The organism is Brevibacillus nigriterrae (assembly GCF_049846925.1).
GTDB lineage: Bacteria > Bacillota > Bacilli > Brevibacillales > Brevibacillaceae > Brevibacillus_H.
The window spans coordinates 18,436-60,942 of record NZ_JBNCMT010000035.1 but is presented as its reverse complement, the minus strand read 5'-3'; the positions used below and the strand labels follow the sequence as shown (position 1 = coordinate 60,942).

Here is a 42,507-nt window from a genome sequence, read left to right as displayed (position 1 = left end):
TTGCGCTTATCCAAATCAGCTTCCTGGTAGCTCTTGTCGATTAGTTCCTTGAATTTTGGATTCTCCCAGTCTGGATGGTTGTTTCCACCCGTTTTGTCACGGAACATCTCCAAGAAGTTAATCGGATCGTTGAAGTCAGCTCCCCATTGGAAGCGAATCATGTCAAAATTTCCTTGTGATCTCATATCCCTGTACACTTTGAGCTCTGCTGTATATAACTTCACTTCGACCCCGAGCGTCTTGCGCCATTGATCCTGCAACACTTCTCCTACCTTGCGATTCACATCAGTTGAGTCGAAGGTGTAAGTAACTTCGGGGAAGGATGTCAGGTTAAGCTCCTTCATTCCCTCCGCAAGCAATTGTTTTGCTCTCGCAGCATCCTCCTGGAAATAGCCATCCGGCTTCAAGCCCATGGAGGTAGGTACCCACCCTAAAGCTTTCGGAACTCCTGTTTGTAGCACGTTGTCGATGATTTCCTGGCGGTTGATGGCATAGGCAAAGGCCTGACGGATTTTTTGGTTGGAGAATGGTGGTTTTTGTGTATTAAATACAACCGACTGTGTTCCCGGGTTGTCAGCTACCATTAGTTTTCCTTCGTCCTTCAGCTTTTGGATGGCATCAGGTGGAAGGGTGGATGCAGGATATCCGCCCCAATCCAGCTCGTTGTTTTCGAACATGGAGAAGGCAGTATTGTTGTCATCAATCATGTTAATCTCGATCCGGTCAAGCTTTACATTGTCTTTGTCCCAATAGGTTGGATTTTTTACAAAGACAATTTTTTTCTTATGCTCCCAGCTTTCCATGTTGAATGGGCCATTGCTGACAATGGTTTTGGCTTCGGCAGCCCAGGCTGGATTACTCTCAATTGTTTTCTGGTGAAGAGGGAACAGTGTTGGGAAGAAAGTCAGTTCTCGGAAAAATGGAGTAGGCGATTTAAGCGTAAACTCAACGGTATGATCATCCAGCGCCTTGACACCCACATCCTCTACCTTGCCTTTTCCTGCGTTAAACTCTTCCCCACCCTTTATGTAATAAAGCTGGTAGGCATACTCGGAAGCCGTTTTCGGGTCAAGGTTGCGTTTGATCGAATAGACAAAATCATTGGCGGTGATGGGGTCTCCATTATTCCACTGAAGCCCTTGGCGTATCTTGAATGTAAATTTCGTAAAATCAGGGGAGTTTTCAAAGCTTTCTGCCTGCGCATTCACCAGTTGACCATTCAAATCGTAGCTTGTCAAACCTTCGAAACAGGCATAGATCATATCGAAGGAATCAGCATCTACGGCAATTCCCGGATCAAGTGAAGGCGGCTCACTGTTAATGCTCCAGTGAAGGACCATTGGTTCCGTTTTTGCTTGTTCTGTTGATGGTGCAGAATTAGTGGGGGTCGTTTGTTGGTTTGGTTGAGCTGTCTGGGAAGCTGAACTACATCCCGTCAACGCACTAAGCAGTAATACAAGACTCACGGCGATACCTTTGCCTATTCTCCTCACAAAATCACCTCTTGTTTAAGTATATTAATCAGTGTTTTCAGATTATTGTAAATACTTGTTAGTGTCAACAGAGAAAAGCAAACCGCCCCCTTCAGCAGCAGAGAGCGGTTCCGTCGTTATTCTAATTATTTTAGTACTAAAACCTGTAAATACTACCCCACAGGTGATGATCCTTCCCTGTCTCTTCGTCCGAAAGCTGTACCAGAAATGGCCGCTCGCCTCTCATACGCAGTGTTTCAGCGACGACCCCTTCTCCCTCTGGTTGGCAAAATAATAGATTCCCACCGGGTAAAATCAGCTTCTGGCAAACAGCATTCCACTGCTCATCAAAAAAACGCTCCTGAACATCAAGACCAAACAATTCCTGAAATTCAGCTACTGACTTATTCAAATCACTGACCGCAAACGCAACTGTTTCGAAGCTGAATGCTCCAGCAGGATGATCAGCAATGATCCCGTTCCCGGTCAAATCTACTCTTCTTTCCTCATCACTCTGTTCCCATTCAATCAGAAAGGGCAAGGGTAAAGCTCCGTTCTCTCGATTTAAAAAGAGCATTTTCCACTTGATTACTTTCCCATCGGAGCGTTGTCGTCTTCCCGGGAACGGTCCTTTTACTTGTATTCCCTTGCTTCTCAGGAATTCTGCGGACTGCTCCATATTATCGGTTCGCAGGGCGATCGTTCCAAACCCCTCTGCCCTAGGTAAATCGTTCAACAACTGATCAATCAAACCGTATTCTCTCGCCCCTTCGGCAACTTCCAGATGCTCAAGAGCAAGTAACTCGATATAGCTCAAATCAAAGTAACTCAAGGCGTTGATCGTTCCCCAATTGTCGTGTCGTCCACCAACGATTGCATGCAGTCCGAGTTGATTCAGTCGGGGAACAGCCTTCGCTGGATGATCGTTAACAAAATGAACGAGATGATCAAAAGCAAGTTTCAAGCTGCCCACCCTCCTCATACATCTTCTATGCTACTATTCTCGATCCAATAAAGAAGCTCCGGCAATTCCAGGGTGTGTCATTTCATACGGGTCTAAAATCAAATCGAGTTCTTCTTCTGTCAGTACGTTGTGTTGCAAGCAAAGCTCACGTACTGATTTGCCTGTTAAAATCGCTTCTCTGGCAATCCGTGCAGCCGTTTCATAACCAAGATGCGGATTTACTGCTGTAATTACGCCTACGCTCTTTTCTACATATTCCTTCAGCTTGTCCTCATTTGCCTCGATACCAGCCAGACAGTAATCAGTAAACACACGGAACGCATTGTTCATGATACTGATGGATTGCAGCAAGTTAAAGACAAGGACTGGCTCCATAACATTCAACTCTAGCTGACCTGCTTCCGATGCAAGACAAATCGTATGGTCGTTGCCGATCACCTGAAATGCTACTTGATTAATTAACTCAGGCATAACCGGATTTACTTTTCCCGGCATGATGGATGAACCTGGCTGACGTGCTGGCAATGTAATTTCGCCGAGACCTACACGTGGACCAGAAGCCATTAAGCGCAGGTCGTTTGCGATTTTGGACATATTCATCATGCATACCTTCAGCGCTGCTGATACTTCTGTATACGCATCTGTGTTTTGTGTAGCATCCACGAGATGTTCTGCACCTACTAACGGGAATCCGCTAATCTCTGCAAGGTGTTTCACTACATTTTCAATGTAACGAGGGTCTGCATTTAGCCCTGTACCAACTGCGGTAGCTCCCATGTTTACCTCATATAAATGCTGGCGGGATTGCTTGATTCGCTTGATGTCACGATCCAATACCCGGCTGTAGGCAGCAAATTCTTGTCCAAGGCGAATTGGCACAGCATCCTGCAGATGGGTACGTCCCATTTTGATGACATGGTCAAATTCTTTTGCCTTTTGGACGAATACGCTATGCATGTCCTGCATGGTTACGAGCAGCGTTTCCAATTGGCTCAACGTCGCAATATGAATGGCTGTAGGGAAAACATCGTTAGTTGACTGAGACATATTTACATGGCTGTTCGGGCTTAGTTGAAAATAATTTCCTTTTGTTTCTCCCAATAACTCCAGTGCGCGATTCGCAATCACTTCATTGGCATTCATGTTGATCGAAGTTCCCGCTCCCCCTTGAATCGGGTCAACGATGAATTGATCGTGCCATTTCCCGGCAATGATTTCCTTAGCTGCCGTAATAATCGCCTCTGCCAGACGTGGTTGTAAACGCCCGGTATCCTTATTCGCCAAAGCTGCAGCCTGTTTCACAACGGCTACCGCGTAGATCAGGGATTTATCGAGACGGTAACCCGTTATTGGGAAGTTTTCCGTTGCACGTATTGTCTGAATTCCAAAATACGCATCAACTGGAATTTCCTTTTCTCCGAGAAAATCTTTTTCCGTGCGAAACTCTTGCTTCGTTTCCATACTTCGTCCCAACTTTCATTCGTTATTCATTAGTTTGTTGTGTCGTAATCAATGGTTGTTTCCATCATGGTTTTCACTTCTTGCAGATTGCCAGCCTTCCCTAATGCCCACATCAGCTTCGGTACGATTGCTTCCGTATTCATATCCCCTGAGAGAATAATCAGATCTTGAGCAACCTTTCGTCCGACCTCGTACAATTCCAGCTCTTCTCCCTCTTCCAGGCATTGAGTGGTAATGACAACGGCGATTCCCGAAGTGATCAACTCTTTTACTTTCGGCAAGAGGTCTCTTCCTTGAAAAGGGATTCCGCCATTTCCAAAGCTCTCAATGATCACTCCCTTGTACAAAGGTTTGAGTGCGTCGAACAGCTCTGGCTTCGTACCAGGATGGAGCTTCAAGAGAAAAACATCTGGACAGAGTGACGTATCCAGCTTCAAAGGCTTGTTGCTCCTGATTGGCTTTGGTCTCACATACTTCACTTCTGAATGGTTGATATGAGCAACATACGGGTGATTGATGCTTTCAAATGCGTCATAGCTTTTTGTTCTCATTTTCACTGCTCTAGTTCCTCGAATGACCCTTCCGTCGAAAACGACGAACACGCCACCGATATCTTCACAGGCAAATCGCAAGGCATCCATTACATTTCGCTTGGCATCCGTTTTCTTCATATTGATCGGAACCTGGGAACCAGTGATTACGACAGGCTTACCTAAATTTTGCAGCATATACGAAAGCGCAGCCGAGGTATATGCCATCGTATCGGTTCCATGGGTAATCACAAAACCGTCATATCGATCATAGTCCTTATCGATCGATTCTGCAATTTCAATCCATGATTCTGGTTGCATATTGGTAGAGTCTATATTCATGAGTAGCTTGCCTTCCACATGGTACTTCTGGGTATCTGCGTGAAAGTACTTCATTAATTCCTGGTCATTCAACCCTGGTGCAAGCCCTTCTTCCCCTTGCACTGATGCAATTGTTCCTCCAGTAGCCAACAAAAGTAACCTTTTCATTTTCGCACCTCTGTTTCGTCACTGTTGTACGCTAAAAGCGACTTTTATGGTTATTATAGTAATGAATACAGGTTTATTCAAGGTGAATTTACGCGTTATGCGAACTTTTTCGTTTCAGCATGGCGACCCAGATGATATAATAGGTTGCAAATAAGGGGGAGCAATGAATGGATTTAGACAGACTGACGAATTTGAGAAAAAGCAAACGCTGGTCTATCCAGTATACGGCTGATCGACTCGGAATCGCAAAAAGCACCTATGCCGGCTATGAATCAGGCTATCGGGAACCACCGTTGGAAGCGATCAAAATGTTAGCCGATCTGTTTGAAACATCTGTTGATTTTTTGCTGGGCAGAGTAGATGAGCAAATAGAGTTAACCGAATACGATACAACGCATTTGGCAGTTGATGGGAAGTTGCTCTCCAAAAAAGAGGTGCTTCAAATGATTGCCTTTATCCGAACCATTCGTGAAATGGAAAGAACCGAGCTACAAAATCCGTAGATCGGTTCTTTTCTCTTTACAAAATCCCTCTGGTAATCTTCGTTAATGCCTCATTTACATCAAATATCTTGGCACGTATATCAGTAATGCCAAACGATTGCAGACGTGGCATGTGCTCTTCAAGATACCTTTCACAAGCTGCTTGATCAACAAACAGGTAGATACCGCCTGATTCTTTGGTCTGTTCGTTTTCCGCCCAGATTTTCCAGAGCAAGCCTTCTTTATGGCTGATCATGTTAGCCAAGCCCTCGAATTCTGCTGCCATTTGTTGTCCCCACGGACCTTCCATTTTGAAATCAATCTGCAACAGCTTTTGTGTCATCCGATATCCTTCCTTTCTATGCGATCTCTACATTTTCTAACCGTGTTTGTAACGATGTAAAATCATGCTTTTCAAGTACTTGTTCAGCTACACTGATCACTTTTTGGAAAAATGCTTCCGGTGCACTTCGTTTCATGCCCGTTAACAGTTGAGTTCGCTCCTGCATATTCATCGCGGGTAACATGTAAAACAGAAAATCCAACATCACATCAGGTGGTACAGCCTTGTGCATGGATAAAGAAATGTCCATTAGCTGCTCTGTGCCAGATAATTTTCTAAGTGTATCCATCAGTTCCTTCTCTTCTGTCTCCATGTGGTTCCAATACAAGGCAAGAAACTGGTTCAGAGATTGGATAAAGGAAAAAGTGTGTATTTTTCGCTCGGCAGCATCCATTGACACCAACTTAGTTAATCGGTTGTTTAAATCGATTAGCAAGTCTTCTGATGCCTGATGTTCCTTCTCCAACTTCCCGGCAACAGTTGAATCCAGTTGGTCGATAAATGGTTGGACAAAAGCGTCCTCATTTTCTGCATGAAATTCCAGGAGTGCATATACCTTTTTCCACTCAGCCTCAAACGCTTGAACATCAGCATCATTTTCCATGTCTAGCGAGCCAGCCTGAAAGGAGAGTCTGCTCAGCGCATGGCGAAGTCCCTTGTGTACGGGAGTAAATAAACAGATGGGTTGATTCATTTTCCAATTACCTCCTAGTTATCTATGACTCGAGTGTATAGGGAGGCAAAAAAAATGAGAAGGATGATAATCATCACCCCCCCCTCATCTATCCTATTAGATTTTTGAACCGTTTAGCAGGAAAGCGTAGAAAAAGTGTTGTTCCCTTCCCCGGTTCCGAATCAACAATTCCAATCATTCCGCCATGCTTTTTCATGACGTTGAAGCAATAGCTCAGACCAAGTCCGTAATTCGTCGAGTATTTCTTCGTGGTAAAGTACGGATCAAAAATACGCTCGATTTGCTCTTTGGGTATGCCCATTCCGTTGTCCTTGACTTCGATAATCAGGTCCTTCTTCAGCAGGTAAGTTGTGATTTGCAGTTTTCCTTCTTGTTCGTGCATGGCTTCAATCGCATTGAGGCCAATGTTGTGGAGTACTTCACGGACATGCAAAACATCGCAAGTAAGCTGTCCATTAACCTGCAGGTTTTTCACGATCTGGATGCGGTCTTTTTCGATGGACAGCCATTTGGAGCAGGCAAAATCCAGTAATGCTCCGAGTGAAGCTTCTGATTCAATAAGGACAATATCTTCTGCTCGCTCCTTGACCCGTTTCACCATGCCATCCAGGTGATCAGAAATGGTATGGATCTCATCCAGCATTCGGTGGACCTGCGCTTTATCATCACGATCCAGCAACTGTTTGGCTCTTTCCTGAAGGTAATTCAGCTTTTGGACTTCATTTTTGATCGTGTGGTTGAGGATTTCTGCCCCTGCCGAGAGTGTCTTCATCGAGGAATCGTACTTTTGATTTTCGATTTGCAGTTTAATTCCCCATATTCCCACAACTACCCCATTCAGCACAGTAACGAGGATTAGCAACGTAAAGATGAGATAATGCCGTTCCCAAACCCCATCAGCAACTACTAAGAATTGAGCGGTATTTACGGTTACTGATTGAATGGTAACCATATCATAGTAGGCAGCGATGATGGTTGCCACGTAGATCAATACATAAAACAACCTCCGAGGGTTCCTCTGGTTGTAATCCTTGCCGTACCCGATGAATAACAAAAGACATCCAGCCAAAATATAAATTCCTGATATCCATTTGCTATCCATCGGATTGATCACGGTCGGTACCACAAAATCAAACTGTCCTGAGCTAACAAATTGAAATACAGGCGGTAGCAGGAGCAGGGCAGACATTATTTTTACCAGACGCTCGTGCAAAAAATTTGAGAAATTCAACGTATTCATGAGAAAGGAATAGGCAATAAAGTACCAATAAAAAAGTAAAAATCCTACACTAGCTGTGTTCAAGATGGAAAGCAGATTCGGTACTTCCCACCCCATTCGCAAAATCCCCGGAACCATGTAAAGCTGAATGGCGCAACTAAGGCTATAGCTGCCTCCCGTAAAACAGAGCAATCCATTCCAGCGGGCATATGCATCCTTGTTGTTTAGTACGGAAATAAAGCCTGTTCCCCATGAAAGGAGCCATACCAAGACAAAATAGATAGGGATCACCTCTCATCTGTGAGCTTCTTTTTGATATTTTTCAATTGAGTCTTAATCGTATTCACAGACTTGTGCAGCTTCTCTGAAATTTGCGTTTTACTAAGCCCTTTATTCTTCAGCTTGTAAACTTCCTTTTCCGACTGAGAAAGCACGGTAAGCTGCATTTCCCGCACGATTGTCGATGCGGCATCGGAATGAATGGAGAATTTGCCTGTGTATGCATCTCGAATCGCTTGCAAAATATCTGAATAGCTTGATTTGGAAAGAAAGTTGATAGCACCACTTTGAAAAGACCGCACAATCACGTCCTCATCATCAATTGAGGTCAGCATGATAATCTGAGGTTTACGAGAGTGGGTCGTCATACGAGAGAGCTCACGGGCTACATCCAAACCATCCAGATGGTTTTCTGTCAGATTGATATCGACGAGGATGACATCTGCCTGTTTCCCTGCCAGTTGCGAATGAGCCTCTTTTCCGTTCGCTGCGACACCCAACACTTCTATGTCCTCTTCAAGGCACAAATCTTCTGATAGGCGAGCTTGCCAGAAAGGGTCATCTTCAATAATCATGACCTTGATCGCAGTACTCAATGTGCCAGCACCTCACTTCCTCCAGGTCTAAAAATCCCATCTAATCCCAATTATACAAAATAAAATTCTGTACGGCATCAGCGCGTGAATCTGGACGTGAGTCGGCCACTTGGATTTAATAAAATCAACCAAATTTTTACGAGTTCAACAATATGATCAACGTGAACGTACCTAACAAAAAGCACAGCGGAGTGAACAGCTTGGTATCGTACCTGGCAAATGTGGAATGCTTATATTTTTTGAAAATACCTACCCAGTGAAATTCTCCAATGACCCTTCCATAAAATGCGACCACCATCGCCCAGCAAAACCAACTTGCTATCCACTCCGGTATTGATGCATGTAAAACACTCGCTCGAATGAGCAGCATGACTGAGGCGATCCACAACAGGATTGCAACGAATGCTGTACCAGCAATGGTTGGTTTGAACAATGGAATATTGTCTTTTGTGGGGATCGCTGCGGCTGCTCCCTTCTTCCCTCCGAAAATCCAATAGACATGGATAGAGCCAATGACCACCAGACATAAGCTTACCAATACAGCCAGGAAGAAAATCATACAAACATCTCCTTCAATGAATGATATGCGAGTAGATGAGAGCTACCTGTCGCTCTGTCTCCCTTTCGTTTAACTGATCATACTTGGTGCGCTCAAACCACCCAAGGTAGTAGTGATAGATCATCTCGGACTTCTCTCTTGCCAACTGCTCAGTGAAACCCTTGAACTGTAATAGCTCCGCAAAATAATTGATCCGTTTTTCTTCTATGGTTAGGAGAACATTTTTATAGCTTTGATCTCGCTGGCCTAATCTTCTGAGGTAAAAGTGCAAATCGTTGTCTTGTCTTTTCGAAAACATCGTCGTAAGCAGGATTTTTATCTTTTCGTCTACTGATTCATTTTTTTCAACTGTGGTTATCACTTGCGCTGTTGCTCTTTCTTGCCAGTAGCCAATGATCTTCTGGATAAAGCTCTCGCGATTGCTGAAATACCAGTAAAAGCTGCTTTTGCTGCACTTTAATTGCTTTGCCATCTTCTCAATGACTAGTGCTTCTTCGCCCCCTACTGAAAAATATTCGACTCCTAACTGTATCCACTGTTCTTCTGTCACAACCACTTTTGGCATCTCTATCTGCACCTCATTTTCTGTACGAAACCGTACATAAATAATACCATTCAGTAAATTGCTTTGAACATATCTGTACGTCATCGTACACAAAAATTATATATTTACACATTTCCGTATCACCTGTTCCATTTGTCCAACACAACTTGGCTCCGCTTTGCATTTATCTAGTAAGAGAACCATTTACGAAGATTAGACATGCGTTTCCTTAAAAATATCCACGAAAAGAGATGAGAGCCTAATGTCCCATTCGAAAGGCAAACTTACGATCATTTTTGCGAAAGGCAAAAAAAGAATCATTGCTAAAGCTCCCCTAGATGGGAAAAGAAGAATTGTGCTGATCATTAATAACCAGTTCACCAATGCACCCAACACGACACAAATTGCTAGTGGAGCAGGACGAAATAGCGCTGCAGGAAACAATGCAGCCATCGATTCCTCAAATACACAACAGCAACAAAGCGTTGGAGCTGACGGGAAGGCAAAAAATCTCGGGATGAGGGGAAAACAGTCACAACCAGACAAGAAGCACAAAAAACATCTGGATGAAGAAGTCGTAATCGTGATCAACAATCAGGTGGTCAAGCGCAAAAATCGGGGTACGACCGCTTCTGCCACACAAGTAGCTAGTGGCAGCGGCAAAGACAGCACTGGAGGAACAAATTCTGCTATCGGAAGCTCTAATACCAAGCAGCAGCATGCGGTTGGGGGCAGCAGAGGGAGTCGTGCGATTAACAAGGGGATGAATAGCAAGCAAAAAGAATTTCGAAAAAAACGACGTAGAGCTTCTAGAAAAAAAGGGCTCTATAGACACTAATACCAAAGGCATTGATTTTCTACATTCTTAGAGAATCAATGCCTTTTTGCGAGTTGCTAAATCGATTAGTTCTATATGTTTTATTGGATCGAGGATTAGTTGCTTATTCCTCTACTTTGAGAGTAAGCTCTAACACCTTGTTGTTCCCGAGAGTCTTCACGATCCTCACAAGCTCTTCTGTAACGATCGTTCCTTCTGCAGCGAGCAATGTGCCATCCAGATCATAAAAATCGGATTGGATTGTTTCGCCAACCAGCTCGTCCAATCCAAAGCCAGCGAATTCTTGTTCCACAACTGTGTCCATTTCAAGTTCAGCAATTTCCTTTTCCACAACTGCTGCACTTTCATTTACTGCATCCTGTTCCAGTTGTTTCGCTGGGAACAGGCTTTGGTAGAATTCATCTTCCTTCATCAGATGATTCTCGCTACCATCTGCGACAATCGTAATTTCTTTACCAAAGGTGATAATCTCCTTTTCAGGCAGAACCATTTTTTCTCCGTCTGCTCTATCTATGTAACAACCGAGAATTTTCCCAGACTCTTCACAGAAGACATACTCGTTGATTTGACCAAGCATGTTCCCCTTTTTCGTGATAATACGAGTATTCTTGATTTGAATGTTTTTAGGCAACAACTCATTTGCAATAGGAATATCCGTTATATCGATAATCGATCTTTCCGACTCTATTGTGACCGAATAGTCCCCTAAGCCTTCTACCAGTTTAAACGGTATTGCTTTAATTCCAAAATCCCATTGCTCCCCCTGAACCACAAGGAACTCAATGCTGCGCAAGTCTGGATTGATGACAAAGTTTTTAACGATCCCCATCTCTAAACCACTCATAATCGTGATGATTGGCTTGCCCAAAATCTCTTTGCTCTGTTTCATTCTTAACTCTCCTTTACTTACTTTCAGCAACAGCCATTGAAAGACTATCATCTTTGGCCTGACGACGGATTATTTCAGGAATTAATGAATATGATAAGTGCTGCTTCTGTTCCGTCTCCAATAGATGCATAAGTACTTTTAAATAGGTAATCTGCTGATTAATCCCATCATAGTTACTTTCATATTTTCCAATCGGTAAGTGATCCATTAATTTTTTCAACTGCTTGATGCTATGTTCATACATGCCCATTTCATTAAGAATGGTAACAGATTGATACGTAAGCATTTTGCGAGCTGCCCACGGAGGATCAAGTTGCAGAGCTTCGTCGATATCCGTATAAGCTTGAGAATACTCTTTCCGTTCCAAAGCTTCAACAGCAGCCTGATAATGCTTCTGGATTTGCTCAAGTTTGAAGGCAGCCTCAGCCTCTTTTGTAATCGTGTTCGTTGACACGATTTCCGCTTCAATCTCCGTCTCTATTTCCGCTTCAATCTCTGACTCTACTTCCGTTTCAATCTCCGGCTCTATTTCCGCTTCAATCTCCGTCTCTATTTCCGCTTCAATCTCTGACTCTACTTCCGCTTCAATCTCTGACTCTACTTCCGCTTCAATCTCCGTCTCTATTTCCGCTTCAATCTCCGTCTCTACTTCCGCTTCAATCTCCGTCTCTACTTCCGCTTCAATCTCCGTCTCTATTTCCGCTTCAATCTCCGGTTCACACTCGATTGCAACTGCAGCTTCCTTCAAACTCAAGTGAACTTGTTCCTCTGCCTTATCAACGTCTGGACCATTGTCAGTACCAAGAGTAAAAATCGGTGTATGGGGTTTCAATACCCTTTCCACTTGTCGTTCCAGTTCCCGATCTTCTCTTATTCGGCTGAAAATCAACATGCTTAGAAAGACAATCAAGAATACAGTCATCATGGAGATTGTCCATCCTAACCCGAGCATCTCAAGGCTAACTGGCATTAGAAAACCTAATGAAACTAAAGTTACGAGAGCAATCAATGTGGTCCCAAAGGTCATCTGAAGTTGTCTGCGGATAAAAAACAAAGCGAACAACGTAACCACATTATACAAAAGAAGGAATCCAGGCACGTTTAGTGGGTACATAAAATCACCTTTAATTAGACGTCATCTGATTGTCGTCAGTATTTTTCGACATAATTTTACAGTTTTCTAATTAATCTTGATATGGGTAATTAGACCTTCTTCATAAGCAGCTATTTATTTTGAAATGAACATGATAAAACGAGAGATTCCCGCATAAAACAATATATTTTTGTGGTTTTATACAAAAATAAGAGAATAATTATGCTTAAAACATAATTATTCTCTGAGATAAAAGTCCTAGACAACCAAACATGTTATATTTTTGAATAATACTAATCTAGCAGAGAAACGCAAGTAATGCCTGGTTAAATTCTTCTGCCCTCTCCTGTGTGACGATATGTCTCGCTTCCGGTATCACCACCAGTTGAGACCCTTTGATCTCCTGATGAAGATACTCACTGCATGCCAACGGTGTAGTAAGGTCACCTTCTCCAACTACGATGAGTACGGGAACATTGATAGCAGCGAGCACATCCCGGCTGTCCGCATTGACTGAGGCGATCATGGAAGCATGATACGCTTTTAGGTCGTTTGCAGCAATGATCTGTTTCGCATTTTCGATTAACTCAGCTGGAGCATTCTCGGTAAAAGAGCGTTTGGCTATCAGCTCTGCCAATTCAACCATTTTTCCTTGGTCGATGTATGCCAATCTGCTCTCGATACTCACCCGCTTGATATCTTCGGCAAAGTAGGAGAATGTTGCAGCCAGCACCAGACTGAGTACTTTCCCCGGGTATGCGCGATAAAATGCCTGGGCTACAGCACCACCCATGGACAACCCGACAAGGTGCGCTTTTTCAATGGAAAGCAATTCTAACAGATGGTTCAGGTCATCTGCATATGTAGCAATCGTTACTTCTTCCTCGGACCATCCTGACTCTCCATGACCTCGCATATCATACGTAAGCACTCGGTAGCCATTCTTGATCAAATCTTCTTTTTGCCACTTCCACTCTTCCAGTCTTTGACCAAGACCGTGAATAAGCACAACATCAGGGCCTTCGCCTTCCAACTCGTAACGCATTGTGATTCTCTGATTGGACACGTTCTATTTCGCCCCTCTCCGATTAGCTTTCACTGTCTCGCAAAAAATGCACGATTTTTTCATACACTTCCTCTGCTTTTTCAATGTGTGGGGAGTGGCCTGCATCGGCTACGATGTACTCTTCATACGTGCCACCGTTGTTTTTATAGTTCTCCAAGACAAATCTGATCTGCTTTACCATCGGTTGAGGGGGATAGGTCTCTTCACCAGGCCAACCCGGTACAAATCCCTGTTGTCCCAAAAAGCCAAAATCAAAGAACGAATGATCAGAAACAATGGAGTCATCTGCCCCTCGGATCCAAAGAACGGGAGGCTTCGGTTCTATTCCAGAAAAACCTGATACATTAAAATACTGAGGTGAAATGGCATTGTTGATCCCCTGTGTACCCGGACATACCTGAGGCCACTCTTCACAAGTCTGAAAAGTACCTGGATAAAGACCATCTCCCACCTTGGTTGACAGCATGGAAGTGATGAAATTCTCTTCTCTGTCGGGAGTGACCGTAAATGGCGGTTTAAAGTAGAAGGCATTCATGACATTTCGAGGGCTATTGGGATTGTCAGAAGTTCGGTCTGCACTTTGTAAAAGCTGCACAAAAACCGGATTGGCCGTACCTCCGCCTGAGCCTGCGTAACTCGCATGGCAAGGCGTTCCTTCTTCACCTTTAGTTCCCCCAAAACCAAACGGAGAGATGGGGTTGATCAGAGTGAGTGAGGCGACTGACTCGGGGTGATCGATGGAATATTGCATTGCCACACCACCCCCCAGAGACCATCCGACAAGATGAACCTTGCTTTCAATCCCCAATTCTATCAAGAGTTCTCGCAGATCATCGGACCAATCACGTACCCCGCGAGTCGCATCGATTTCCTTTGCCTCAGTTTCACCGTATCCTCTCAGGTCGGGAGCAATTACTCGAAAAGAAGAAGAGAGCCTTTCTACCGTCTCATCCCAAAACAAATTGGAAGAAACATTACCATGAACCAACAAGACTGTTTGTTTTGCAGGATCTCCTGCTTCGAGATATGAAGTTTGTACTCTACTCGTTTGTACCCGTTTTTTCACGCTTCCCATTGTCATCTGCCTTCGCTCCTTTATATCGGACGATATTCTTCGAGCTGCCTGCACCTGTAGAAGCTGTCCATATAGTTACTATATTCATAATCAAAAGGTCATTACCCTTTTTATGGAAAGCAAAAATTCCAAATAAAAAACCACCTTTTTCAGGTGGCCTGCCTTTAATCGACTTAACTTAACTTTACTTCCCTTCTTTTCTCCGCTTGGTAACACTTTCTCCGCCAATGCCCCAATTGTCCGTATTGACTTCGTCGATAACAACAACGGTGGTTTGCGGGTTTTTTCCAAGTACATCGACTAAAAGCTGTGTAACGCCCTCGATCAATTGTTCTTTTTTCTCAGCGGTTACGTTCTCATTTGTAATTTTGATGTTTACATATGGCATGCTTGTTTCCACCTTTCCCTTGTTCAAGTTAGTTTTATTTTAATTTGATCAGAATGCCCAATTCCCAATGGGATAACTAACGCGCCTAGAAGCACGATCGATGCGGCACCGAACAAAGCTGTGTCATAGCTGTTTTCTACTGCGATTAATAGTCCCGCTACACTTGGTCCGATCATTTGACCCAGTCCGTAAAACGTCGTCAAGAGCCCAATGATCTTGCGGCTATCCTTGGGATACATGTCTTTGGCAAATGACAATGTGATTGTCGTAATCCCCATAAACGTTGCTCCAAACAAAACGGCACCCAGTAACAGGGCAAAAGCAGATGGAGCAATCACGGGAATGGCAATTCCGAATGATTGCAAAAGCATCGCCAAGCTTAACGTCCACTTCTTTCCCCATCTCGTTGCCAGAAACGACCATGCAACACAGGAGGGAGCTGCGGCAATTCCAACCCATATCCAGCTCGATGTAGCGATATTGGCAATGTCTGAGCTTTCCTTGGCGTACGCTGCCAGATACGTACCCGTAACGATGTACCCCAATCCTTCCAGCCCATAAGCGACCGCCAAGCAGATCAGGATTCTTTTGACAGGTGCTGACGAATCACCGTGAAATGCCTGTTGTATATTCCTGCTCGTTTGTCTGCGATTAAGCAAAGCGTAACATGAGAACAAGCCCAGCACCAGACCGACAAGCCCGAGACCTTTCCACGCTCCCATCCATTGGCCCTCTTCGGCAAGCACTGGAACCATCAAGCCAGTCAGCAAGATCCCCAGCCCAACGCCACCATAAAAAACACCAGTTTGAATCTCTGATACATGCTCCACGACAATACTGGCGGCAACAACAAACACGATCGCACTTGCCACGCCTGACAAAAATCTCAGCAATAGCCATGCTTCCATACTCTGAAATCCACCCATCCCCCAAGTCGTCGCTACGCTGACTATGATTCCACCAATTAGCAGCCATGTCCTGTTTTTGGGCCGGATGACGGTCAAACCAAGAGCTCCTACCAAATAACCAAGATAATTACTGGATGCGAGATAGCCTGCTCCTGCTGCAGTGAACAGATGGCTGTCCATCATCAATGGCAATATCGGAGTGAAAGCAAATCGCCCTATCCCCATTGCAACGATAAGTGCTGCCATTCCACCTAATAAGAAAAGGATTGGATTGCTTTTCAATGGAAATTCACCCCCTGCCAATCAACTTCTTTTGCTCTACTTTATGGTACTACGCCTATTGCTATCATGTATAATACGAATTAATGATGTGACGTATATCGTTTTCAGATACCAATTCACTACGAGTATAGTTAAAAGGAGGCCAATATGGATTTTCACCTGCTCAAAGTTTTCTTTACAACCGCAAACGAAGGGAGTCTTTCCAAGGCTGCCCAGAAGTTAAACTACGCTCAATCGAATGTGACGAATAAAATTCAGCAGTTGGAAGCCGATCTGCAAACACAACTATTTTACCGCCATAACCGGGGTATTACTCTTACCCCCTCTGGCATGACGCTTGTCCCCTATGCTGAAAAAATACTGCATTCCATTCATGAAGCCAGACTTGCGGTCAGCAACTCGTCCGTACCATCTGGACCGCTCACCATCGGTTCCATGGAGACCACTGCTGCAGTTCGACTTCCCATGCTTTTAACCAGGTACCATGAACAGTGTCCTGAAGTGGATTTTTCGTTAATAACAGGTCCCACCGAACAGCACCTGCAAAGCGTTCTTCACTATGAACTGAACGGGGCATTCGTCGCTGGCCCTGTGGAGCATCCGGATATCCTCCAGGAAAAGGTCATCGATGAGGAGCTTGTCATCGTCACTCCTGCTTCTCATCCGCCGATTGTTTCGATTAGTGAATTGAATTTGCGCACCCTGTTGGTTTTTCGCAGCGGCTGCTCCTATCGGGCCAAATTGCAGCAACTGTTGCACGAGCACGGCGTACTGCCTGTAAAAATGATGGAATTCGGCACACTGGAGACAATCATTGGCTGTGTCAGCGCCGGACTAGGCATCTCTCTTTTACCTCATTCGATCGTGGCCAAATCAGAGCAGCAAGGTCTTATCAGGTGCCATATTCCTGAGAAGTCTCTTCTCGTCACAACCGTATTCATCCGTCGCAAGGATGCCCTCATCACAACGGCTTTTGAGGCTTTTCTAGTAAAAATGCGGTCTTATTTTGGTGAGCTTAATACTGCGAAATAAAAGAAGAAGAACACAACTCAGTCGAGTTGTGTTCTTTTGATCCAGAAGCTGTTGAGAAATATCGTCTGAAATCCCAGCTTCAGCATGTTGTTGTGGCTGGTCGTACCAAATTCCACATCCGTATAGATTTGAGCCAGCCCCATCTTTTTGACTTCATTCATTCGATGGATGACTAATGCCGACTGACAACCTCTCCCCCTGAATTGCGGAATTGTATAGTCATTGGCAATATATCCGGCATCGCCGCTCAAAAACAATGAGCCCATACCAGCCGCTTCATCTCCGACATAGGCGAGATAGTTTTGGAAATGCGGCTGATAAAAGTAAGCTTTCTTCTTGTCGATGATTTCCTGATCAACCCCGCCCATGGACTGGCTAATCATATCCATTAACACATCTACATTTTCTGCTGTCACTGCAACGATACTGAGGTCGTGGGTATGCTCATCTTTCCATTGCGGTTGCCATTGTAAAAATGCCAACTGCTCTGCACTCACATAGCCTCGATCAAACAAGGCCTTCGCCACTTCTTCATTTAGATGATTTGGTGTCATGTCGAAGCAGGGAGTCAGGCTTTCCTTGTGATATACATCCAAAATCTCGTCCAGGTTGTTCAGATCATTCATTCCAAACCCTTTGATTCGGTTGTAATAAATTGACTGTGGGCTATTGGCATCGATGAGTAACGCACAATCCCCCAGCTTCTTTACTTGCAGATTTTTCTCAACTGCTGAAAGTGCTCGTCTGGCATTAAAAACAGTTAACTCCTGCTCCATCTGTTCAATTCTTTCTACTTGCTTTAACAAATCATTCCTCGACATGTACATCCTCCACTATCAAATGATCGGCTGCGTTATGACTATTTACCAATTGTATCATTTATTGCCAACTCACGGCTTGCATTTTCTACTGGATGAACGATGCTTATCTACACTTCTATATTCAATCCTCCTCCGTTAACATGGAGAATCTGACCCGTCATATAGCTGGAATCATCTGATGCCAGATAGACATAAGCCGGTGCTACTTCAAATGGCTGGCCTGCCCGCTTCATCGGTGTGTTCAGACCAAAAGTGATGAGTCGATCTACTGGAAAGGTTGCTGAGATGAAGGGCGTCCAGATCGGGCCTGGCGCAACTCCATTCACTCTGATTCCCTGCTTTACCAGAGACATCGCTAGGGAGCGTGTAAATGATACCACAGCGCCTTTCGTTGCCGAGTAAGCCAGCAGCTCCTTGATGCCTTCGTAGGCTGCAACAGAAGCCGTATTGATAATTGCACTGCCTGCCTGAAGATAAGGGAGGGCCGCTTTTGTCATAAAAAAATACGAATAGATATTCGTTCGAAACGTATCTTCCAGTTGTTGCTCCGAGACATCAAGGATACTCATCTGTGGAAATTGAACAGCGCTATTATTGACAACGATGTCGATATGTCCAAAGGTATCGATGGTTTGTTCAATGACATCGGATGAGGATTTTTCTTCCCGCAAATCACACGGAATGGCAATGCACCTTCTCCCCCATTGACGGATGAGGTATTGGGTCTCCACAGCGTCCTTGTGCTCATCGAAATAAGCAATCGTTACATCTGCCCCTTCCTTTGCAAAAGCGATGGCAACTGCACGTCCAATCCCACTATCCCCACCCGTAACAACTGCGACTTTGTTAAGCAGCTTGTTCGCCCTCCGATAGCCGGGGTTTTGAGAAATTGGGCGCGGAATCACCAGATACTCCAAACCAGGCTGTCTGTCCTGCTGTTGAGGCGGGAACGTAATGGGGCTTGTTTGGCATTCCGTGCGATAGGAGTAATATGGATAAACAGGATACATCTCTTTCCTCCTGCAAATTTTTACCACATTCTATTCCTGGGTGTTTGTTGGCGTGCACGTTAATTGTGTTCCCTTTTTGCATGGGCTAATAATGCTTTAGCTGCAAGTTGAGGGTGGCTTATGGGAAAGTGATGACCCACGTCAAGTTGTTCCACCTCAATGTGTGAGTGAGCGAGCAGCTCTTCAATCCCTCTCGATAGACGATACATCTTATCTCGTGATCCCCAGATCACACGTGTAGGAAGCCCAGATGACCGCCCCCATTCCATACCATTAAAATCATTCATGAAAAAGGCAAGGACTTCCTTATGGGTCTTCCTGATCCGAGGTGATTGCATGAGATTATGCACTTTTTCTAAGTATTGAGGCGGAATTTCATTTTTCGACTGAAAGACACCCTGATCCAAAAATACAGTTTCCAGGCGGCTTGGCGTAAATTGCTTTTGTAAAATCGTCTCAAACAAAGCAGGGATTTTTCCCAATTGTACGTGCAAAGCAGGATACTTAGGTGCATGCAGAGGGGGTTGTAAAAGATACAGATTTTCAATTTTGTCTGGCACTCGCTTCGCAACCTCGTTTGCCAAATAACCGCCAAATGAATGGCCAACCAGGTTGATGGGAGAAGGCAGCTCCTGAATTGCTTTCACCACAGATTGGATATAGCCCTCCATTTTACCCGCTTCCTGATGGTGATAAGGCGATCGACCAAAGCCTGGCAAATCCAACAGCCAAACCGTATCATCTTCCATGTGTTCGGCAAGTGGAATCAGATCGCTCATTTCACTGAAAAGCCCGTGCAAAAGCACCCATGTCTTCCCTTTTCCTTCTTTTTTATAGGCGGCCAAGTCCCCTATCCTTTCTCTCTGAAACGGGAGTGGTACTCGGGTTTGTCCGGCAGATAACCGGTAATCCAAATCGGCTACGACTCTCGGAAGAAAAGTAGTTGTATCATACACGCCAATCCCTTTTTGTCCGATGATTTGCTGGAAAGGATGCAAGGGATATTCCTTCTCCACGATAAAGTCCATTGAATTTGCAGGAACACCCATAACTTTACTGCCACCCAAACGAAGAAGTGTTTTCAACCAGGTTAGCGGCACTCGGATCTTCGGTGCTTTCATTCGCAATTCTTTTGCCAACAGTTGAATGAACTCAGGAAAGGATAGGGTGGTGTCTCGTCCATGTAAGGCATAGTACGTTTGATGGCTGCTTTGCTCAGATTCAACAATCCCAACGAGAAGAATAGCCAGATCATCTACTGCGATTAACGGCAGCCACCACTCTTTGCCCCATGGAAGGACAGGAAATTTCCCACGTCGCATTGAGCTTACCACCAGCCCCAATCCGTCTGTTTGCTCGGTGCTTCCTGTGTGACGTGGCCCGACTACTGTACTTGGATTCACGACAATCAGCGGCAAATCTGAACGAGAGGACTCTTGCCTGAGTAATAAATCGGCGAGAAATTTATACTTTTCATAGCCCCCAGCATGATCGAAGTCCTCATTTTTTTCAAACACATCGGTAGTGAGCTGCCCGCTTTCATCCCCATATGGGCTCATGTATCCGACAATATGAATTAGCTTTTGCAAGTTTTTTTGCTCATGGATCTCTTTAGCCACTGCCAACAGACGATTCGTCCCCTCTAGGATCACTTCCCTTGCCAGCGATTCCTCTAATGTGATATCCATCGGTACCCCCGCATGGATGATGATGTTAGCCTCCAGTACTTGCTGGTAATCAATTTGCGACAATCCCAGTCGTTCCTTCCGCAAATCCCCGATCAAAGCAATGCAGTTACCTTTTTCCTCTGAGGACAAAGTCGAAAGAAACTGATTCCATTTCTCCAGCGAACGAACCAAAGCCAGCACCATATGACCACTTTTCACTAGCTGGTTCACCATCTCCTTGCCAATAAAACCGGTTGCACCTGTTACAAATACCTTTGCCATTACCCTTTTCCCCACCTTTTAGTACTGTTTGGTACTAATTTGTTGTAAAAAAAGACTACACTTTCAGTAAGTGTAGAAATGTATTCCCAGCGTTAATTAGAACAGTCGAATCTCCTTGCGCCTCAGCGAGCATGATGGACCCTTCAAGAACGGTAACGAGGAGTGTTGCCGTTTGGAAAATCGATATATCTGCTTTGAATTCCCCTTGAGCTATTCCTTCGGACAATAGTTTTTCAGCTATCTTTTTCATTTCCTCAAGAAAAAGGTTGATCCTCATCTTGATATCGGGCACATTCGCAGAAAGTAATGAGAATACCGGGCACCCGCCTACACAGGACCGCCCCTCCAGCTCTGCAGCAAGAGTGGTAAAGATACGTTTTATCCGCTCGGCAACCGTAAGCTCTCGGGAGTGTAAGATGGCACCCAGTGTGTCTTGCAGCAAGTTCATGCGATGAGCCAAAACAGCTCCTGTCAGTTCCTCCTTACTTTTGAAATGGTAGTAAATGTTTGATTTCGATACTCCGCTTTTGGCTACAACGTCATCCATACTGGTGTTCGCGAGCCCTTTTTGCAAAAATAAATCGGACGCCGTGGTTATAATTTGGATACGGTTCGATGATCGCTTCATAATTAGTACTATATAGTCCTAAAAGTGGATTGTCAATGGCTGTAAACCTACAATTTAAAGGTTCCGATCAAGGTTTGCAGATCTTCCGCCATCTTGGACATGGAATTAGCGGATGTGGCGATCTCCTCCATGGCTGCAAATTGCTCTTGGGCAGCCGCTGATATGTTCTGCGTTCCAGATGCAGCTTGATACGCTACTTCCGTAACCTGACTGATCGCCTGATGAACTTGATTGGTACTTGCGAGCATTTCCTCGGCTGCGGCTGAAACTTCCTGAATCTGTCTGGCAACCACAATCACAGACTCCTGGATTTGTTCAAAAGATTCACCAGCCGTGTTCACTACGTCAATTCCTTCGAGAACTTCCCGTGTAGCTGTCCCCATTGATTCAACAGCCTTGCTCGTCTCGCCCTGGATATGAGCGATCAATTGTGAGATCTGCTGGGAAGAGCCTACGGATTGTTCGGCAAGCTTACGGACCTCGTCTGCGACTACAGCAAATCCTCTTCCGTGTTCCCCTGCCCGTGCCGCTTCGATAGCTGCATTCAAAGCAAGCAGGTTGGTCTGTGCCGAAATACTTGTAATCACTTCTGTAATCTTACCAATTTCCTGAGATCGCTCACCCAATATCTTGATGACTTCTGCCAGTTTATTCACGGTCGAGTTAATAGATTTCATTTGTTGAACGGCTGTTTGAATGGCGTCATTTCCTACTACTGCTTTCTCGGATGTCAGGTTTGCAGATACGGAAACACCCTGTGCCGTAGCGGCAATTTGCTTGACGCCTGTGGCCAGGTTCTCCATTGCTTGCGAGCTTTCTTCAATACTTTGAACCTGTTTATCAGAACCAGCCGCTACCTCCTGAATCGTGTCTGCAATTTGAGCGCTTGATTTACTGGTTTGCTCTGCGCTTGCTGTTAATTCTTCTGCAGAAGCTGATACTTGTTCCATACTTTTGCTGACTTGCTGAATCACGTTTCGTAGGTTGGATACCATCTGATTGAAGGAGTGGCTCAATAACCCGATTTCATCATGTGTGTGTACCTTGATTTCATCTACCGTCAAATCTCCCTCGGCAATTCTCTGGGATGTTTGGGCGAGTGAGATAATCGGCTTGATCATTTTGGATACAACCAGGTAAAAAACAATCCCGGAGACGATAAGAAAAATCGTAATTAACAGGAGAAGGCCCTTCGTTTCATTCCAGGCTTTATCGTTAATTTTGGACACTTCAAAATCCACGGCATATAAGGCGATAACTTGACCATCCATGTCAATAATCGGATAAAAGGATGTGATCCAGGTTCCCACATCGTCGGTATAGATGGGTGTTATCTGACTGGTCTTTGTATCATAAGCCCTTTGGGCTGGCTCGTTAAAAGTGGGGCCACCCGTGGTGTACTCCGAACCAAAGGTAAGATCTCCATCCATGGCAGACGTACTTAACGTAGGAAAATAATAACGCCCATCTTTTATGGTAACGAGATAGAGATTCCCGAGATTTGCGTTGGATGTTTGCATGATTTCATCCATCTGTTTGTGCATCTCGATGACATCCGGATTGGACCCGTCCGGTTTTTCCACCACTGATTTGACTTTATCCATATCGAGGTTTTCAGCGAGCATCACAGAGTAGGCATGTAATTGTGTATACATGGAATCCAGGTTGCTCGTTTTGATTTTGGAATAAGAGACAAACATCGCCGACAATCCAAAGAAAACTAGAATGAGAAAACTAATCAGCATCATCTTTACACGAATGGATACCTTTACTTGATTCATTACAATCCTCCTGCCGTACCGTTCCATTAGAGTACAACCACACTCGCCTGTGATATTTATCACGGCTGCATAGTTAATAGATTAGATTATAATGAGAAATTTGACATTATTCAACAAACTTTCCCAAGTCCAAATTGGTTTCATCTGGTGCAGGGATTGGCAAAAATATGCACTATACAAGGTGTTCAATTTCGTTACCTACTCTTTTTCGATAATAACAATCCCTTGTGATAGTACTCTTTCATTATTTCTGACGGCACCATATTTCCACCTGTAGCCCAAATAATATGTGTGCTTTGACTCAATTTCGAACCAAGATGATTAGTGGCTATAAATTGCTTACCTTCCTCTGATCCAACCAGTTTCACAGGACCCGGCATTCCTGCCAATGCAGAAGGCTCAAGGTTAATGTTTTCACTATCGGCCAGTGCTTGTAATAATACAAAGAGTAAATCATCTTCAACGGTATAAATTCCACTAATCAAGGATTCAACGGTCTTTCCAACAAAACGAGAAGGTCTGCCTACTGCGAGTCCGTCTGCCTCAGTCTTGTTATCGATACCAAAATCCTGCACGCACACTTGGTCATGCAGTCCGGTTACTAAACCTAACAGCATGCATGGAGAGTGGGTTGGTTCCGCAAAGAAAGGATGTACGTGATCCTTGTACACAACTTTCAAACCAAACGTAATACCGCCTGGCCCTCCACCTACACCACACGGGAGATATACGAATAAAGGATGATCTTGATCTACAATGATCCCTAAGGCATCCAGTTGTTTCTTCAGTCTTTTGGCTGCAACAGCGTATCCTAGAAACAGATGTTTGGAATTCTCATCATCAATGAAATAGCAGTTTGGATCTGCTTCTGCTTGCTTTCTTCCCTCTTCAACTGCTTTGCTATAGTCTGACGTATACTCAATGACTGTAACGCCTTTCTTTCTAAGCAAGTCTTTTTTCCACTGTTTTGCATCTGCTGACATATGCACCGTAACCTGAAATCCCATTCTTGCACTCATGATACCGATGCTTAGCCCAAGATTGCCAGTTGATCCGACTGCAATGGAAAACTGAGAGAAAAAATCACGAAACTTTTCGGAGTCGAGAATCTCATAGGAATCAACAACTGTAAGCATGTTATGTGCAAACGCCAGATCCTCTGCATGCTTGAGCACTTCATAGATTCCGCCTCTTGCTTTTACTGATCCAGAGATGGGAAGATGACTGTCACATTTCATCAACAGTCTCCCAGGAATCTCTTGGTTATATCTGTTCTCCAAAAATCGTTGCATTTTAGGTATAGGCACAATGGGTGATTCAATAATGCCGTTAGTCACACTTGTTTCCGGAAATACCTTCGACAAGTAGGGGGCAAAGCGCAATAATCGATCTTCCGCATCTTTCACGTCTTCTTCTCCCAAAGAAAACTTCTTCCGAATGCCGTATGCCGGGTTCGACCAAAACACACTTTTGGTTGTAACCATATCTTCTAACAGGGGATATTCCGCAATCCATTGCCCGATCATTTTTCCTGCGATTTGCTTCACTTTTCTCATATCGTTCTCCCCTTACTGTACCTATTCCAGTCCATACAGCATAATAACCAGTTTGCATTCTACCATTCTTCTCCTTTGATAACCTGCTGTTGCCAAGCTTAAAAAACAACATCACCCGAATCTATCGGATGATGCCGTTTTCCCATATCAAGCGCCCATCTGCCCTAACGATTTCACCAACAGAAGGAAGCAGAATATCCGCTAAATCTTTCAATTCATTCGGACCACTTACTCCAGATAGCACTCCAACCGCAAGACCAGCAGATCCATTTCGGGCGAGCAAAAGATCGACAACTGTATCCCCAACCACCGCTACTTCTGTCGTATGAAATTGATATTTTTGACAAAATGCATTCAGCATACACGGGTCTGGCTTTTTGTCATAGTGATCGGATGTTCCAATAAATTCAAAATATTGATTGATTCCTAAACTTTCCAAACAATAAATCGTAGATTCCCAATCGTCTGCCGTGGCAATTCCTACCTTAATTCCTAGGTGATGGAGCTGTTCAAAAAGCTTTGTCAAATCGGCAGTCGGCTTCACTTCAACAGCGCTTGATTTGGTCAAGTCATACAATTTATGAGGAATCCAGGTCTCCAACTTCTCGATCCTCTCAGACGACACATTCTTGCCCTGAAGCAAGCCCAAAAAAGCTTCATAAATATCTTTGGATGTACCACTGGCGAGAATTCCTTTTGGATCTACCCGGTTTTCTCGCAATCCGATCACCTTCAACAGTTCTTCTTCTAGCGAGTGATCATCTGATAGACCCAATTCTTCTAATAAGTGTGTGACCAGTTGTTTGGCAACTGGAACAAAAAAAGCATGAAAATCTAGTAACGTACCATCCTTGTCAAAAAGGATACCTTTAATCTGACTCACTATAGCTGCCTCCACTCTACTCGGTTCCTGTTGTTATCCATCCAATATTTTCTACATGCTCTTTCCATGCTGATGGGATCTCTTGATCACAAACAATCATATCAACCCCGTTAAGGGAAGAAATATTGCAAAACGCTTCAATTCCAATCTTCGAATGATCCACGATAATAATCGCTTCTTTTGCCACTTCCATCATTTTTTGGGAGATTGCCGCTTCTTCTACCTCATACTCAGTAATCCCTGATAAAGCAATACCACCCGGTGAAATAAACGCTTTGTTCACCTTAAACAGGTCTAGCATTTTTGCGCATAACGCTCCTCTAGCTGAATGCTGCTCCACGTTTAACTCTCCGCCTAACAGAATCACTTTTCCATTGAAGAGTCCTTGATTCAGTGAATCCATCAAGACATTTGCTGTGGGAAGTGAATTGGTTAATACGGTGAGGTTGTTAATACCACGGATTGCTTGAGCCATTTCCAAGATCGTGGTACCGCCTCCCATTACAATCGTATCTCCATTTTGTAGCAATTGTACTGCTCGTTTGGCAATTTTTTGCTTGGACTCCATCTGAATGCTTTGCCTTTGCACAAATGGTGGCTCTCCAAATTCAAAATTGCTTTTAACTGCTCCGCCATGTACTCGCCTTAAAAAGCCTTCCTTTTCTAATAGATCAAGATCACGACGAATCGTTTCCATAGACACATCAAACAATCTGGCTAAATCGGCGGCGTTCACCCTTCCTTTCGCCTGCAATTGATCCAGAATTGTTTTTTTTCTCTCAACGGCCAGCATTGACATCGAGACTCACCTTCATGTTAGAGTAAAATACATTCTTTTTCTGGTATCCATGCCTGAACGTACATCCCTTCTGTTAAAGGAGCAGTTTGAGGCACGTTAAGTTCATCTACATGTAAAATACAATCATTTGCCTGCAGCTCATATCGACGCACATTTCCTTTGATGGTAACACTCCGAACAGATCCTTTAACCCAAAATCCTGATGTTTTCATCGCGGAAGGAATACTGTTGTCAAACAACCCAATAACCTCGGGCCGAATAGCATAGGAACCCGCTTTTATCGATTTGCCCGTTATTTGATAAAAATCATCATGAGTCAACACGTTATAGCTGCCGATAAACCGGGCAACAAATTCATTTTTGGGACAAGCGTAAATATTCTCCGGTTTTCCACTCTGCACAATCTCGCCTCGATCCATCACAAAGATACGATCGGAAATGGTCATCGCTTCTTCCTGGTCATGCGTTACAAAGATCATCGTCATATTCAAATTCTTTTGTAATGCCCGCAGCTCCATTTGCAAGTTTTTGCGTATTTTTGCGTCGAGTGCACTTAGCGGTTCATCCAGTAATAAGATATCCGGTTCTGTCACGATTGCTCTTGCCAGAGCTACACGTTGTTGTTGTCCTCCGGATAGTTCATGAGGATAAGCATTGGCTTTTTCCGATAAATGAATCAGATCCATTACCTGACGTACTTTTCTGTCGATTTCCTTCCTATCCATCTTTTGCATCTTCAATCCAAATGCAATATTATCAAAAGCCGTCATGTTCGGAAATAATGCGTACGATTGAAACACCATCCCGACATTTCGCTTCTGAGGGGATAAGTTGGAGATGTCCTTCCCATTCACTTTTATCGCACCGCTGTCTACGGTCTCTAATCCGGCAATGCATCGAAGCAACGTACTCTTTCCGCATCCACTTGGGCCAAGCAGCGTGATAAATTCACCCTTCTCAATCTCAAGGGAGACATGCTGAAGCACGCTGGTGTCAGCATATTTTTTTTGCACTCTTTCAATCTGTACATGACTCATGACACCTTCTCCTTTCTCTCACCGTTTTGAAATCTCGTTCCCAGCTTCAACATCATCAATGAACTAATCAGAACGATTACAAAATACGTAATGACTACGGCACTGGACAGATGCCCATTTTCTTTCAGACGTTTCATTAAATAGATTTGGATGGTTTCGAAGTGCCCGCCAACAAGAATATTCGCCAAAACAAATTCTCCGAATAGAATAGAAAGAGATAATAGAGACGAAACGAGGATCCCTGGGATAATGTTTGGCAGAATTACATTGACGAATGCTTTCCCCTTGCTCGCCCCTAATATCACTGCCGCTTCTACCAGCCTTTTCACATCAATTGTTCTCATGCTATTTCGTATGCCCTGATACATGTATGGCAGAATCAACACATAGTAAGCTCCGATGATGATCCAGACTGTTCCGGTCAAGACAATTGGCTTCGTTGAGTACATTTTGATCAAACCGACCGACATTACAACACCTGGAATGGCATAAGGAAGCATCACAAGTGCCTGGATAAATCGCTCCCACTTCGGAAAATACACCGTGACAGCAAAGATAGCCATCACCATGGTAATCATGCTTACCACCAGGGCAAGAACACAGATCAACACGGTTCTCCCCAACGCCTTGATAAATTGCTGATCAGAAAAAAGCTGCTGATACCATGAAAGTGTATAATCGGATGGCAAGATCGTGTTTGCCCACGTATTCGAAATCGAATACAAAAATGTGGCGGCTAATGGCAGGAAAAGATACAAGCCTACAACTACTATGACAAAGTAGTGGATCGATCCTTTTTTCATCGCAAATCTCTCCTTACCCGGCGCATCATTCGCTCGTTAAACCACATGGCTCCAACCATCATCAACCCCAGGATGACAGCTAACGCGCTACCCAATTGTGGTTGGCTGACAACATCACCACTGACTAAAGCACCGATCCGTATCGGTACGATATTGTAACTACCCCCTACTAACGCATAGGCGGTTGCATACGCCCCCATGGCATTGGCAAAGAGAATGCTAAACGTCCCGATCACACTTGGAAAAATAACTGGCAGTCCAATGTACCTCCAAAATTGCAACGGAGAAGCTCCTAAAAGAGAGGCGGATTCACGCCAGGATTTTTGGATTCCGGAATACGTCGGATAAAGCAGCAAAATGGCTAACGGGATCTGGAAGTAAACGTACACAGCTACAAGTCCACTCCAGCTATATAAATCAAACGAGCTGAGTATATTCCAACCGAACTCCTTGGCTAACAGGGTAAAAACCCCGCTGGTTCCAAGCAAAATAATATAGGCAAAGGCAAGCGGAATTCCGGAAAAATTCGAAGTCATATTGGAGAACGTGATCATGATCGTTTGAATCTTTTTCGGCATTTGTGTAATGGAATAAGATGTTACCAGGGCAATCACTATCCCAATGAGGCTGGAATACAAGGAAATCAGCAAACTGTTAGTAATCCCTTTAAAATAATAAGGATTGGTGAAAGCTGTTATATAATGCTCCAAGCTGAATTTTTTTGCTTGATCAGATTGGAAGCTGTCGATGATCATTCCAATCAGAGGCACGATTTCAAATGCAATGACCAACACGGCAAAGGGAAGCAGGGCAAGCACGGAAAACCATGTTATCTTCTGTTTCATTTGGACAACTCCTGGCTTTAATTGTGGAAGACCATTCCCTTATAGCAATGGTCTTCCTCTAAGTTAGTTATCACTTAATCGATCATTTCTGAAAAATCATATGAGATCATTGCCTCAGAAGGCGAGATTCCAAGCAATTGGCAAATCAATGGTGCCATTGCCAGCTGCGGGATTATCTGCTCATAATAGCCTGGCTTCACTCGTTCACCGATGATGAATAAAGGTACATCTCTCTCATCGTTTCCGGTACCTCCGTGTGCACCATCTGTATTCATTCCGTGATCTGCCGTGATAATGATATAGTATCCTTCCTTGGACCATACAGGAATCAGCTCGGCTAACAGGCTATCCATGTTTATAGCTGATTTTCGGTACTGTTTCGAATCTGATCCATAAATATGCCCTGCATTATCAACCCCCATGGTATGGATATAGAGAAAATGAGGGTCATATTTTCTGCGTAACACTTCTGCGTCCAACAGGAGATGAGAATCAGGGTAGAAATCATCATAGTAAAACGTTCCGTGTTGAATGGTATTAGACTCATCTGACTGTTGTCGATCGGCAATTTTGTCAAAGGGCGCACGGTTGTATAGCTCACTTACCCAATAAAAAGCGGTTGCCGCATTCCGCAGTCCATGTTCTTTTGTTAAATGAAACAGGCTTTTTTGATTAGATAGACGACAGGTATCATTGCTTGTGATCCCATTGACTGATGAAGGCGTACCTGTCAACAGCACTTCATATAGAGGTCTGGACATGCTTGGCAGTTCGGACTTTACTTTGTAAGATGCAGCTTTATTCAATTCAACAAGATGGTTTACATACCCCATTTGAGAAGAAGCAACTTGGTACTGTAATCCGTCAATGACGACCATTATTACTTTTTTCATAGATTCCTCCTATTTTACATGGACCAATACTTGCTCTTGCCACAGTTGCGGCAGTTGCTTTGCTGTATTTCCCCAAACGTTGTAATCCTTGATCGGTTTTGCATTTTGATATTGTTCGGCAGGAAGCATTTTTTTGGCCACATCTTCCGGCATCTTTACATTCGTACGAATTGGTCGAGCATAACCTTTTGCAAGATTGATTTGACCTTCGTCACTCAAGATATATTCACGGGCAAGCATCGCTGCATGAGGATGCGGAGCATATTTATTGATAATGGTGGTATAACCGCTGACAACACTTCCCTCTTTTAGAATGGATACTTCAAAACGATTTGGATCAATTTTGTCCCGGTATCCTAGAGAACTAAAATCCCACAGAAGCGCAACAGGAACTTCGCCTTTTTCCAGATTGGTTGGTTTAACATCCATGGAAGCTAACCTACCTTGCTTGGCCAACTCCGCAAAAAAATCCAAACCTGGCTGGATGTTCCCTTCATTTCCACCATGTGCCATCGCTGCTGCCAAAACAGTCATTTGTGCCTGATTGGATTTCGATACATCGTCCACAACTACTTTATAGTCGCCTTTTAATAGATCATCCCAAGACTTAGGTGGATTTTTGACAAGTTTCTTGTCCGTTAGTACGGCAATCGTCCCCTGATAAGCAACTAGCCAATTTCCCTGATCGTCTTTTGCCCAGTCCGGAATGTCATTCCAATAGCTTGTTTTGTATGGAATAGTTAATCCTTTTTCGACTGCTATTGGTCCAAATGACATACCCACATCACCAATGTCAGCGGTTGGATTATCCTTTTCAGCTTCAAATTTCGCGAGTTCTTCTGCACTGGACATATCTGTATCCGTGTGACTTAACCCGTATTTCTTGTTTAGATCTTCCCACGTACCCTTCCAGTTGGCCCATCCATCCGGCATTCCGACACTCACAACTTGCCCTTCTTTTTTCGCCATATCGGTAATCTCTTCAAGTGAAAGTTCTTTTTGTGTGTTTTCCGCCGGTGCATTTGCTTCCTTGTTCGGGGTAGCAGTATTTTGTTCACCGCCACATCCGGTAATTCCCAAAGTCAACAATCCCATTGCCAACACTGTTTTCAGAGCCATATGCTTTCTCATGTGATTCTCCTCCAATTTGTGTTTATGTGCGTTTGTTTGTTGTTTTGTACAATAAAAATATACAATCGCAATATTAACCACACGTGAATTTACCTTGTTATTTGATTAATTTCATGTAAAGAGATTGTTTCTACGGAAACACACATCAATGAATTGGAGGAAAATCAAAAAAGAACAGTTATCACAGAGGAGACCCTGCGACACCTGTTCGCTACGTTCAAGGATTATTTAACATCGAAAAAAATTTCTGAAATCAAGAGACGTTACGTAAACATTTTCTTCAGGTACTTGGCCCAAGTATTTTTTGTGTTTTTTGTACCTATCTCTTCTAATACATTTACGATATACGGAATCGTATGTGCAAAGTATGATTCCCCTTCGTCAAACATAACTAGCTCGACACCTTGCTCTTGATAGTGTTTCAATCTTTCAATAAAATTTTCTGTTGGCATTTTGATAGTCAGAGCCTCACCATTCGCTAAGCACAAACCATAATGTTGAGCAAAAACATACGCAATCTTCGAATCGGTAAACACATAATACGTAGGATACTTGTCCAAATGGAGACCAAAATAAGGTCGGAGGTCCATACCTGTTTCATCTATTTTCTTAGGCCAAGGAGATACGACGAAATAATGACCTTGCTTGATAAACGAATATAGAAAATCCTTTATCGCCTGCTCTTGTTTCATTTGATCTTCAGACGCTTCATTAATCGCCTCGATCAATGGTTGCAGTTTCATTTATATTCTCCCTTTTCTATCTTTTTTCTTGTAATTACTTCCACTTTTACCACATTCATCTGAAAAGCGCAAAAAAATATTTTTGCAGCTTCTCTTTGGTCACAAAAAAACCATGAAGGAGCCTCCCCGGCAGTTCCTTCATGGTTTTGTGTAATTTGAAGCTGACTTGGTTTCATTAGAAACGTTACGCCCTTGAAGATTCACGAAAACCACAGCTATTATGCGTTCCGTCGCAGAAAGGTTGAGTTGAACTCTTCGTGCACCGGCACAGGGCGACAGTATCAGTTACTTTAAACGCTTTACCTTGACCGTCTAACAATTCGATTTCCCCTTTTAACACAAAAGGACCATTATCAAACTTTGTAACAGTGACTCTATCCATTTGCTTTCACCCCCCTTCCATTTCGGTATCACAAACGTTTACACTCATCCAACTTTCTCCTGCCCAAAACGCTTTTTCATCGCTTTATCAAGAGTACTCTCTCCTGTTAATGAAATGAAAAGGCTGACAACAAGGAGAATAAAATCAAATTCATATCCTGTCGCGTTCGTCGCAATAAAACCAACCGACAACTTCACCTTGAAAAGCGCCACTAGTAGGATGCAAGAAAAAATAGCGGAGATATAACGTGTACCGACCCCAAGCATCAGCAACAGCCCACCAAGTAACTCCACCCCAGTAAGCACAGGAGCTGTTACGCCGGGTAACGGAAAACCCTGTTGTGCCAACCAGTCGGCCAGGTTTCCCATTCCCCATGAGTATTTGAATACTCCATGTGCAGCAAAAATGAATCCTACTGATATCCGCAAAATTGCATTAGCGAAATCCGTCACTCTTCCTTTCACATTCATCTTCTCCCGTCACTTTATTTTGTTGCTTAATCAACAATTGATTCAGCAACAAAATCTTACCATGCTAATTGTTGCTTAGTCAACATTTTTGTTTTATAGTGAATTCAAGGCATTTTTTCAAGGAGATGGACCGTAAATGGACAAATTAAACCCACAACAATTGGAGTCTTGGCGCACGTTTTTAAAAACCCATGCCAAGATCATTACCTTGATTGAACAGGACTTGGCTTCGGAAAAAAGAGTTCCCCTTTCAACGTACGATGTATTAATTGCTTTATATGAAGCTCCTGGAAAGCGGCTTAGGATTAACGAAATTGGTAAATCAGTTGTTTTAAGCAGGAGTGGTCTAACCCGCCTGGTTGACCGCCTTGAACGAGAAAACCTCATTATCCGAGAAAGGAGTGAAACGGACCGACGGGGTGCCTTTGCTGTCCTGACAAGAGATGGACAAAGAGAACTCCTAAAGGCTTGGCCCGTTTATGCCAAAGGGATTCAGGAACATTTCGTTTCGAAAGTATCCAATGAGGAACTTGAGTTATTACGCACTATCCTGCAAAAAATGCAATTCGACGATGAAGAACAAGAAAAAACACCACTCATTTGAATGGTGTTCTTTGCTTGCTATTTTCGAAGCCATTCGTTGGCAAGCAACGTTGCTCCTTTTACCGCCTCTGTGTTGGCCAAGTCGTTAAGCATCATAAAGTCATGGATGGTGCCGAGAACTCGTACTGCAGTTACAGGAACGCCAGCTTGCCGAAGTTTGGCAGCATAGGCTTCTCCTTCATCACGCAGTACATCCGCTTCATCTGTGATGACCAAAGCTTGGGGAAGACCTCTCAATTGCTCAGTTGTCGCACGCAACGGGGAAGCATAAATTTCCGCTCTTTGTTTTGGATCGGTTGTGTACTGATCCCAGAACCACTGCATGACATCACGACGAAGGTAATACCCCGTGGCAAACTGCTTATATGATTCTGTATCAAACGATGCATCGGTTACGGGATAAAAAAGCAGTTGCTTATGAATCGGCGGACCGCCACGATCTTTGGCCATCAGAGTGACAGCAGCGGTCATATTGCCACCTACACTGTCACCTGCCACCGTCAGTTTATCCGGATTCATACCGTACTTTTTGCCGTTTTCTGCAATCCACTTTAATGCAGTGTAGACCTGCTCGATTGCGACGGGGTATTTGGCTTCCGGTGAGAGACTGTATTTTGGGAAAACGACAACGGATTGTGACCCCACAGCCAGATCACGAATCAAACGGTCATGCGTCTGTTCATTCCCTAACACCCAACCTCCTCCATGGATATATAAAATGACAGGGAGATTGCCTTTCACATTTTTGGGCCGTACGATTTTCAGAGATACCTCACCTGTTGGCCCCCCTTTGATCGTAAGGTCTTTTTCATCTACGGGCAGCTTTTTAACGGGACCCGATTGAAGTTTGTTTAAGGCTTCCCGTGCTTTTTCGGGACCAAGTTCGTTCAAATAGGGAGGGTTGGCGGTAGCGTCAACGATCTTTTGAGCTTCCGGCTCTAATACTACCTTTGGTGATAGACTTGCAGGTACACCCTGTTCTGCAGCAACAGCACCTACTGATGTGGGGGCGACATCAAAAGAATCAGAGTGTCTGAACTCCGTTGAATTCCCACAACCTGTTGCTAACATCATGAGTGTTACGCTTGAAATTACGGTTAATTTTTTAATTAGCATCTTTTTCATGAAGGTACCCCTTTGATTCAAGCATTTTTTTATGTTTTGATCTTTTTCGAACCAAATTATTCAAGCAATAAAAAAACAGCCATCACAGAGAAAACCCTGCGACAACTGTTTGGATGTTTCATCTAATCTGCACTAACAGCAACTTCCTGTAAAACATGAATAGTTAGCGGACTAATACGATTGATTACTACCTCACTGCACGTTGGACATGTTTTATAAACAAACCGTTTGCGTGCTTCATGATAGAGAGAATCTGGTGAATAAAAGTTCTCCCACATCTTATCTAACTCTTCTTTTCGATATTGCTCCAGTGGCTTTACTTGTTCATCCTTCATCCGCATTTCCTTTTTAGCATCTAGCAAATGCTGGTAATCAGTACAACAAGCAAGCTTCTCCGCTATTTCCGCCACAGCATAAGAAAAACTATCTGTACTTTCGCCAAAAGCTCCGTCAATGAGTCCAATTTTCTTAGCAGAACTTGTGCCTAAAGAAATACACTTTTCCGTAATTTCAAATGAATTTTGAGCCCCAACTCTCCTAGGTAGCAGATACGTCCAGTACTCAGACCCGTACAGATTACCCATTCCTTTGTAGTGCGGATTTAAGATCACACCTTCACGAGCGTATACATAATCGGCTGCAAGTGCCAGAATGACTCCACCCGCACCAGCATTACCCTGCATAGCTGAGATAACCAGATGAGAATTTGTTGTGATAATTTCATGAACCAAATCATCAATTGCATTGATATTCTTCCATGATTCATCTGCAGGACTCTCAGCAGCTTCAATCACGTTAAGATGGATACCGTTTGACCAAAAATCTGATCCACCCATTAATACAATCACTTTTGTATCTCTTTTTAAACAAGCACGATATGCTAATCGAAGCCTGTCACACTGTTCCGTACTCATAGCTCCATTGTAGAAATCAAAGTGTAAATAGCCTACTTTGTTTTTCTCTTCATACCAGATTTCTCTGTATGTTCGACCCTCGTACTCATCGTCGAAAGCTAATGGAGATTCAGCTATATTGCTTAACTTATCCGCTAATGCAAGAAATGCTGGCACTTTAAATGTGATGCTATTATCGGTGCTTTTTCTTTTCAGATGAGTAATCCAAATCGCTCCATCACCCGTTGCCCTGCAAATCGCATCATCACGCCAGGCAATTATTTCGCCGGGGTTCCCTTTTAACACATCTTCTTCATGTGCTCCAAATAAATAATATTCTTCTCCGTAAATCTTATCCAACACACCGGGTTGACTATCTCCACTGCGAATTTTCTTTGCAATTTGCTCTGTACCCATAGACCAATCAATTGCTCGATCAGCTTGCTTCATTGTGGGCAGCAAAGTTCCTTTTACATCCTCTTTACTGTAATCAAGTGGTTCCGGTTTAAAATCACCTTTTTCAAATCTCTCGACCGCCAAAAGCAATCCCTTCATAGCTGCTTCTGTAACTTCATGTCTGTACAAATTACTCTTGCTTGCATTTCTCATTTTGAAATTAACGGAAGCCCAAATGTCCCCAGCATCCATCTCTTCATTGGCTTGAAGTAAAGTTACCCCCCATTCACTTGCACCATGCAATATCGCCCAATCTAAAGATGATGGCCCTCGGTCACCCTTGATCCCAGGGTGGACAATGATACAAGTGTGATTACGCCAAATCACGTCAGGTATTGCTTTTTTTAACATCGGGGCAACAATTAAATCAGGTTTGTGTTTTTCAACTGCCTGAATCATTTCACTATCCCCAATGGCCAGATATACATCAACCTGATGTCCAATATTGGTAAGTTCATCATAAGCTCGTCGACTCATACTGTTATGAGCTGTAGTTAGAAATAGGATTTTCATTACACTCACTCCTCTAGGCATGTTTATAACTTCAATTCTTTCGTCTTTTCAATCAAATCTTGTAGTTCGAACGTAATCTCGTTAAGTGTAGAAATGAGAGTAGAAAGATTCTCCACAGATGATAGTTGCTGTTCAGATGAGGTTGCTATATTTTGAGCGTTAGTTGATGCTTGTTCTGCAAAAGATGCCATTTCTTGAATAGATGCTAATGCTTCTTGTGCTCCACCTGAAACCCCTTCCGTTGAGTATGATATCCTCTTAATTTGATCAGCTACTTCATCAATAGACGTATGTATTCTTTCAAATATTTCTCCTGTTTCCTGCACAAGCTCTAATCCGGCTTTTACTTCACTGATCACTTGATCCATGGATTTCATGGATGTGTTCGTCTCCGATTGGATTGTCTGAATAATACCAGCAATCTTGCTTGCAGAGATAGCAGATTCCTCAGCTAATTTTCTTACTTCATCCGCAACTACAGCAAATCCCTTTCCGTGCTCTCCCGCTCTTGCTGCCTCGATAGCTGCATTTAATGCCAGTAAATTCGTTTGCGAAGCAATATTTGTTATTAATCCGACAATTTCCTGGATCTCTCTTGAACGATTATCCAACAATTTAACTGTCTCAGACGTAGTGTTAACTGTGTCATTGATCGAACTCATCTGCTTGACTGTTTTTTGTATCATCGCATCACCATGTTCAGCCTCATGTGTAGTCGTTAATGACGCTTTTGATACAATCGTTGACGTTTCTGTAATTTGTTGAATATTTAATGCTACTTCTTCGATTATCTGTGCACTATCAATAGTTTGCTTTTTTTGGATACTAGCACCGCTCGAAACCTCTTGAATGTGGGAAAATATCTCCTTGATAGCCATTTGATTCGATTCATAATTACTCTTTAATTGAGAAGAAGCATTCATTAGTTTTTCAGTGGTGGAAGACAATTTTCTTATGATTCCACTTACTATTTGTTGACTCTGTTCCTTTTCATCCAAGACATCAAGCAATTTCTGCTTTTGGATTGTTTGCCAAATAATTGCACCAGAAGTCCCTAATAAAAACAAAGCATGGATAAGGACCATTGAAAAAGAGTACTGCATGTTCCCAAAAACATATTGACTAAAGAGAAAGTAACCAGCAATATGGTGAATCGCAAATATCACAGTCATGATCAATGTTAATTTGATACTCTCGTAGTAACCTATTATTGCTACTACCATAAAAATGGAAAAATGATACTCTACCATCCCATCGCCACCAGCAATCATGGAGATACTGCTAAATGTAATGGTAAGTGTATTGAAAAGTGGAATGAGCGGATGATCTTTATTGATCCGGTAAAGCACAATGGTAACGATAAATAATATCATAGGAAATACAAGGAAACCGTTTGTTACTAAACCTGATCTTTCAACATTTGAAACTTCCATATGCTGAAATAAATTTACTGAATGATGAAGAAAATGAACAAGACCTGAACACAGTAAAACGATTGAAGACAAAATCAGTATAAGGCGATTCTTAACACTCATTAACACTTTCATCTCTCCCAATATTTATTTATTTCAAACACAACTTGGTTTGATTGAAAAAGATTTTTTGACTTCTTTCGCCAATCTGACATCTTCTTGTTGGAAAAATAGATAAGAGTGAATGTTGAAAATAAAAAAGATGACTATCTAAGAATAGCCATCCTCTTATCAGCTATTCGGCAACCCGGCTATCGTGGCTCATAGAGCTTTAGACCCGTGGCTTTGCGTCCTCACCTTTCAATGAGTTTGCCTTTGTCACTAGTAAAATTTATAGATAACAATAGGAAAGATTAACCATTTATCATCTGAAATATAATAACATTTTACAACAATAAACGACAGTAAAAAAAATCACTTTATTATTAAATTTACTTTTTTGCCACAAGTTGTATTAATTGCAAATTTCACCGTTGGCCTTTATTGAATTAGAAGATAGTCATGTTCAAGATATATTATGTAGGAGGCGAAGATTGATAAAGCTAACAAGGGGGAGCGAAAATGAAAGAAGCATAAGTCTGCCATTCAGGCAAATTTATGCTTCCAATCGAAAGAAAGATATTTCAACCACCAATATAATACATTTCTATCTTTTTTTCTTTGTTTGTATAATGTAACCGTTCTTCAGAATACCGGTCAGTCCGTCCATTCCAAATTTCTTTTACAGAGGATACAATTTCTTCGAGTGAAGCTCCTTCTCTCATTAATTTGCGGAGATCAAATCCTTGGTTGGCAAACAAACAGGTATAAATCTGTCCATCAGCAGACAAACGAGCCCGTGTACAGGTTGAACAAAATGCATTCGAGACGGAAGAGATATATCCAATTTCAGCTTGGGTCCCCACATGCCGATAGCGCTTCGCCACTTCTCCAAAATACCGGGATGTGACTGCTTTTAGAGGATACTGGGCTTGAATCCGATCATGAATCTCCTGAACAGTGACCACTTGATCCATATTCCAACCATTTGAATTTCCAACATCCATAAATTCAATAAACCTTAACGTAATTTTGTGCTTTTTAAAAAAATGAACCATTGGTATAATTTGGAGATCGTTCACATCCTTTTGAACGACCATATTCACCTTTACCTCAAGCCCCGCTTCTTGCGCCGCAAATATTCCGTTTAAGATCGTACCGACTTTGATGTTTCTCCCGTTCATTTTTTGAAAAACGGAATCTTCCATTGCGTCTAAACTTACATTCACCCGCTTTAATCCAGCCTCTTTTAACGCTTGAGCATACAAGGGGAGATAATAGCCGTTTGTCGTTAAAGCAATATCGTCAATTCCGAAAATACCAGATAATTTTCTGATTAAATCTGCAAGGTTTTTCCGAAGTAAAGGTTCTCCACCTGTGAGTCTTAATTTGTTCACTCCAAGATGCGCAAACGCCTGAACAATTGTTTCGATCTCATCAAAAGATAATAGTTCCGTTTTGTTCAGGAATGTTCGATGGGCATACACTTCTTCCGGCATACAGTATGAACAGCGAAAATTACATTGGTCAATGACGGAAATACGTAAATCCTGAAGAGGCCTCTCAAGAGAATCGAGCAGGCTATTCATCTTTGTTCTCGGCTTTCCACAGTCGTTGTGATATTTTTGACTGGCTGTTCTTTCATTTCTTCCACCACATCTGATGTCAACTCACGAGTCGATTTTTTAAACTCTTTTAACGTTTGACCAACCGCTCGTCCGATTTCAGGCAATTTTTTTGGGCCAAATAAAACCAATGCAAGAATCAGAATTAAAATGAGCCCAGGAATACCAATACTGGTCATGAAATTCACCCCTCGTATAAAACTTTCTTAAAAAAATCCTTTGCGCTTTGTGCACATCACACATATTTCGTCGTGTTCCCTCAAAGTGGCAAACGAATGATTGCAGACCCCGCACTGCTTCTGATAAACGGGATATTGAACAGAGACAGCAGGCGCAATACCATCTTCTACCGAAATAGCATGCTCAGGACAGATATCCACACACAACTGACAAGATGAACAGGCTTGTGCCGAAATACTGAAACCTGTTTCCGACAGCTGAAGACATTGTCGCTCACAAAGCCTTTGGCAGGCAGCACATAACGTACAAGTCTCAAGGTTAAGCGAGATTCTGCAGAATTGATAATCAGGATAATACTTGGTCAAGTCCAAATCTTGCTGATTAAAGCGCCATTTTGCGGGTGCGAACTGCCTTACAAGTGATTGGCTTTCATTTTTCCAGAAAGAGAAAAGCTCTCTTCTCGTATACTTTACTTCTTCTTCTTCAACAGCCTTCACAGCAGTAGTGAACGGTTGCTCGCCAAGTTGAAGCAGCATAGAATTCGCTTCTTCAATTTGCTGTCTCAGCTCGTCTAGCAATGCCGGATCCTCACTGACGATCGTCCTGATCCCTTTTTTATAAGAAACCAGCAATTCCTTGACAGTAGGGAATTGCTCGCTTGTGATCACCAGTTGATTGCCAACCACTGTTCTTTTCGGGAAGATCCCCGCCACCGCCTGAACAGGACAAGCGGAAATACAGCTTCCACAATCCACACAATTCTCCCTGTCTATGTAAGGCTTGCCATCGACGAGAGAAATTCCTTCGTTCTGGCATGCTTCCAGGCATTTGTTGCACGATGAACGGGGACTCCGATGGCGCGTACAAGAGGGGAGTATTTCCAACCCATAATCAAGGCTTTCTACCCAGTTACTAAATAAACCCATCTTAGCCACCTCTTCAAAAAGATTTTGGTTGAGAATCGACTAGGCACCCAATGTATAAAATACGTAGCGTCCAATAAACTCAGCCACAAATACGATGGCTAAAGCCAAATAGGCTACTTGAGTTGTATTTTTTACAGATTTCCCTGCAGCCAAGAAGCCCATGAAACCGACACCAACAATGGCAAGCAGATAGCGGATCAGAACGGCTGGTTGCAAGTATTCGAGAAGCGTTACGGCAGGTGTTGCTTGGATAGCCTCTGGTGCTGGGATGGAGAAGCCGTAAATTACCCCAAGCACCAATTCCAGAACCAATCCGATTAAGGCAGCATAAAAGCTGTATCGAGTGACTTCCTGAGATGCTTCAGAACGATTGCTTGTCTTCAAGCTACCGGTCATAAAGCTTGCAACCAGTACGGAACCCAAAATCAATGTTGTACCATAGAAGGCTCCATAGGTATTCAGGCTATTCCAGCCGTTAACAAATGTATGCGTATAAAGCGAACTCATCACAAAAACGTCAGCCAATCCAATCAGCGCTGTCGCCAGTGCCAAACCGCCCGGCACCTGTTTGTTTTTCAAGCTCAGATAAAGTGTGATCAGCGTTCCGAAGATAAACATCCCGGTAAACAGAATCTCCCGGCTTAACCACGAGGTTCCCAGATTCGAGATTGTATAGAAAGCATGGGTCGGAGTTCCAAGATGGATCGTAGATGCTGCCATTCCCACCAAAGAGAGAATGGCTACCGTCATCAACGGTTTTTTCATGGTTGCAAACAGTACATCCTGGCTGACTGTTTTGGCAAGCTTGAATTGAAACAGCCAGAGCATGCACATTCCGCCAATTGCCGCCTGCATCATCAGTGTAAAGAATAATAGTGCCCATTCATGCATGGTCGTTCTCCTCCTCTAATTGGCGTCCCGATGCGCCGTAATGACAATGTTGGGTTGGGTATGAGAAGCACTTGGCATACCTTTGATTTCATTACGGGTACCGTATTTTTTGCGAAGCTCTTCAATCTCTCCTACTTCGATAGCTCGCATCGGACAAGCCCCGGCACAAGCAGGTTCTTCACCAACGGCTTGCAGATCAATGCACATGTCACACTTCGTCATCTTACCCATTTTTTCATTATATTGAGGCGCTCCGTACGGACAGGACCAGACGCAGTAGCGGCAGCCCACACATTTGTCATGATCCACCACCACGACACCGTCTTCGGCCCGTTTATGCATGGCTCCTGTTGGGCAATTCTCCACGCACTTCGGATTCGTACAGTGGTTACAGGAAATGGACAGGAAGTAAGCCTGGATATTTGCCACGATGCCAGCGCCATCCTTGCCATAATCCCCTTCTTCAAACTCATAGACGCGACGGAAGTTTGTACCCACTTCCAGATCGTTTTTATCCTTGCAAGCCACAACGCAAGCTTTGCATCCGGTACAACGGGCTTGGTCTATGTGAAACCCTAATTGTGTCATGCTTGTTCACTCCTTCTCATTCAACCAGTTTCGTTTTACGCTTTGACAATCTCGACCAAATTCGTGTGCTGCGGGTTCGCCTTGGCAAGCGGAGTTGGCTGGTGAGAGGTTAGCACGTTTAAGGACCCGCGTATATCAATGCCATTGCTGTCTGGTGTATACCAAGCACCTTGTGGAATAGCAGCAACGCCAGGAATGATCCGTTTGGTCAGCTTGACAGGAATCATGAGAGTCCCGCGATCATTGAAGACTTTGGCCTTGT

Annotated in this window: 46 protein-coding genes and 1 riboswitch; of the genes, 4 read left to right on the top strand and 42 right to left on the bottom strand. The window is 43.4% G+C overall.

The features are described 5' to 3' along the window. The 4 genes from ACPW7N_RS21660 to ACPW7N_RS21645 form a co-directional block, all read right to left on the bottom strand. A partial coding sequence (locus ACPW7N_RS21660) for a peptide ABC transporter substrate-binding protein (protein ID WP_425653394.1) occupies positions 1-1,340 on the bottom strand: 1,340 nt, incomplete at its 3' end. A gap of 289 nt (positions 1,341-1,629) precedes the next feature. Beyond that, on the bottom strand, positions 1,630-2,436 hold the full coding sequence (locus ACPW7N_RS21655; protein ID WP_425653391.1) for a VOC family protein: 807 nt from the start codon (positions 2,434-2,436) through the stop codon (positions 1,630-1,632). Positions 2,437-2,469: 33 nt separating this feature from the next. Further along, positions 2,470-3,897 (bottom strand): aspartate ammonia-lyase, encoded by a 1,428-nt coding sequence (gene aspA / locus ACPW7N_RS21650; RefSeq protein ID WP_425653390.1) that lies wholly within the window; start codon positions 3,895-3,897, stop codon positions 2,470-2,472. A 29-nt stretch (positions 3,898-3,926) separates the two neighbouring features. Further along, positions 3,927-4,916 carry an asparaginase gene (locus ACPW7N_RS21645; protein ID WP_425653389.1) on the bottom strand — a complete coding sequence of 330 codons (990 nt, stop codon included), beginning with the start codon at positions 4,914-4,916 and terminating at the stop codon, positions 3,927-3,929. 167 nt (positions 4,917-5,083) lie between these two features. Here ACPW7N_RS21645 and ACPW7N_RS21640 point away from each other — a divergent pair, with 167 nt between their 5' ends. Next, the gene (locus ACPW7N_RS21640; protein WP_425653388.1) at positions 5,084-5,419 is read left to right on the top strand and encodes a helix-turn-helix domain-containing protein; all 336 of its coding nucleotides are present in this window, start codon (positions 5,084-5,086) and stop codon (positions 5,417-5,419) included. A gap of 16 nt (positions 5,420-5,435) precedes the next feature. Here ACPW7N_RS21640 and ACPW7N_RS21635 read toward each other — a convergent pair whose 3' ends face one another. The 6 genes from ACPW7N_RS21635 to ACPW7N_RS21610 form a co-directional block, all read right to left on the bottom strand. Further along, on the bottom strand, positions 5,436-5,741 hold the full coding sequence (locus ACPW7N_RS21635; RefSeq protein ID WP_425653387.1) for a monooxygenase: 306 nt from the start codon (positions 5,739-5,741) through the stop codon (positions 5,436-5,438). Positions 5,742-5,757: 16 nt separating this feature from the next. Beyond that, entirely contained in the window at positions 5,758-6,435 is a 678-nt protein-coding gene (locus tag ACPW7N_RS21630) for a hemerythrin domain-containing protein (RefSeq protein ID WP_425653386.1), read from the bottom strand. Positions 6,436-6,523: 88 nt separating this feature from the next. Further along, positions 6,524-7,945: an ATP-binding protein gene (locus ACPW7N_RS21625; RefSeq protein WP_425653384.1), complete on the bottom strand. Its 1,422-nt coding sequence runs from the start codon at positions 7,943-7,945 to the stop codon at positions 6,524-6,526. Then, positions 7,942-8,529: a response regulator transcription factor gene (locus ACPW7N_RS21620; protein WP_425653383.1), complete on the bottom strand. Its 588-nt coding sequence runs from the start codon at positions 8,527-8,529 to the stop codon at positions 7,942-7,944. The genes ACPW7N_RS21625 and ACPW7N_RS21620 overlap by 4 nt, the downstream gene beginning before the upstream one ends. Before the next feature lie 136 nt (positions 8,530-8,665). Next, complete coding sequence (locus ACPW7N_RS21615) at positions 8,666-9,088, bottom strand: DUF3995 domain-containing protein (RefSeq protein WP_425653381.1); 423 nt, start codon at positions 9,086-9,088, stop codon at positions 8,666-8,668. Positions 9,089-9,101: 13 nt separating this feature from the next. Beyond that, positions 9,102-9,653, bottom strand: a complete 552-nt coding sequence (locus ACPW7N_RS21610; protein ID WP_425653380.1) for a TetR/AcrR family transcriptional regulator — start codon at positions 9,651-9,653, stop codon at positions 9,102-9,104. A 241-nt stretch (positions 9,654-9,894) separates the two neighbouring features. On the opposite strand from ACPW7N_RS21610, the gene ACPW7N_RS21605 reads away from it, so the two are divergent. Further along, positions 9,895-10,470, top strand: coding sequence for a hypothetical protein (locus tag ACPW7N_RS21605; RefSeq protein ID WP_425653379.1), 576 nt, complete (start codon positions 9,895-9,897; stop codon positions 10,468-10,470). A 103-nt stretch (positions 10,471-10,573) separates the two neighbouring features. Here the strand turns inward: ACPW7N_RS21605 and ACPW7N_RS21600 are convergent, their stop codons facing one another. The 6 genes from ACPW7N_RS21600 to ACPW7N_RS21575 form a co-directional block, all read right to left on the bottom strand. Then, positions 10,574-11,359 (bottom strand): PRC-barrel domain-containing protein, encoded by a 786-nt coding sequence (locus ACPW7N_RS21600; protein WP_425653378.1) that lies wholly within the window; start codon positions 11,357-11,359, stop codon positions 10,574-10,576. A 13-nt stretch (positions 11,360-11,372) separates the two neighbouring features. Then, a complete protein-coding gene (locus ACPW7N_RS21595) occupies positions 11,373-12,473 on the bottom strand; it encodes a hypothetical protein (protein ID WP_425653377.1) in 1,101 nt (366 codons plus the stop codon). Between the two features lie 277 nt (positions 12,474-12,750). After that, complete coding sequence (locus ACPW7N_RS21590) at positions 12,751-13,518, bottom strand: alpha/beta fold hydrolase (protein ID WP_425653375.1); 768 nt, start codon at positions 13,516-13,518, stop codon at positions 12,751-12,753. 22 nt (positions 13,519-13,540) lie between these two features. Continuing rightward, positions 13,541-14,599 carry an alpha/beta hydrolase gene (locus ACPW7N_RS21585; protein WP_425653374.1) on the bottom strand — a complete coding sequence of 353 codons (1,059 nt, stop codon included), beginning with the start codon at positions 14,597-14,599 and terminating at the stop codon, positions 13,541-13,543. 178 nt (positions 14,600-14,777) lie between these two features. Beyond that, entirely contained in the window at positions 14,778-14,981 is a 204-nt protein-coding gene (locus ACPW7N_RS21580) for a 2-hydroxymuconate tautomerase family protein (protein WP_425653373.1), read from the bottom strand. Positions 14,982-15,004: 23 nt separating this feature from the next. After that, the gene (locus tag ACPW7N_RS21575) at positions 15,005-16,171 is read right to left on the bottom strand and encodes a YbfB/YjiJ family MFS transporter (RefSeq protein ID WP_425653372.1); all 1,167 of its coding nucleotides are present in this window, start codon (positions 16,169-16,171) and stop codon (positions 15,005-15,007) included. Positions 16,172-16,318: 147 nt separating this feature from the next. Between ACPW7N_RS21575 and ACPW7N_RS21570 the strand changes: the two genes are divergently transcribed. Then, on the top strand, positions 16,319-17,203 hold the full coding sequence (locus tag ACPW7N_RS21570; protein WP_425653371.1) for a LysR family transcriptional regulator: 885 nt from the start codon (positions 16,319-16,321) through the stop codon (positions 17,201-17,203). 17 nt (positions 17,204-17,220) lie between these two features. Here ACPW7N_RS21570 and ACPW7N_RS21565 read toward each other — a convergent pair whose 3' ends face one another. The 17 genes from ACPW7N_RS21565 to ACPW7N_RS21485 all read right to left on the bottom strand — a co-directional run bounded on the left by ACPW7N_RS21565 (position 17,221) and on the right by ACPW7N_RS21485 (position 32,928). Continuing rightward, on the bottom strand, positions 17,221-18,024 hold the full coding sequence (locus ACPW7N_RS21565; protein ID WP_425653369.1) for a GNAT family N-acetyltransferase: 804 nt from the start codon (positions 18,022-18,024) through the stop codon (positions 17,221-17,223). Between the two features lie 107 nt (positions 18,025-18,131). Beyond that, the gene (locus ACPW7N_RS21560) at positions 18,132-19,034 is read right to left on the bottom strand and encodes an SDR family oxidoreductase (protein WP_425653368.1); all 903 of its coding nucleotides are present in this window, start codon (positions 19,032-19,034) and stop codon (positions 18,132-18,134) included. A gap of 59 nt (positions 19,035-19,093) precedes the next feature. Beyond that, positions 19,094-20,983, bottom strand: a complete 1,890-nt coding sequence (locus ACPW7N_RS21555; RefSeq protein WP_425653367.1) for an alpha/beta fold hydrolase — start codon at positions 20,981-20,983, stop codon at positions 19,094-19,096. A 55-nt stretch (positions 20,984-21,038) separates the two neighbouring features. Then, entirely contained in the window at positions 21,039-21,611 is a 573-nt protein-coding gene (locus tag ACPW7N_RS21550) for a TetR/AcrR family transcriptional regulator (RefSeq protein ID WP_425653366.1), read from the bottom strand. Between the two features lie 47 nt (positions 21,612-21,658). Continuing rightward, a complete protein-coding gene (locus ACPW7N_RS21545; protein ID WP_425653364.1) occupies positions 21,659-23,392 on the bottom strand; it encodes a methyl-accepting chemotaxis protein in 1,734 nt (577 codons plus the stop codon). Positions 23,393-23,586: 194 nt separating this feature from the next. After that, on the bottom strand, positions 23,587-24,948 hold the full coding sequence (locus tag ACPW7N_RS21540; protein WP_425653363.1) for a D-serine ammonia-lyase: 1,362 nt from the start codon (positions 24,946-24,948) through the stop codon (positions 23,587-23,589). A gap of 121 nt (positions 24,949-25,069) precedes the next feature. Then, complete coding sequence (locus ACPW7N_RS21535) at positions 25,070-25,831, bottom strand: HAD family hydrolase (RefSeq protein ID WP_425653362.1); 762 nt, start codon at positions 25,829-25,831, stop codon at positions 25,070-25,072. Positions 25,832-25,847: 16 nt separating this feature from the next. Continuing rightward, positions 25,848-26,630, bottom strand: coding sequence for a DeoR/GlpR family DNA-binding transcription regulator (locus ACPW7N_RS21530; protein WP_425653361.1), 783 nt, complete (start codon positions 26,628-26,630; stop codon positions 25,848-25,850). Positions 26,631-26,647: 17 nt separating this feature from the next. Further along, the gene (locus ACPW7N_RS21525) at positions 26,648-27,667 is read right to left on the bottom strand and encodes an ABC transporter ATP-binding protein (protein ID WP_425653359.1); all 1,020 of its coding nucleotides are present in this window, start codon (positions 27,665-27,667) and stop codon (positions 26,648-26,650) included. Then, the gene (locus tag ACPW7N_RS21520) at positions 27,664-28,470 is read right to left on the bottom strand and encodes an ABC transporter permease (RefSeq protein ID WP_425653357.1); all 807 of its coding nucleotides are present in this window, start codon (positions 28,468-28,470) and stop codon (positions 27,664-27,666) included. Before ACPW7N_RS21520 ends, ACPW7N_RS21525 begins: the two co-directional genes overlap by 4 nt. Next, complete coding sequence (locus tag ACPW7N_RS21515) at positions 28,467-29,315, bottom strand: ABC transporter permease (RefSeq protein ID WP_425653355.1); 849 nt, start codon at positions 29,313-29,315, stop codon at positions 28,467-28,469. The genes ACPW7N_RS21520 and ACPW7N_RS21515 overlap by 4 nt, the downstream gene beginning before the upstream one ends. A 74-nt stretch (positions 29,316-29,389) precedes the next feature. Further along, the gene (locus ACPW7N_RS21510; protein ID WP_425653354.1) at positions 29,390-30,208 is read right to left on the bottom strand and encodes an alkaline phosphatase family protein; all 819 of its coding nucleotides are present in this window, start codon (positions 30,206-30,208) and stop codon (positions 29,390-29,392) included. Between the two features lie 9 nt (positions 30,209-30,217). Continuing rightward, positions 30,218-31,339, bottom strand: coding sequence for an ABC transporter substrate-binding protein (locus tag ACPW7N_RS21505; RefSeq protein ID WP_425653353.1), 1,122 nt, complete (start codon positions 31,337-31,339; stop codon positions 30,218-30,220). Positions 31,340-31,602: 263 nt separating this feature from the next. Further along, positions 31,603-32,082 carry a hypothetical protein gene (locus ACPW7N_RS21500; RefSeq protein WP_425653351.1) on the bottom strand — a complete coding sequence of 160 codons (480 nt, stop codon included), beginning with the start codon at positions 32,080-32,082 and terminating at the stop codon, positions 31,603-31,605. After that, the gene (locus ACPW7N_RS21495; protein ID WP_425653350.1) at positions 32,079-32,258 is read right to left on the bottom strand and encodes a hypothetical protein; all 180 of its coding nucleotides are present in this window, start codon (positions 32,256-32,258) and stop codon (positions 32,079-32,081) included. The genes ACPW7N_RS21500 and ACPW7N_RS21495 overlap by 4 nt, the downstream gene beginning before the upstream one ends. An 8-nt stretch (positions 32,259-32,266) precedes the next feature. Next, entirely contained in the window at positions 32,267-32,464 is a 198-nt protein-coding gene (locus tag ACPW7N_RS21490; protein ID WP_425653349.1) for a CDGSH iron-sulfur domain-containing protein, read from the bottom strand. A gap of 44 nt (positions 32,465-32,508) precedes the next feature. Further along, positions 32,509-32,928: a DoxX family protein gene (locus tag ACPW7N_RS21485; RefSeq protein ID WP_425653347.1), complete on the bottom strand. Its 420-nt coding sequence runs from the start codon at positions 32,926-32,928 to the stop codon at positions 32,509-32,511. 142 nt (positions 32,929-33,070) lie between these two features. Between ACPW7N_RS21485 and ACPW7N_RS21480 the strand changes: the two genes are divergently transcribed. Further along, positions 33,071-33,538: a MarR family winged helix-turn-helix transcriptional regulator gene (locus ACPW7N_RS21480; RefSeq protein WP_425653345.1), complete on the top strand. Its 468-nt coding sequence runs from the start codon at positions 33,071-33,073 to the stop codon at positions 33,536-33,538. Between the two features lie 17 nt (positions 33,539-33,555). On the opposite strand, the gene ACPW7N_RS21475 is transcribed toward ACPW7N_RS21480, so the two are convergent. From ACPW7N_RS21475 to ACPW7N_RS21435, 9 genes are all read right to left on the bottom strand, one after another. Beyond that, the gene (locus ACPW7N_RS21475) at positions 33,556-34,662 is read right to left on the bottom strand and encodes an alpha/beta hydrolase (protein WP_425653344.1); all 1,107 of its coding nucleotides are present in this window, start codon (positions 34,660-34,662) and stop codon (positions 33,556-33,558) included. Positions 34,663-34,784: 122 nt separating this feature from the next. Further along, positions 34,785-36,524 carry a hydrogenase maturation protein gene (locus ACPW7N_RS21470; protein WP_425653343.1) on the bottom strand — a complete coding sequence of 580 codons (1,740 nt, stop codon included), beginning with the start codon at positions 36,522-36,524 and terminating at the stop codon, positions 34,785-34,787. A gap of 23 nt (positions 36,525-36,547) precedes the next feature. Beyond that, complete coding sequence (locus tag ACPW7N_RS21465; protein WP_425653392.1) at positions 36,548-38,059, bottom strand: methyl-accepting chemotaxis protein; 1,512 nt, start codon at positions 38,057-38,059, stop codon at positions 36,548-36,550. A 175-nt stretch (positions 38,060-38,234) separates the two neighbouring features. Continuing rightward, a riboswitch (cyclic di-GMP riboswitch) is annotated at positions 38,235-38,320 on the bottom strand. A gap of 299 nt (positions 38,321-38,619) precedes the next feature. Further along, on the bottom strand, positions 38,620-39,624 hold the full coding sequence (moaA, locus tag ACPW7N_RS21460; RefSeq protein WP_425653342.1) for a GTP 3',8-cyclase MoaA: 1,005 nt from the start codon (positions 39,622-39,624) through the stop codon (positions 38,620-38,622). Then, positions 39,621-39,839: a twin-arginine translocase TatA/TatE family subunit gene (gene tatA / locus ACPW7N_RS21455; RefSeq protein WP_425653341.1), complete on the bottom strand. Its 219-nt coding sequence runs from the start codon at positions 39,837-39,839 to the stop codon at positions 39,621-39,623. The genes moaA and tatA overlap by 4 nt, the downstream gene beginning before the upstream one ends. Before the next feature lie 27 nt (positions 39,840-39,866). Next, positions 39,867-40,766, bottom strand: coding sequence for a 4Fe-4S dicluster domain-containing protein (locus ACPW7N_RS21450; protein WP_425653340.1), 900 nt, complete (start codon positions 40,764-40,766; stop codon positions 39,867-39,869). A 39-nt stretch (positions 40,767-40,805) separates the two neighbouring features. Continuing rightward, complete coding sequence (locus ACPW7N_RS21445) at positions 40,806-41,657, bottom strand: dimethyl sulfoxide reductase anchor subunit family protein (RefSeq protein ID WP_425653338.1); 852 nt, start codon at positions 41,655-41,657, stop codon at positions 40,806-40,808. Between the two features lie 15 nt (positions 41,658-41,672). Then, a complete protein-coding gene (locus ACPW7N_RS21440) occupies positions 41,673-42,245 on the bottom strand; it encodes a DMSO/selenate family reductase complex B subunit (RefSeq protein WP_425653337.1) in 573 nt (190 codons plus the stop codon). A gap of 35 nt (positions 42,246-42,280) precedes the next feature. Further along, the coding region (locus ACPW7N_RS21435; RefSeq protein WP_425653336.1) for a molybdopterin dinucleotide binding domain-containing protein at positions 42,281-42,507 on the bottom strand (227 nt) is incomplete at its 5' end.

Excerpts from the sequence above, each read along its gene's own strand:
- aspA (WP_425653390.1), bottom strand. The coding sequence starts at position 3,897 with ATGGAAACGAAGCAAGAGTTTCGCACGGAAAAAGATTTTCTCGGAGAA.
- ACPW7N_RS21645 (WP_425653389.1), bottom strand. The coding sequence starts at position 4,916 with ATGAAAAGGTTACTTTTGTTGGCTACTGGAGGAACAATTGCATCAGTG.
- ACPW7N_RS21640 (WP_425653388.1), top strand. The coding sequence starts at position 5,084 with ATGGATTTAGACAGACTGACGAATTTGAGAAAAAGCAAACGCTGGTCT.
- ACPW7N_RS21635 (WP_425653387.1), bottom strand. The coding sequence starts at position 5,741 with ATGACACAAAAGCTGTTGCAGATTGATTTCAAAATGGAAGGTCCGTGG.
- ACPW7N_RS21630 (WP_425653386.1), bottom strand. The coding sequence starts at position 6,435 with ATGAATCAACCCATCTGTTTATTTACTCCCGTACACAAGGGACTTCGC.
- ACPW7N_RS21615 (WP_425653381.1), bottom strand. The coding sequence starts at position 9,088 with ATGATTTTCTTCCTGGCTGTATTGGTAAGCTTATGTCTGGTGGTCATT.
- ACPW7N_RS21610 (WP_425653380.1), bottom strand. The coding sequence starts at position 9,653 with ATGCCAAAAGTGGTTGTGACAGAAGAACAGTGGATACAGTTAGGAGTC.
- ACPW7N_RS21605 (WP_425653379.1), top strand. The coding sequence starts at position 9,895 with ATGTCCCATTCGAAAGGCAAACTTACGATCATTTTTGCGAAAGGCAAA.
- ACPW7N_RS21600 (WP_425653378.1), bottom strand. The coding sequence starts at position 11,359 with ATGAAACAGAGCAAAGAGATTTTGGGCAAGCCAATCATCACGATTATG.
- ACPW7N_RS21595 (WP_425653377.1), bottom strand. The coding sequence starts at position 12,473 with ATGTACCCACTAAACGTGCCTGGATTCCTTCTTTTGTATAATGTGGTT.
- ACPW7N_RS21585 (WP_425653374.1), bottom strand. The coding sequence starts at position 14,599 with ATGACAATGGGAAGCGTGAAAAAACGGGTACAAACGAGTAGAGTACAA.
- ACPW7N_RS21580 (WP_425653373.1), bottom strand. The coding sequence starts at position 14,981 with ATGCCATATGTAAACATCAAAATTACAAATGAGAACGTAACCGCTGAG.
- ACPW7N_RS21570 (WP_425653371.1), top strand. The coding sequence starts at position 16,319 with ATGGATTTTCACCTGCTCAAAGTTTTCTTTACAACCGCAAACGAAGGG.
- ACPW7N_RS21565 (WP_425653369.1), bottom strand. The coding sequence starts at position 18,024 with ATGTCGAGGAATGATTTGTTAAAGCAAGTAGAAAGAATTGAACAGATG.
- ACPW7N_RS21560 (WP_425653368.1), bottom strand. The coding sequence starts at position 19,034 with ATGTATCCTGTTTATCCATATTACTCCTATCGCACGGAATGCCAAACA.
- ACPW7N_RS21555 (WP_425653367.1), bottom strand. The coding sequence starts at position 20,983 with ATGGCAAAGGTATTTGTAACAGGTGCAACCGGTTTTATTGGCAAGGAG.
- ACPW7N_RS21550 (WP_425653366.1), bottom strand. The coding sequence starts at position 21,611 with ATGAAGCGATCATCGAACCGTATCCAAATTATAACCACGGCGTCCGAT.
- ACPW7N_RS21545 (WP_425653364.1), bottom strand. The coding sequence starts at position 23,392 with ATGAATCAAGTAAAGGTATCCATTCGTGTAAAGATGATGCTGATTAGT.
- ACPW7N_RS21540 (WP_425653363.1), bottom strand. The coding sequence starts at position 24,948 with ATGAGAAAAGTGAAGCAAATCGCAGGAAAAATGATCGGGCAATGGATT.
- ACPW7N_RS21530 (WP_425653361.1), bottom strand. The coding sequence starts at position 26,630 with ATGTCAATGCTGGCCGTTGAGAGAAAAAAAACAATTCTGGATCAATTG.
- ACPW7N_RS21525 (WP_425653359.1), bottom strand. The coding sequence starts at position 27,667 with ATGAGTCATGTACAGATTGAAAGAGTGCAAAAAAAATATGCTGACACC.
- ACPW7N_RS21520 (WP_425653357.1), bottom strand. The coding sequence starts at position 28,470 with ATGAAAAAAGGATCGATCCACTACTTTGTCATAGTAGTTGTAGGCTTG.
- ACPW7N_RS21515 (WP_425653355.1), bottom strand. The coding sequence starts at position 29,315 with ATGAAACAGAAGATAACATGGTTTTCCGTGCTTGCCCTGCTTCCCTTT.
- ACPW7N_RS21510 (WP_425653354.1), bottom strand. The coding sequence starts at position 30,208 with ATGAAAAAAGTAATAATGGTCGTCATTGACGGATTACAGTACCAAGTT.
- ACPW7N_RS21505 (WP_425653353.1), bottom strand. The coding sequence starts at position 31,339 with ATGAGAAAGCATATGGCTCTGAAAACAGTGTTGGCAATGGGATTGTTG.
- ACPW7N_RS21500 (WP_425653351.1), bottom strand. The coding sequence starts at position 32,082 with ATGAAACTGCAACCATTGATCGAGGCGATTAATGAAGCGTCTGAAGAT.
- ACPW7N_RS21495 (WP_425653350.1), bottom strand. The coding sequence starts at position 32,258 with ATGAAACCAAGTCAGCTTCAAATTACACAAAACCATGAAGGAACTGCC.
- ACPW7N_RS21490 (WP_425653349.1), bottom strand. The coding sequence starts at position 32,464 with ATGGATAGAGTCACTGTTACAAAGTTTGATAATGGTCCTTTTGTGTTA.
- ACPW7N_RS21480 (WP_425653345.1), top strand. The coding sequence starts at position 33,071 with ATGGACAAATTAAACCCACAACAATTGGAGTCTTGGCGCACGTTTTTA.
- ACPW7N_RS21475 (WP_425653344.1), bottom strand. The coding sequence starts at position 34,662 with ATGAAAAAGATGCTAATTAAAAAATTAACCGTAATTTCAAGCGTAACA.
- ACPW7N_RS21470 (WP_425653343.1), bottom strand. The coding sequence starts at position 36,524 with ATGAAAATCCTATTTCTAACTACAGCTCATAACAGTATGAGTCGACGA.
- ACPW7N_RS21465 (WP_425653392.1), bottom strand. The coding sequence starts at position 38,059 with ATGAGTGTTAAGAATCGCCTTATACTGATTTTGTCTTCAATCGTTTTA.
- moaA (WP_425653342.1), bottom strand. The coding sequence starts at position 39,624 with ATGAATAGCCTGCTCGATTCTCTTGAGAGGCCTCTTCAGGATTTACGT.
- tatA (WP_425653341.1), bottom strand. The coding sequence starts at position 39,839 with ATGACCAGTATTGGTATTCCTGGGCTCATTTTAATTCTGATTCTTGCA.
- ACPW7N_RS21450 (WP_425653340.1), bottom strand. The coding sequence starts at position 40,766 with ATGGGTTTATTTAGTAACTGGGTAGAAAGCCTTGATTATGGGTTGGAA.
- ACPW7N_RS21445 (WP_425653338.1), bottom strand. The coding sequence starts at position 41,657 with ATGCATGAATGGGCACTATTATTCTTTACACTGATGATGCAGGCGGCA.
- ACPW7N_RS21440 (WP_425653337.1), bottom strand. The coding sequence starts at position 42,245 with ATGACACAATTAGGGTTTCACATAGACCAAGCCCGTTGTACCGGATGC.